Origin of the sequence: Aureimonas sp. D3, from assembly GCF_001463805.1 — a bacterium.
Classification (GTDB): Bacteria; Pseudomonadota; Alphaproteobacteria; order Rhizobiales; family Rhizobiaceae; genus Aureimonas; species Aureimonas ureilytica_A.
The window spans coordinates 1-57,671 of sequence record NZ_BBWM01000064.1; the positions used below are offsets into that span (position 1 = coordinate 1).

42 protein-coding genes (1 of these 42 running past the window's edge) are annotated in these 57,671 nt (G+C 64.8%); 27 read left to right on the forward strand and 15 right to left on the reverse strand.

Going from position 1 to position 57,671, the window contains the following annotated elements; genetic code table 11:
- The first annotated feature begins 721 nt into the window (after positions 1-721).
- Complete coding sequence (locus AUL36_RS19650; RefSeq protein WP_062223500.1) at positions 722-1,444, forward strand: recombinase family protein; 723 nt, start codon at positions 722-724, stop codon at positions 1,442-1,444.
- A gap of 142 nt (positions 1,445-1,586) precedes the next feature.
- On the forward strand, positions 1,587-2,189 hold the full coding sequence (locus AUL36_RS19655; RefSeq protein WP_210168876.1) for a hypothetical protein: 603 nt from the start codon (positions 1,587-1,589) through the stop codon (positions 2,187-2,189).
- A gap of 215 nt (positions 2,190-2,404) precedes the next feature.
- Here AUL36_RS19655 and AUL36_RS23975 read toward each other — a convergent pair whose 3' ends face one another.
- The gene (locus tag AUL36_RS23975) at positions 2,405-3,046 is read right to left on the reverse strand and encodes a hypothetical protein (RefSeq protein ID WP_156418495.1); all 642 of its coding nucleotides are present in this window, start codon (positions 3,044-3,046) and stop codon (positions 2,405-2,407) included.
- A gap of 59 nt (positions 3,047-3,105) precedes the next feature.
- On the opposite strand from AUL36_RS23975, the gene AUL36_RS19665 reads away from it, so the two are divergent.
- The 6 genes from AUL36_RS19665 (at position 3,106) to AUL36_RS19690 (ending at position 13,593) form a co-directional block, all read left to right on the forward strand.
- Positions 3,106-3,465 (forward strand): hypothetical protein, encoded by a 360-nt coding sequence (locus AUL36_RS19665; protein ID WP_062223505.1) that lies wholly within the window; start codon positions 3,106-3,108, stop codon positions 3,463-3,465.
- Positions 3,466-3,950: 485 nt separating this feature from the next.
- Positions 3,951-6,383, forward strand: a complete 2,433-nt coding sequence (locus AUL36_RS19670) for a D-alanyl-D-alanine carboxypeptidase family protein (RefSeq protein ID WP_210168877.1) — start codon at positions 3,951-3,953, stop codon at positions 6,381-6,383.
- Positions 6,384-6,405: 22 nt separating this feature from the next.
- Positions 6,406-10,752: a hypothetical protein gene (locus AUL36_RS19675; protein ID WP_062223509.1), complete on the forward strand. Its 4,347-nt coding sequence runs from the start codon at positions 6,406-6,408 to the stop codon at positions 10,750-10,752.
- Positions 10,749-11,258, forward strand: a complete 510-nt coding sequence (locus tag AUL36_RS19680; RefSeq protein ID WP_062223511.1) for a hypothetical protein — start codon at positions 10,749-10,751, stop codon at positions 11,256-11,258. Before AUL36_RS19675 ends, AUL36_RS19680 begins: the two co-directional genes overlap by 4 nt.
- Positions 11,258-12,001: a hypothetical protein gene (locus AUL36_RS19685; protein WP_062223513.1), complete on the forward strand. Its 744-nt coding sequence runs from the start codon at positions 11,258-11,260 to the stop codon at positions 11,999-12,001. Before AUL36_RS19680 ends, AUL36_RS19685 begins: the two co-directional genes overlap by 1 nt.
- A 92-nt stretch (positions 12,002-12,093) precedes the next feature.
- A complete protein-coding gene (locus AUL36_RS19690) occupies positions 12,094-13,593 on the forward strand; it encodes a hypothetical protein (protein WP_156418496.1) in 1,500 nt (499 codons plus the stop codon).
- Between the two features lie 374 nt (positions 13,594-13,967).
- Here the strand turns inward: AUL36_RS19690 and AUL36_RS19695 are convergent, their stop codons facing one another.
- Positions 13,968-15,326 (reverse strand): tyrosine-type recombinase/integrase, encoded by a 1,359-nt coding sequence (locus AUL36_RS19695; protein WP_062223517.1) that lies wholly within the window; start codon positions 15,324-15,326, stop codon positions 13,968-13,970.
- Between the two features lie 804 nt (positions 15,327-16,130).
- Here AUL36_RS19695 and AUL36_RS19700 point away from each other — a divergent pair.
- Positions 16,131-18,137 carry a HAMP domain-containing methyl-accepting chemotaxis protein gene (locus AUL36_RS19700; protein ID WP_192843871.1) on the forward strand — a complete coding sequence of 669 codons (2,007 nt, stop codon included), beginning with the start codon at positions 16,131-16,133 and terminating at the stop codon, positions 18,135-18,137.
- A 258-nt stretch (positions 18,138-18,395) separates the two neighbouring features.
- On the opposite strand, the gene AUL36_RS19705 is transcribed toward AUL36_RS19700, so the two are convergent.
- Complete coding sequence (locus AUL36_RS19705) at positions 18,396-18,791, reverse strand: hypothetical protein (RefSeq protein WP_062223521.1); 396 nt, start codon at positions 18,789-18,791, stop codon at positions 18,396-18,398.
- Between the two features lie 263 nt (positions 18,792-19,054).
- Between AUL36_RS19705 and AUL36_RS19710 the strand changes: the two genes are divergently transcribed.
- Positions 19,055-20,167, forward strand: coding sequence for an ABC transporter ATP-binding protein (locus tag AUL36_RS19710; protein ID WP_062223597.1), 1,113 nt, complete (start codon positions 19,055-19,057; stop codon positions 20,165-20,167).
- Between the two features lie 25 nt (positions 20,168-20,192).
- Here the strand turns inward: AUL36_RS19710 and AUL36_RS19715 are convergent, their stop codons facing one another.
- Together AUL36_RS19715 and AUL36_RS19720 are read right to left on the reverse strand one after the other, a co-directional pair.
- The gene (locus AUL36_RS19715) at positions 20,193-21,791 is read right to left on the reverse strand and encodes an ABC transporter permease (RefSeq protein ID WP_082655966.1); all 1,599 of its coding nucleotides are present in this window, start codon (positions 21,789-21,791) and stop codon (positions 20,193-20,195) included.
- A 101-nt stretch (positions 21,792-21,892) separates the two neighbouring features.
- Positions 21,893-22,876 carry an ABC transporter substrate-binding protein gene (locus AUL36_RS19720; RefSeq protein WP_062223599.1) on the reverse strand — a complete coding sequence of 328 codons (984 nt, stop codon included), beginning with the start codon at positions 22,874-22,876 and terminating at the stop codon, positions 21,893-21,895.
- A 411-nt stretch (positions 22,877-23,287) separates the two neighbouring features.
- Here AUL36_RS19720 and ilvD point away from each other — a divergent pair, with 411 nt between their 5' ends.
- Positions 23,288-25,132 (forward strand): dihydroxy-acid dehydratase, encoded by a 1,845-nt coding sequence (gene ilvD, locus AUL36_RS19725; RefSeq protein ID WP_058634437.1) that lies wholly within the window; start codon positions 23,288-23,290, stop codon positions 25,130-25,132.
- A gap of 105 nt (positions 25,133-25,237) precedes the next feature.
- On the opposite strand, the gene AUL36_RS19730 is transcribed toward ilvD, so the two are convergent.
- The 3 genes from AUL36_RS19730 to htpG form a co-directional block, all read right to left on the reverse strand.
- A complete protein-coding gene (locus AUL36_RS19730; RefSeq protein WP_062223525.1) occupies positions 25,238-25,456 on the reverse strand; it encodes a hypothetical protein in 219 nt (72 codons plus the stop codon).
- Between the two features lie 94 nt (positions 25,457-25,550).
- Positions 25,551-25,718: a hypothetical protein gene (locus tag AUL36_RS23980; RefSeq protein WP_156418497.1), complete on the reverse strand. Its 168-nt coding sequence runs from the start codon at positions 25,716-25,718 to the stop codon at positions 25,551-25,553.
- Between the two features lie 459 nt (positions 25,719-26,177).
- Positions 26,178-28,061: a molecular chaperone HtpG gene (gene htpG / locus AUL36_RS19735; RefSeq protein ID WP_062223527.1), complete on the reverse strand. Its 1,884-nt coding sequence runs from the start codon at positions 28,059-28,061 to the stop codon at positions 26,178-26,180.
- 268 nt (positions 28,062-28,329) lie between these two features.
- Between htpG and AUL36_RS19740 the strand changes: the two genes are divergently transcribed.
- The 4 genes from AUL36_RS19740 (at position 28,330) to AUL36_RS19755 (ending at position 33,434) form a co-directional block, all read left to right on the forward strand.
- A complete protein-coding gene (locus tag AUL36_RS19740) occupies positions 28,330-30,108 on the forward strand; it encodes a GGDEF domain-containing protein (protein ID WP_192843872.1) in 1,779 nt (592 codons plus the stop codon).
- Between the two features lie 553 nt (positions 30,109-30,661).
- A complete protein-coding gene (locus tag AUL36_RS19745) occupies positions 30,662-31,465 on the forward strand; it encodes an ABC transporter ATP-binding protein (RefSeq protein ID WP_062223531.1) in 804 nt (267 codons plus the stop codon).
- A gap of 14 nt (positions 31,466-31,479) precedes the next feature.
- On the forward strand, positions 31,480-32,436 hold the full coding sequence (locus tag AUL36_RS19750) for an ABC transporter substrate-binding protein (RefSeq protein WP_062223601.1): 957 nt from the start codon (positions 31,480-31,482) through the stop codon (positions 32,434-32,436).
- The gene (locus AUL36_RS19755; protein WP_062223533.1) at positions 32,433-33,434 is read left to right on the forward strand and encodes a FecCD family ABC transporter permease; all 1,002 of its coding nucleotides are present in this window, start codon (positions 32,433-32,435) and stop codon (positions 33,432-33,434) included. The genes AUL36_RS19750 and AUL36_RS19755 overlap by 4 nt, the downstream gene beginning before the upstream one ends.
- Positions 33,435-33,478: 44 nt before the next feature.
- Here the strand turns inward: AUL36_RS19755 and AUL36_RS19760 are convergent, their stop codons facing one another.
- On the reverse strand, positions 33,479-34,930 hold the full coding sequence (locus tag AUL36_RS19760) for a deoxyribodipyrimidine photo-lyase (protein WP_082655956.1): 1,452 nt from the start codon (positions 34,928-34,930) through the stop codon (positions 33,479-33,481).
- A gap of 260 nt (positions 34,931-35,190) precedes the next feature.
- Here AUL36_RS19760 and AUL36_RS19765 point away from each other — a divergent pair, with 260 nt between their 5' ends.
- The 5 genes from AUL36_RS19765 (at position 35,191) to AUL36_RS19785 (ending at position 43,033) form a co-directional block, all read left to right on the forward strand.
- Positions 35,191-37,107: a sigma-54-dependent Fis family transcriptional regulator gene (locus AUL36_RS19765; RefSeq protein ID WP_062223535.1), complete on the forward strand. Its 1,917-nt coding sequence runs from the start codon at positions 35,191-35,193 to the stop codon at positions 37,105-37,107.
- A gap of 142 nt (positions 37,108-37,249) precedes the next feature.
- A complete protein-coding gene (locus AUL36_RS19770; protein WP_062223603.1) occupies positions 37,250-38,323 on the forward strand; it encodes a 2,3-butanediol dehydrogenase in 1,074 nt (357 codons plus the stop codon).
- 48 nt (positions 38,324-38,371) lie between these two features.
- Positions 38,372-40,201: a flavin-containing monooxygenase gene (locus AUL36_RS19775; protein WP_062223605.1), complete on the forward strand. Its 1,830-nt coding sequence runs from the start codon at positions 38,372-38,374 to the stop codon at positions 40,199-40,201.
- A gap of 154 nt (positions 40,202-40,355) precedes the next feature.
- Complete coding sequence (locus AUL36_RS19780; protein WP_062223537.1) at positions 40,356-41,339, forward strand: asparaginase; 984 nt, start codon at positions 40,356-40,358, stop codon at positions 41,337-41,339.
- Between the two features lie 434 nt (positions 41,340-41,773).
- Positions 41,774-43,033, forward strand: coding sequence for a DUF2254 domain-containing protein (locus AUL36_RS19785; protein WP_082655957.1), 1,260 nt, complete (start codon positions 41,774-41,776; stop codon positions 43,031-43,033).
- A 6-nt stretch (positions 43,034-43,039) separates the two neighbouring features.
- Here AUL36_RS19785 and AUL36_RS19790 read toward each other — a convergent pair whose 3' ends face one another.
- From AUL36_RS19790 to AUL36_RS19815, 6 genes are all read right to left on the reverse strand, one after another.
- Positions 43,040-43,891 (reverse strand): formate/nitrite transporter family protein, encoded by an 852-nt coding sequence (locus AUL36_RS19790; protein ID WP_244497180.1) that lies wholly within the window; start codon positions 43,889-43,891, stop codon positions 43,040-43,042.
- A gap of 238 nt (positions 43,892-44,129) precedes the next feature.
- A complete protein-coding gene (locus tag AUL36_RS19795) occupies positions 44,130-44,990 on the reverse strand; it encodes an amidohydrolase family protein (protein ID WP_062223539.1) in 861 nt (286 codons plus the stop codon).
- A 109-nt stretch (positions 44,991-45,099) separates the two neighbouring features.
- Positions 45,100-45,426, reverse strand: coding sequence for a cytochrome o ubiquinol oxidase subunit IV (cyoD, locus tag AUL36_RS19800; protein ID WP_062223542.1), 327 nt, complete (start codon positions 45,424-45,426; stop codon positions 45,100-45,102).
- On the reverse strand, positions 45,423-46,046 hold the full coding sequence (locus AUL36_RS19805; RefSeq protein WP_062223544.1) for a cytochrome c oxidase subunit 3: 624 nt from the start codon (positions 46,044-46,046) through the stop codon (positions 45,423-45,425). Before AUL36_RS19805 ends, cyoD begins: the two co-directional genes overlap by 4 nt.
- Positions 46,043-48,115, reverse strand: coding sequence for a cbb3-type cytochrome c oxidase subunit I (locus tag AUL36_RS19810; RefSeq protein ID WP_082655958.1), 2,073 nt, complete (start codon positions 48,113-48,115; stop codon positions 46,043-46,045). The genes AUL36_RS19805 and AUL36_RS19810 overlap by 4 nt, the downstream gene beginning before the upstream one ends.
- Entirely contained in the window at positions 48,096-49,019 is a 924-nt protein-coding gene (locus AUL36_RS19815) for a ubiquinol oxidase subunit II (protein WP_192843873.1), read from the reverse strand. Before AUL36_RS19815 ends, AUL36_RS19810 begins: the two co-directional genes overlap by 20 nt.
- Positions 49,020-49,936: 917 nt before the next feature.
- Between AUL36_RS19815 and AUL36_RS19820 the strand changes: the two genes are divergently transcribed.
- The 7 genes from AUL36_RS19820 to csgH form a co-directional block, all read left to right on the forward strand.
- Positions 49,937-50,578, forward strand: a complete 642-nt coding sequence (locus tag AUL36_RS19820) for a curli assembly protein CsgF (RefSeq protein WP_202814770.1) — start codon at positions 49,937-49,939, stop codon at positions 50,576-50,578.
- A 35-nt stretch (positions 50,579-50,613) separates the two neighbouring features.
- A complete protein-coding gene (locus AUL36_RS19825) occupies positions 50,614-51,798 on the forward strand; it encodes a CsgG/HfaB family protein (protein WP_062223546.1) in 1,185 nt (394 codons plus the stop codon).
- 950 nt (positions 51,799-52,748) lie between these two features.
- Positions 52,749-54,386 carry a hypothetical protein gene (locus AUL36_RS19830; protein ID WP_062223549.1) on the forward strand — a complete coding sequence of 546 codons (1,638 nt, stop codon included), beginning with the start codon at positions 52,749-52,751 and terminating at the stop codon, positions 54,384-54,386.
- 63 nt (positions 54,387-54,449) lie between these two features.
- Positions 54,450-56,138: a hypothetical protein gene (locus tag AUL36_RS19835; protein WP_192843874.1), complete on the forward strand. Its 1,689-nt coding sequence runs from the start codon at positions 54,450-54,452 to the stop codon at positions 56,136-56,138.
- A gap of 78 nt (positions 56,139-56,216) precedes the next feature.
- Positions 56,217-56,705 carry a hypothetical protein gene (locus AUL36_RS19840; RefSeq protein ID WP_062223553.1) on the forward strand — a complete coding sequence of 163 codons (489 nt, stop codon included), beginning with the start codon at positions 56,217-56,219 and terminating at the stop codon, positions 56,703-56,705.
- A gap of 39 nt (positions 56,706-56,744) precedes the next feature.
- A complete protein-coding gene (locus AUL36_RS19845; RefSeq protein ID WP_062223555.1) occupies positions 56,745-57,485 on the forward strand; it encodes a hypothetical protein in 741 nt (246 codons plus the stop codon).
- A 51-nt stretch (positions 57,486-57,536) separates the two neighbouring features.
- Positions 57,537-57,671 carry the 5' end (the start) of a curli-like amyloid fiber formation chaperone CsgH gene (gene csgH / locus AUL36_RS19850; RefSeq protein ID WP_153003634.1) on the forward strand. 192 nt of this gene lie beyond the right edge of the window, so 135 of the gene's 327 nt are visible here — the first part of the coding sequence; the start codon lies at positions 57,537-57,539; its stop codon lies off the right edge, out of view.

Sequence of the window (57,671 nt, forward strand, 5' to 3'; positions counted from 1 at the left end):
GGCCAATCCTTACACTGCATCCTTCCGGAGAATTCATTCAATAGAAGAGAGTGATACTTCTTCGACGCCATCTTCAGACGATGAAAGTGGTCTCCGTTCTAAGCCATGACAGCCTACCTGCTGTAGGCTATTGCCTATGAAATTTAGGGGTCGCTTATGCGAGACCCCATCACATAGGAGCGGCAGCGAGGTTTCCCCCCGTACCCCCCACCCGACTTTGCGCATTCACGGCACGGGCGGGCGCGGGGGGCGCTACGCGGTATGGCTCGGGCGGGTGCGCTCGTGCTGAAGCAAGCCTCACGGCGGGAGCGTCTATGCTCTTGAAGTCCGCTGCGTGCCATCCCATTCTCTGACCCGCTGAATAGCCGCAGCGTTCGTGGAGTTGGCACAGGCTTATATAATCAACTCCTCACGACGTTGGCCCAGTGTGCGAAGGCGGCTACCGCAAGGGACCCTCGCGCATAACGATGGAGGCAAAGCTTGATCGCTTTTGTCGAAGTCGAAGCCAACAGGTCGCAAGGGAGTAGGAAAATCCGCCTTGAGATTGGGTGCTGCGTGCACCCGCGATTGGCTTCAATCCTTCTCGCGCTCTTCCGACTGATCTAACGAGAGGGCGTCCTGTAATGGGATGCCCTTTTCGTTTGCCCTACACTTTACAAAACGCCAAACCCTCGTTAGATGATTTGATAACCCCTCACATCATCGCAGCGAGACCGGCTCCATGTCGCACACGCAGCCCGCCCCGTCAGACCGCTTCGTGACCTACCTCCGCGTATCGACCGCGCGACAGGGCGAGAATGGTCTTGGCATCGAAGCCCAGCGCCAAGCCGTGGACGCCTATGTGCGCCGCTTCGGACCATCCGCGCGGGTCCTCGCGGAATACGTCGAGGTAGAGAGCGGCAAGAAGGCCGACCGTCCCAAGCTCCGGGATGCCATGGAGCACGCCCGCTTGGCCGGGGCTCGCCTCGTGATTGCCAAGCTAGACCGCCTCTCCCGTAACCTTCACTTCCTGACCGGCCTTAAGAACGCTGGCGTGGACTTCGTGGCGGCCGACATGCCTGATGCGAACGCGCTAACAGTCCACATCCTCGCCGCCGTTGCCGAGCACGAGCGCGACATGATTAGCGCCCGCACCAAGGCGGCCCTCGCGGTGGCCAAAGAGCGCCGGGCGAAGGAAGGGAAGCGTCTCGGCAATCCGAACGGTGCGGCTCACCTCAAGGGCCTTGGGAACGGCGCTGCGGTTGCCGCAATCACGGGCAAGGCGGACGCCCAGGCGGAACGGCTCCGGGGCATCCTTGAGCGGATCGAAGCCGAGGGCATCGTGACCGCGCTGGGGATCGCAAAGGCCCTCAACGAGCGGGGCATTTTGTCGCCGCGTGGCGGGGCGTGGAGCGCCACCACGGTGCAACGGCTCCGAGCCCGCCTAGCGCCGCAAGCTGCATAATGACTGCTAGGCATGGAACGAACGAAGGGCTGCGATGGGAGACCGCCCGTTAATTTTTAAAATTAGGGGATTGATAGGTAATCTAATTTGCTTCATTGGTGGTATCGTAAGATAGCGTTTAATTTTTCGTGAGGACACCATCGTGCAAAACCATGCGGTTTCGCCGGACGCTACCGGCTTGCCTTCCTTCGCCCGAACCTCCTCCGCCTTAGACATTCCGCCTGTGCCGGTGACATGGGTATCGGCTCCCGTTGAGGCTGACTTGATCGTCCGCCGCACGGTCTCCAGCAATGGGCGGACGATCGATGTTGAGGTGCCCCGGTATGTCACCGACCATTACGGCATCGTTCGAGACCCATCCGGCCGCCCTCAAGTGGAAGCTGGCTCCGTCACGCCCATTGCCTACTTGGATCTCCACGAGGACGCCCCGACCGTCTGCGTGGCGTACGCCGTGGCGTGTGGGCTCGCAGGCTCCGCATGGCTCCAAGTTGGCGGATCGGTAGGGATCGAAGGCCGAGACACGCTCATCGCCTTGGTAGAGGATGCGTGTCCCATCTCTGACAGCGCCCTCTCGGAAACCTTCTGCATTGCAGAGCACGAGGTCGAAGCGTCCCGCGCCCGCGTGGCCAACCGTATGGCCATCGACCCCACGTTCACCCAAGCGTTCAACAGAGCGCGTTCGCTTATGACCGCAGCCGCCGCGTTCTTCCCCTGGTATCAGCCTGACGGCCAAATCCCTGGCTAGTCGCCCCGCCTGCCCAGACTGTCGCGCCATGTAGGCGCTGGCCAGGCTCCCAATAATTCAGGCGCTATCGACCTTCTAACATTCCGCCCTTCCCCGCAACGCTCCCATTCGGCGCGACCGGCGAAGCTTTGCCCAAGGATAACCCCGTGCTCATGCAAGCCCCCGTGCGGCCCTTCATGGACGCCGCCGCTCTCCACGCGCGTCTTCAGTTCGTACTAGCCTACGTGCCACTGGCCCAGGCGCATCCCGATCCGTCCACGATAACCGGCCCGGAGCCCTCTCTCCGCCCGCTCTTTGACAACGCGGAGCACGGCAACATCACAGGCGTAGAACCTGCCCACCCGCTCGGGGAAAGGATGGTGGCGGTATCGATCCAGCACCGTACCCCCCGCTTCTTCATGCCCTTGGACTACGTGGCGTTGGACCTCGCGGCTGGCTTTGGGCTTCGGCTCACGCTTCGCCGCGAGGCGAATGGCGGTGTCAAAAGATGGGATCACCCGCGCATCGTCTCTCCTGGCCCGCAAGGGATGGTCTTCCACGTCCTTCGCATCTTGGGGGACGCCCAGCCGGGCGAAGTCGTGATCCAAAAGGCACACGGAGACGGCTCGTTCGATAAGCACTACCTCGGGCGGGATGGTCTCATCATCATCGCAGACGACGCCGTGCGAGGGCCGGGCAGCATTCACCGGCAGACCCGGCGCGGGCGCATAGACCTCCTCCGCCGTGCCGAAGAGTGCTTCGTGGCCAACCTTGGAAAGGCAGACCTCCCAGCCTCGTTGAAGGGTGAGGATTACGTACGCCTTCTCACGCTCGCCTTCGCTCTCTCGGATTGGCGGCATGGACGGCTTGACGGTCAACTCCCTGTCCTCATGCGGCCTTTGCCGGACGCCTCCGGTCTCGACGGAGCGGAAGCCTGATGCCGTCCCCGATCATTCCCAACGTCTTTTGCCTCGACACCATGGCTTACGTGGACAGTCGGGAAGTCGCCCGTGACTTCGGCATCCCGCATGAAACCGTCCTCCAGAGGGTAGCCGAGGTCCGCTCAAAGCTGGCCGGCGAGCCGCGCCATTTCCGCAAGCGCCTTGCGATGGTGGATGGCGAGGAAATCCATTCCGTGGCGGTCTCCTACATCGCCTTCGTCACCATGCCGATCCTGCCCAGCCGGAACAACATGCCGGTACTCCTGGCCTACATCCGGGCGCTTTCCAAGGCGTTCGACCGGGTGAGCCCGGTGCGCTTCTCATTTCAGGACATGACCCGAGGGGAGGCTCACTAATGGCCCGCGCTCCGTCTCCCACCTCCACCGGCACCGTGGCGCTTCGCCCGGTCGCCTCGCCTGTAGACACCTTCGTTGCTCCTGGCCCGAGCCGCTTGGAAGAACTCGGCCGCGCCCTCTTGCCGCTCGGAGGCGAACTCAAGACGCTCTTCGAGGAGCGGGCCGCCAAGCAGAACGAAGAGGACGCCATCCGTGGCGAGGCGGCCTTCCACGAGGCCAACGGCGAGGGCTTTGCCGAGGGTGTCCGCACGGGTCGCATCCCGGCCCAGCACTCCCAGGCGTTCATGAAGGCATACAAGGCGGCCGAAGGCGCGGCGATGGGCAATCGTCTCCAGTCCGCCTACCAGTCGGCTTGGGATGCGTGGGACGGGAAGAACTCGGACGATCCCGCCGCCTTCGATACGTTCTACAAGGACTTCATCAAGGCCAACGTCACCTCACAGGACCCGGACGTTCTTCGAGGTCTCCTCCCCACCGTTCGCTCCTTGGGTGGAGCGGCGGCAAATCAGCAGACCAACTACCGATCGAAGAGCGTCTACGAGGGAAGCCTCACGGCCCACCTCGCGGGCGTGAACAGTGCGCTCGCATCGGGGGGTGGCTCCGAGGATACCGCCACGGGAGACGCCATCGAACGCCAGCGCCAAGCGTTCATTGCGTCGGGCGGCAGGCCCGATGACTTCGACCGCAACGCCATGGAACTCGTGGCCGCCAAGTCGGTGGAGATGGGCAACGAGAAACTCCTCGGCTTCTTTGATCGCAAGGTGCCCGGCAAGGATTACACCTATGGCGAGACGCCGGACGGCTCCAAGCTCAAACAGCAAGCGGTCCAGCATCTTACCGTCAGGGCTCGCCAAGCCGTTATCGACGGAGACAAGGCGGCGGAGAAGGAACGCCAGCAACGCGAGGACTTGGCCCAGCGGGCGGCGGTGGACGCAATGGTGGCCGGTGAGCCGGTGCCCGAAGAGATCCTTGCGGCGGGTGAGAAGGCCGACCCGTTGTTCCGCACGAAGGTTGGCCAGTGGAAGGAGAACCTTGCGAAAGGGGCTCGCGATCCCGCGCTTGTCCGACAGATCAAGAACGAGATCGTCACGGGCGGAGGCATCAAGGCGGTTATCTCCTCTCTCCCCAGCATCGAAAGCGGCGACGACCTCTCGGAAGTCGTGACGTTCGCCAAGAGCTTCGAGGGCGCTCGGGCCACCATTGATGACGTGTTGGGGTCCACCTCCGCCAAGACCATCTTCTCCAACATCGACAGCCGGACGAAAAAGGAAGGCTCCCTCCTCAACCCCGTCACCGGCATGTCCAACGAGGGCATGGAGGCACAGTACGACTTCCGCATGGTCCTCATGCGCTGGGCCACGGAGAACCCGAACGCCACGACCATCGAACGCGAGGAGGCTATCGCCCGGATTGGCACGCTCATCATGGGCCGCTTCGAGAAGGACCCGAAGCAGCCGGGGGTGATGAACTACAATCGGGATGGCGAGGCGGTGGGCGGCTTTGCCAACCCCTACACCGATCTTGCTCCGGGTGCTCCCGCTCCGGTCGTGAAGCCTGCCGCTCCTCCCGTGCCAAAGGACGACCGATCGCTCTATGAGCGGGTTATGCCCTCATGGCTTGGCGGCGAGGATGCGCCGAGCGCCCAAGCCGAGAGCACCCCTACTGCCGATCCGGCCGGGCTCTCCCCTGAAGACCGCGCTTTCTTCAACGGCTTCACCCCGGAGCAACAGAAGGAGCTTGAGGCCGGGGCGAAAGGCAACCTTCCGGGCTTGCTGGAGCATATCCGCAAGCAAGGAGCAGGCCCCGCGAAGGTGGCTCCAGGCAGCCCTAAGGCCGCAGCACCGGACGGAACACCCGTAGACCCTGCCGCCTTCCAGCCATCCCGGCAAGCCGACCTGTCTTTCCTCTCCTCACGCGCGATCGGAGGAGCCAAGAGGCCGGACAGCTTCACGGGAATGCGCCCCGAGTTCGCTTCGGGCGTAGAGGCGTTGATCCGTTCGGCACCCCCTGAGATCGCTCGGGGGCTCCAAGTCATGTCCGGCTACCGCTCCCCGGAGAAACAGGCGCAACTCTACAGGGCCGCCCTTCAGAAGTACGGATCGGCGGCGGAGGCTCGGAAGTGGGTCGCACCGGCCGGGCGCTCCGGGCACAACCACGGCCACGCGGCAGACCTCGCGTTCAACGGGGTGCGTCTCGATAAGGCCCCGGCCCATGTCCGGCAATGGGTCCACGAGAATGCCGGCAAGTTCGGCCTCGCGTTCCCTCTCGGCAACGAAGCGTGGCACGTCGAACTGGCTGGGGCTCGCGATGGCGGTGGGGGTAAGGCCCGTCGCAGCTTCACACAGAAGGACGCCGAAAGCTTCCTCTCGGCCGCTCTCGATATGGACCCGTTGGATTTGCCGGGTGCCGACCGTGAGGAGGACGCTGCGTTTGTTCCGGGGGATGTTGCGGCGGGTCGCCTCTTGGACCTCATCGGCCAGCACGAGGCAGGCGGCAACTACAACGCCGTGTTCGGGCAACCGGACGCAACCCGCGACCTCGGCAAGTTCACCCTCGATGCGATCATAGCGCAGCAAGAGCGGGCGAAGGATCGCGGGGCTTACTCCACCGCCATCGGCAAATACCAGTTCCTCCAGAAGACCTTGAAGGGCCTGAAGGAGGAGATGGGTCTCACCGGGGCGGAGCCGTTCGACCCACCTTTGCAAGATCGTCTGGCGCTCGCCCTGTTGGAGCGTCGTGGCTACTCGGCCTTCAAGGCGGGCCGCCTGTCCAAACGGGCCTTCGCCCTTCGCCTCAGTCAGGAATGGAGTTCGCTGCCGGACCCGAACACCGGCCGCTCCTTCTACCACGGGGATGGCGTGAACCGCGCCACCGCACGCTCCCGCGATGTCTACGCGCAGCTTGGCTTCGTCCTCTAACGGATAGCCTCAAGGAATAATCATGACCGATAACACCAATTTGGTGGACGCCATCGCGAGCTTCGATGGCGGCCCAACGAACACGGCTGCGCGTTCTCTGGAGGACGCTATCGCCAGCTTCGGGTTTGATCCCGAGGCCGTTGACACGGAGGGCAGCGAGCCGGGGCCTGATGCCGCCCCCGCCGCGCCGTCCCCCGAGCCCGACACCACGCTCACCGATGCGGAGATGACGGCGGAGGAGAAGGCCGTCACACCCGGCTATTACGCCAAGCACGGCGAGCCCGGCCTTGGGCGGCCCAGCCCTGGCCCGTTTGCTCTCGCGGATGCTGGTGAGGCGGCCCTCTTGGGCGCGGCTTCGGGCGTCTTGGAGATGAAAGACCTCTTCGGGGAGCCTGAGGGTGGGCGGCCTTGGCTCGACAAGCGCCGCGACGAGATCAACGAGCACTCCCCGATCATCGGTCCCGTTGCGCAGGGCATCGGGCAATTTGCCGTGGGCATCTACGGGCTGGGGAAGCTCAACGCCGCCGCGAAGGTCGTGCCTTGGTTTGGGCGTGGGCTCCAAGCGGCCGAGACGGCTCTCCACTCCACCACCAAGGGAAAGCTCGCCGCAGAGCTTGGCCGCGATGCCCTGGCGGTCTTCATCACCTCCGACCCGCATACGGAGCGCCTCGCCAACCTCTTGGAAGGCACCCCGTACATCGGCCCCGTGGCGGACTTCCTTGCGGCCAAGCCTGATGACGGAGCGATGGAAGGCCGTCTCAAGGCATCGCTTGAGGGGCTCGGCATGGACGTGGCGCTTCGCGGGGCGCTCGTGGGAAGCCTCTCCGTCTTCAAATGGTATTGGTACGGCAACGCAGAGAAAGCCGCGAAGGCCGCTGCGAAGGCCCAAGCGGAGACCCGCGCCGCCGTCATGGGCGAACCCGAGCCGGCCGCAATGCCGGACCTCGAAGACCCCAGCACGGTGGACTTCGAGGCGGGAGGTCTAGGCGGAACGGAGCCGCCCCGGACTTCGCCAGCACCCACCGCCCCAGCCCCCGAGCGCACCCCAACGGCCGATCCCCGCTTCACCGGGAGCCGCTCCTTCACGGACGAACCCGAGGACGTGGCCGAGGCTCTCCGCACCGCCGTTCGCACCCAGTCGGCCCTAGACCCCGCTTCCATCAAGAAGATCGATACGGCTTTCAACAAGTTCGAACTCACCCCCGAGGTGAGCGACTTGGTGGATCAAGCTGCGGTCCCTGCCCCGGAAGGCTTCACGGTTCGCCGTGGGGTTCTCGGTGGCGAGGAGGAACTCTTCGAGACCTTCGGCAACAAGTCATCCGTCATGCAAGGCGCGGCGGCCGATGGCTTCGGTAGCTTCAAAGGGTCCAAGGGGACAGTCGCAGAGATTGCCATTCAGCCCGGCACCCGCATCTTCGCCCCCAACAGCGACATCAAGGGCGGTGAGATCCTCTTCGCCAAGGACACGCAGTTCACCATCGTGGGCAAGGCCGAAGACGGGACGCTTCAGGTGGTGGCGGAGCCGAGGGCTTTGGAGCCAAGGGCGATGGCGGAGGAGGCTACGCCCGGTGCGACCATCTCGGAAGCTGCCAACGCAGCGGAAGACCTCCCGGTTGGCTCCGTGCCGGGCTCCACCTCTACCATCTCGCCGGCTTTCGGAGTGCGTCTCTCACTCGAAGACACGGGTGGTCTCCTTGCGGCGATGCGCTCTGATGCCGACGCCATCGCACAGTATGGAAGCCGACAGGCCGCACGCAACGCCGGCCACGAGTTCGGCCGTGGGGACAGCATTCCCTACGCCAAGCTCCAGAACCCGGAGGAGGTGAACGACTTCCTCGCCCGCGTCGTGGATGCCGAGGAAGAGTACCTCGACACCACCAAGGGCGGTGCGGTCCTTCGCGATGCTGACGTTGAGGCGATGGCCAAGGAGCGAGCCCAACTCTTCGGAGAGGACCCCGCCACCTTCCTTGGCATGATGGACCAGATGGCGAAGGCGTCTCGGCAGTTGGCACCCGCTGCGCAGGCCGGTGCGCTCGTCATCAAGCGGCTTTCGGGGGACCTTACGGACCTCGCACGGCGCTTGAGCTTCGAGGATTATTCGGCCTTCCCAGGTGGCCGGGTCGAAGCCTTCGAAGAGTTCGCCCGCCGTCATGCCCTTTTGGTCCAAGTCCACGCGGCCACCGGGTCCATCACGTCGAACTCAGCGCGAACCACGCGCATCGGAGGGAGCCGGCTTGCGGTGAACGCGGCGGACGCAGCGGCTATCCAGATACCAGACGTTGAGAAACTGATCGGTCTCTACGCCAATAGCGACGGAAGCCCGGCGAGCATCGCCAAGCTGGCCAATCCTTCGCTCCTCTCCAAGGGCTTGGACGCCGGCCGAACCTTCCTCATCAACAATCTCATCTCGGGTTGGACCACCATGCTCGTGAACGGGGTGAGCAACGGCGTGATGGTCGGGGTCCGTCCGCTGGAGCGCATCATCGGGGCGGCCCCGCGTGCCCTTGCCGGCAACACCGCGAGCCAACGCATTTTCCGCCAGTCTCTCCAGCAATACACCTACATGGCGGCCGGGCTCATGGATGGCTTCCAGTCGGCCGTGAAGGCGTTCGCGACGAAAGACAGCGTGATGGCTCCACACACGACGGAGCTTTACAGAGCCGCGCGAGGGCCGGCACAGGGCTTGAAGCCGGCGACGTGGGAGCCTTGGGATACGCTGGGTGGGGCACTGCGCAACACCCTGGTGCGTGCCCCGGCATGGGCGATGGTGGAGGGGAATAGTCTCCCCACCCGTATCAGCGGCTTCACGGACGAACTCGCCAAACAGACCATAGGACGGTCCTACGTGGCGGCGGAAGCGCACGTGGACGGCGTAGGAGAGGCTTTGCGTCTCGGCCTGAAGGGCGGCGAGGCCAAGGCGTTCGTCCGTGACTTCGTGTCCGACAAGCTCGCCCAAGCCTTCGATGCGAGCGGGCGGTTGGTCCACAAGAAGGCGCTGGAGGAAGCCCAGGTCGGGACCTTCTCCCAAGACCTTCTTCCGGGCACCATCGGCCATACGGTCCAGATGGCGAAGACCCGGCATCCCGGCCTTGGGTTCATCCTGCCCTTCACGAAGACACCGACCAATCTCCTTCGCTATGGCTGGAAGATGACACCGGGTCTCAACACCCTTCAGGGCGAATACCGCGCGATGCTGAAGGGCGAGAAGGGGGCGGAGGCGCAAGCCCAGGCGATGGGCCAGATGGCCTTGGGGACTTCCGCGATGCTGGCCACGGCGTCCCTCGCCTCTCTCGGCTACGTCACCGGGGGCGGCCCCTCGGACCCGAAAGCGCGGCAAGAGCTTCTGGCCACGGGCTGGCAACCCTACTCCGTGGTGGTTCCCAACGCGGACGGCACGAAGTCCTATGTCAGCTATGGGCGCATCGATCCCGTGGCCATCCCGCTCGGCATCGTCGTGGACCTCCAAGACGCCATGGCGACGATGGGCGAAGACATGGAGGACGCCTCTACGGTGGAGAAGCTGGGGACGGCGGGCGTTGCGCTCCTCTCGGCTCTCACCAAGCAGTTCCAGTCCAAGAGCTACGCGATGGGGTTCTCACAGTTCCTCAACGCGATCATAGACCCGGACGAACGAGCCGGCCCCTACGCTGGCCAGATGGCTTCCGACTTCGTGCCCTTCGCTTCGATGCTCCGCCAGACGGACGGAGACCCCTACATGCGCGATGCTCGGGACTTCGTGGATAAGATCCTCGCCACCGTCCCCGGCCTCGGGGAAGGCTTACCGGCCCGCTACGATGCCTTTGGAGACCCTATCCGCCAGCGCAACGGCCTGTGGTCCAGCGATGCGGCCAACATCGTGGATCAAGAGGTGCAACGCCTCGCGGTGGAGACCGGAAGCACGCCCGGTCGGCCGAGCCCAAGGGGACGGGGTGGGGTAGACCTCCGCGACCTCACAATGATCGACGGAGAGTTCGCGGGCCGCAACGCCTACGTGATCTATCAGGAGCTTGGAGGCCACCTTCCGGGGATGCCGAGCTTGAAGGAACTGGCGGCGGACGTGATCCAAGGCGAGGAGTATCAGATCGCACCGGATGGGGACGCCCGTACGGATGGCACCAAGCTTTCCATACTGACGGACATCATGCGCCGCTATCGCTCGGAGGCCATGGCGATCGTGATGCAGGATAGCGCGGTGGCGGGCGCTGCGATGCGTAAGGAGGACAAGGCCCGCACGGCGTATGAGGCGCGGGCAGAGGCGAGAGCGGCAGGACTTCCCATGCCGAGGAACGGGCGGCCGGGACTTGGGGAGGCATTCGGGGTGAACCTGAGTAGCCTGTTTGGCGGCGGAGAAGGAGCCACAGCACGATGACGTTCAAACTCTACCTAAGCACCGCTCGGGACAACCGGCCTTTCCAAGATGCTATGACCTACGCTTATCTCTTGTCCGATCCGTCTGGCGAGCCCGTGAGGGCTGGCGAAACACCCGAGGGTGAGCCCCTTCCTAAGACGGCCGGTGATCCTGCCTACGTCGCCTTGCTCGACTGCTTGCCACATGTCCCCCAGGGGTCGTCCTTGCATATTGTCTCCAATCTCGACCACCTGACCGGGAAGGAGGAGGGTCCATATCCATATCCTGGCGTCTTCAATGAGACACCCGAAGCGCGGCGCGAGGCTCGCTACCGTAAGCGGGACAAGAAAACTTGGGCAAATCTGACCCAGCTTCAGGCGATCGACCTATTGTTGACCGAGCGCCGTATCAGTACGTCGTGCAGGCGGCCGACGCTGGAGGAGGATGTCACCCACCGCACGGTAAGCAAGCGAGCGGCAGACCTTCGTGACTTCGATCCCACTGCGCCGAACCCCGAGGATTACTGATGGGGCGGCGGACGTACTTCGATCCCAAGCGCCAGAAGAGCGCCGACCGAATGGAACGCCGCAAGGCCGAAGCGATAGACCCCGAGGCCGGCCGGTGCTCTCTTTTCGGGTGCTCTCGGCCGGTCCAGAGGGCGGACGGCAAGGGCTTCTCTCGGACGCACTGTCACTATCACGTCCAGTTCAAACAGCGGCATGGGAGCTACTGGAAGGAGACCTACTCGGCCGCTCACCTCCTCCCGTATCGCAAGGCGGCTGACCGCTTCCTTATCTACAGGTGGCGGCAGAAGGACACAGAGCGGGCACTCTTCGCCCTGCGAGACCTCATGAACTGGGAGGGGAGGAACATTCCTCTCCCGGACCTCAAGACCAGATCCCCAGACCTGAAGGTGAAGGCGGCCCTATGGCGGCTCAACGCGGCCCAGGTGAAACCCCTTCAGCTACTCCGGGACCACCTCGCCATCTCCGGGGCCGTGCATGACGACTTCGCGGGGGACGATGAGTTCCGGTTGGTCCAGATCGCGAAGGCGGCCTCACGGTTGGCTTCAGGCTGGCGCAAACAGTACGACGCAGCACCGGCATGGGTGCTCAACCAGCGATCGGCGGGGATTTTCTTGAGGGGGCTCGGGGGCAAGCTGGAGGAGGCTTGCGGATTTTACACGGCGGAGCATCTGAAGGGGATGCTTACGGTGAAGCGCGAAGAGTTCGACGCGGTGGCGTTGCGGAGCCATGCATCTATTGCATGAGAGATATGCATAAGGGGATTGGATACGCATACCTTGCGCATCTGCCTGAAGACTGCGTTTGAGGGGACTGGGTGCATAACATTGCGGATACGTTGACCGACGCGCTAAGCGGGGATGCTGGGCCGGCATCGCGCTTGGTTTGGTGGAATTGCGTAGAGGGCAACGTGGCGACGTGGCAATTCGATAGTGAAGATGGTGGACCCGTATCCGCCCGCTCCCGTAAGCCCGAGGTGTCGTTTGATCCCTGGTTGCGGACCCGAAAGGGGTGGGCGAGAGAGTTTGCCTCGATCGTTCTCGACCCACTTGGTTTCGGATGGATGCTTCAGGACCACGCGGAGCGGACGGGCAAGGTACGCCAGCGAGCGATGAAAAAGCGCGACGTTGAGGCGATGTTCGCAACGGTCGAGGCCATCATTTCCTCTCTAATGCTGGCGGTGCTAAAGCCCAACAGTCCTCCTGCAATCGCAGTCAGCCTACGTTCGCTCAAGCAAGGCATGTCGCGTTACGATCGGCCTGGATATTCTAATCTCGGAAAGGTCCTGGAGGTCTTTGCGTCGAGGCCCGCCGATGCAGCAACCGGAAAGGGCGACGTTCTCGGACCCTGGCGGCTATACAAAAGCCGGCAGCGGGGCACACCTAGCGTAGTCGTTGCGGAGCCCGGTTTCCTCATAGAGAACATGCGGCAGCACATCCGAAGCGGCGCTCTATCGCTTGCCGACTTCTACAGAGAGCCGGGTTCAGAACCCATCATCCTCACACGGACGGAGCGTGATGCATCGACGTTTGAGAAGGCAAGCGAGTGGTTGGACTATACGGATACCCCGACCTCACGCGCCTTTAGGGCGGAAATGGATCGGCTAAACGGTGCTCTCCGCGAGGCAGACGTGGGCTTTGTGGAAGACGGCGGCCCCCCCGTTCCGGTTCTTCGAAATGAATTGCGCCGGTACTTCTCTCAGGCAGACGGCGACAGTGAGGCCACGCCGACTTTCGACCGGGGTGGGCGTCTATTCGGTGGATGGTGGCAGGACATCGGCAGGGAGCGCCGCTGGGCAATACGCATCGACGGAGAGCCGATTGCAGACCTCGACTATTCCAACATGTTTATGCGGCTTGCATACGTAGAGGCCGGCGTCGTGCCGCCCGTAGGTGACCTGTACGCTCGGGTATCGGGTTTCGATGGGCCAAACCTTCGGCCGGCTGTGAAAAAGCTTGCCAATGCCCTGTTCTTCCGAACCACTCCAATGGTCCGCCTTCCGAGAGACCCAGAATTAAAGAACGCTTTGCCGCCCGGTGTGACAGGCGCGGCGATGCGCGAGGCTATTCTTGCCGCTCATCCTGCGTTGGCCTCCATTTTTGAGACCGGCGCGGGTATGCGGTTGATGTTTCAGGAGAGCCAGATCCTCCTAGCCGCCCTATTCTGTATGTTGGATCAGGGAATTACCGCACTCCCGATGCATGACGGCGTGATGGTGGCGAAGTCGCGAGCGGCAGCGGCAATGCAATGCATGTTTGAGGCAGCGGATAAAATTGTTGGCGTTCGCCTCCCGGTAGTCGAAAAGCCTGTAATATCGGTGGGGCGAAGCCAGAATTAGCTTAGCTCGCACCCTTAAGGCTTAGGGGGAGGGCGTAGGGGGATTGTATACTTAGTTTCTTCTCTCCTCTCCCCAGTCCCGTTGATCACATCTTCTCGCCTCTCTAGGTCTGCACTACGCCCGCTCTACTTGGGACCTCAAGAACCTCTTCTTGTTCGGACCTCATGCCCTGGCCCACTGCCCATCCTACCAGCCCGGCCCCATGCCCTTTCCTAATGCCGCCCACCCCTCCTTTGGCGTGAGGGGTCCCCGCATTGGTGGGCTTTAGGTCGGACCCCATGCCCAGGGCATCTAGGTGACTTCATGGGATAGACCCCAGCCCCGACCCCAAGAGACAATGGTGAAGAGGGGTCTACCCGATCGAAGATCACCCCTCAGGCTTCGGGCAACCCCACGGCCTCGACACACTGCCTTGCCTGTTCCAGCAAGGGACCGGCCGAGTACCGACCCAGTGTCATCCCCTTTCGCTTGTGGCCTACCACCGCCGCGATGATGTGCTCAGGTTGGCCGGCCCGCTCCGCCTCGGTGATGAACCAACGCCGGAACGAATGGAAGTTCACGAGGGATCGCCGCTTGCCCTCGACCTGCTCCTCAACGCCCACCGAACGGCGGTAGTCGGTGAAGGCACCCGATGCCTTGAAGGATCTCTCACGCAGGGACTTGGAGGACTTCGGGGCTGGCCATTCGGGGAATAGATCGGCGGAGGCGCTCTTGCTCTCTGTGCGCCGCTTTACGATGCCTTGGAGCGCCGAGTGGATGGGCACGGCTCGCACTGCCGTCTCCTTCTTCTGAGGCTTGAAGAGGAAGACCCCATCCACGCAATCCCCCACCTTCAGGTCCACAATCACGTCAAGGCGAGCGCCTGTTAGCGCCGCGATCCGCATGAGGTCTTGCATCTCCGGGGAGGCGGGGCCGCCCAAGAGCTTGAGCATTTCGGCCTTCGAGAAGGGGCGCTCCAATTCGTTATGGGCCGTCTTCGGCTTGGGCAGCTTCAAGCCCTGCCACACGTTGGTCTCTGCGTGCTCGCGATGGACCATCCATTTCCAATAGCGGCCCAAGCGGTTGAGATACTTCTGGAGGGTGACAGGGCTTTGGCCTTCTGTGACGGACCCTATGCCATCCATGAAGCGGACGGCCACTTTCCTCGTGATGGCTTGGACGGTGGGCGGTACGCGGTTCTGAGTGCACCACTTTTCGAGGTACTTGAGCGCCCGCTCGTCGTCGGCCCGTGTGCGCGGCTTGACGGTCTGGTGCTTGAGGTAGTCCGAGTGAAAGTGCCCAAGGGGAGTGGCCGCCCCGGTTGCCATCTGGGCGAAGAGCTTTGCGTCTTGCTCGCGCTTGGTATCGTAGACCACCTCCACAATTCCCCCAGGATGGTGCTCCTCTCCAAGGGGCTTTCCCATGATCTCGTCCAGGCGGATCGTAAGGGCGTCGTCTAGCTGCGTAAGGTCTTCGGCCGTCTGGGCTCTGGAGCGCATGGCCGCCATGGTGAGGGCTTCACGGGCCAGAGGGTCCTTGCCGCCTTTCTTGAGGGCCGCCTCAATGGCCGCCTTGAACTCCGCCACCACCTGCCACTTGAGGCGATTGGCGACGGCGAGGCTATCAGTGTTGAGGGACCTTTTGAGCTTGGTGCCCATCTCCGGGTGGAGGGCTCGGGGCACTGACACGACGACGCGCCACTTGCCGTCCTTGTTCTCCAAGTAGCGAGTGTCGGCGGATGCTGCGCGGGCCATTCCACTCCTTGCGTACCCCGTTGCGTACCCGAAGTGAGTACCCGAGAACCCTTGTAATGTCGAGGTTTCCTTGCGCTTCAGGGGTCTCGGAAGCGAATGCGGAGTGCCCGATTGGCTCCACCACCCTAAACCTCTGCATCTGATAATCGCCGAATGAGATGGTAGCCTGCCAGCTTGCTGTGCGGGCTTGTTTCCGTTTCGACGCTCATGTGTCTCGTTGATACCGGGTCGGCGATCTTCGGGGCGTGGTGGGCTCTGGTCTTTGTCTGTCGTTTTGCCCGCTGTGGGAGCAGGGCTTTCGGTGCGAGCCTTTCGCACCGTCCGCTGTGGCCCTTGTTGTTGGGCGCGGCGCGGTCGCGAGTCGGCTGCTTTGAAGCATCCAGCAGGATTTGCCGACATCGATCTTCGGTTTCCTCTGGGTTTTAGGCGCTGCGGGAACTGCACGCGATAGCTCGCGGACGAGAAACACAGACGGGGTCGTCTTCGTGTGAAGCGGACGCTCGACCCGACGATCGTGATTTCTGCGGTCGGCTTTCCTAGCCTTCGTGTGGGAATGTTCCGCGTACGAGAGGGCGGGCGAGGCTGCGACCATCACTTGAGCGGCTCTGGCCCAACGTTGGGATGGTACCGGTTCGGAATGCGCTAATGCACATTCTTACGAATAGTCAGTCTATCCGAGCCATTTACTACGAGAAAACCAAATCGTGAGAGATAGAGTCTTGGGGCTGCTTTGGGACAGGTTATGTCAAACGATCGCGTGTCAGGATGCGGCATCGTAGTATCCTCCTTTGGGTTGTCTTGATCATGCGTTTCTCATTGAAAGGCCGACTCATCGCAGGATTTGGCTCAATTCTGGTCTTTGCCTGCGCTCTCGGCGCCTTCGGCATCACCTCGCTTTCCGAAAACGCAGACCGATTCTCCCAATTCGTCGAGCACCCGTTCCAGCAGGTCCAGAACCTCAAGGAGCTGTCGGCGCAGCTCGAAAGCGTGCGCAACGCCCTTCGTTCGACCATCACCGTTTCGCGCGATGAAATGCCGGCGGAGCGTGCACGCTACGCCGAGTCCTGGGCACGCATCGACAAGGCGATGGCCTCCTATGCCGCGTCCGTGACGTCGGCGGAGGCCGAGCAGGATCTCAGCGATCTCAAGGCCGCTGTCGCGGCCCTGCGGGCGGTGTCCGATCAGGCGCTGGACCTGGCGCAGGCCGCCGACATTCATTCGACGGAAGAGGCTGTCGAGCGGATCGAAGCCGACAATGCCGCCTTTGAAGCGGCGCTCGGCGCCTTAAGGGCCGCCCTGCCGAAGGATGGCTCCGCCGGCCAGCTTCCGCTGCTGCTCGGCAAAGCCGAGCAAGCCTATCTGCGCACGCGGCTCGATATGGTGGACATTCTGACCCATAGCGAGCCTGAGGTTACCGCCTCGGCCAAGCGCCGCTTCGTCGCCTCGCTGGACGCGGCGCAGAATCACATCCAGGCGATTCGCAGCGCCGCGCCGGAGCGCCTCGCGCCGCGTGTCGACGCTCTCGCCCAGGCCTGGACGAGCGTCGCCGCCACCATGCAGGCGGCCGAGCGGAAGGGCGAGGACAATTCGCTGAACGATACGCTGGCCTTCCTGGGCGCCAAGCAGCGGCCCGCCGCGCTCGCTATGAAGAAGCGCATCGACGATATGGTGGATCGTTCGAACGAGATGGCGACTGCGTTCGCCGCCGACGCGCAGGCGCGCTACGTCGCCATGCGAAACGGCGCGATCGCCGCTTTGGGGGTGACCTTGATCCTGGGGATCGGGGTGGCCGGCTGGATCGCGCTCTCGCTCACGCGAGGCCTGCGCCAGCTCAACGACAATCTGGACTTGATTGCCGAGGGTAATCTGTCGCAGAGCATCGCGCATGGACGGACGGACGAACTGGGCGATGTGCTGACGCGCCTGTGCCATACGCGCCTCCGCCTGTCGGCGACGATCCATACCGTGCAGATGTCGGCATCGCAGGTTTCGGCGGGTTCGCAGAAATCCTCATCGACGGCGGCACAGCTGTCGTCAGGCTCGTGCGAGCAGGCGGCTGCGTCCGAAGAGGCCTCTGCCGCGATCGAGGAGATCAGCGCCAATATCCGCCAGAATGCCGACAACGCTTCGACCACGGAGAAGATTGCGGCGCAGGCGGCCCAACATGCCGGCACGACGGGCGAAGCGGTGGCGCAATCCACGCAGGCCATGCGCGACATCGCCGAAAAGATTGCCATGGTACAGGAAATCGCGCGCCAGACCGATCTCCTCGCCCTGAATGCCGCGATCGAAGCGGCCCGCGCCGGCCAGCATGGCAAGGGGTTTGCCGTGGTGGCCTCCGAAGTGCGCAAGCTGGCCGAGCGGGCTCAGAAGGCGGCGATGGAAATCGGCGATCTGTCGATGCGCACGCTGGTGGTGGCCGAAGACGCCGGCTCGCGTCTGGAAAAGCTGGTGCCGGACATCAAAAAGACGGCGGAGCTGGTGTCGGAAATCTCGGCTGCCTGCCGCGAGCAGTCGATCGGCATCGACCATATCAACCAGGCCATTCAGAAGCTCGATCAGGTGACGCAATCCAACGCCAGCGGCGCCCGTACGATGGCGGAGACGGCCGAGCAGCTTTCGACCGAAGGCGAGCGGCTTCGCCATGAGGTCGGCAAGTTCCAGCTCAACACGAGCGAAGCGCAGGATGTGCTGCAGGGGCTGGAGGGCGGCCACACCATGCGCCCTATGCCGGCCATGGCGGAGAAGGTCGCCCAGAATGCGCCGGCTGAGCGCGGGCACGATAGCGAGAGGCTTCGACAAGCGGCCTGAAGCGTGGCGGGGCATGGCCGGTTGAGGCAGGGCGGGGCACCGAACCGACCTGGTTTTGCCGGACTGGACCGACCGCAACAGGCTTTGCGTTTCGAAACGGCCTTCCCGTCTTCGGAAAGGGCCATGGTTCCACAAGGCGGCCCCACCTTCGATCGCGCATTGAGGATCACGCGAACGGCGGCGTGTCTCGTCGTCCATGAAAAAGGGATGCGCCCGTTCGAGCGCATCCCTTCTCGTTTAGCTGACGATATGCTGCGTTCAGCGAACCGGAGCGGTCGAGTCGATGCCCGACGTGTTGCCCGGGACCGGAACACTGCTGCGGCCCGCTGCGGTGTCGGCCGGCACGGCGTCGGTGCGGGTGATCACACGGGAGGCTGCGTCAGCCGGCACGGTGGAGTCGATGCCCGAAGTGTTGCCCGGCACAGGAACCGAGCTGGTGCTGGTCTGGTCGGTCGCGACCGGCGCATCCATGCGGGTGATCACACGGGAAGCCGCATCGGCCGGCATGGTGGAATCGATACCGGAATCATTGCCCGGCACAGGCACCTTGCTGACCGACTCGGGCGTGCCAGCCGGAGGAGCCGGCATCATCTGCGCGGAAGCAACGCCACCCATGAGGGCGAGGGCCGAAATGGTCAGAGCGAGCGTCTTCATTGGAAAATCCGATCTTGGAAACAGGCGCTTGGTGTGTCACCGCGCCGACATGAACTTCGCGACAGAAAGGCGGGAGAGCCGATCTTGGTTCCAGACGTGCGCAAGCTTTTTGCGCGGCCATCAGTGGCGTCCGATCACGTTTCGGAGAAAGGCCTTCGAATGGGTTTCCGGCCAGCGACACAGCGGACGCTTCTGTTATCGCTGTGTCATGGATGTATGGCAGGCCGGGAAAACGCACGACGATGCAAACGCTTGAGGCCGGTATGGCGCGTTCGATCCACCTTCGCGGCGTGACGCGCCGCTTCCCGAACGGGCCTGCCGCGCTGGATGACGTGTCGCTCGACATCCAGGCGGGCGAGTTCCTGGCGTTGCTCGGGCCGTCGGGCTGCGGCAAGACGACGCTGCTTCGGCTGATCGCCGGGTTCGAGGCGCCGACCGACGGCACGCTCGCTTTCGACGAACGGCTTGTCGCCGGGCCGGGCTGTTTCGTGCAGCCCGAAGCGCGGCAGGTCGCCATCGTGTTTCAGTCCTATGCGCTCTGGCCGCATATGAGTGTCGGCGAGAATGTCGGCTATCCCCTACGCGTCAAAGGCCTGCGCGGGACCGAGCGAGCGCGCAAGGTGGCCGAGGCGCTGGCGGCGGTGGATCTCTCCGGCTTCGAAGGGCGGCGTCCGGCCGATCTGTCGGGCGGCCAGCGCCAGCGCGTGGCGCTCGCCCGGTGCCTCGCGATGGAGCCGGGCATCGTGCTTCTGGACGAGCCGCTCGCCAATCTCGACATGCATCTGCGCGCCTCGATGGAGGAAACCTTCCGCGCCTTCCACCGGCGCACGGGCGCGACCATGGTCTATGTCACCCATGATCAGGCCGAGGCCATGGCCATGGCGGACCGGGTCGCGGTGATGGAGCGCGGGCGCATTCTTCAGGTCAGCGCGCCGGCGACCCTGTACCGCGAGCCTGCAACCGAGGCGGTCGCCCGCTTCATCGGCCATGGTCATGTGGTCGAGGCCGACATCCTTCTCTCGCCGGGGCAGGGCCATGCGCGGGCCCGGCTGCTCGGTGTCGAAGCCGATCTGCGCTGCCGGCCCAGCCTGCGCCTGCCCGCCGGGGCGCGCGGGCGCGTCTGCCTGCGGGCCGAGGATCTGGAAGCCGACGCGCCGGGCGGATTCCCCGCCCGTGTTCTGTCCTCGACCTTCAAGGGCTCGCATTCGCGCCTTGTGGTGGAACCGCTGGCCGCTCCCGGCCTGCGCTTGGCCGTCCATGCCGACGCGCCTTACGCGGAAGGTGAGAGCCTGCGCGTCGGCCTCAAGGGCGGTTGGTTGCTGCCGGAGGACGGCGAGGCGGCGACCCTGCCGGTGCGGGAAGCCGCGCTCGCCTGATCGGCGGGGCTCGAAGAGCCGGCGCTCAATCGGTCCAGGGCAGCGCGCCCTTGGGCAGACGCGGGGCGAGCATCGAGCCGAGCGCCATAACAGCGAGGATCACCACCACGGTCACGCTGGCGAGAGCGGCGGCCAGCGGCGCGCGGCCGGCATCGTCCAGATTGAACACCGCGACGCCCAGCGTCTCGTTTCCGGCCGACCAGAGCAGCGCTGAAACGGTCAGCTCGTTGAAGGCCGTCATGAAGACGAGAATGGCCCCCGCCGCCGCCATGGGCGCGACGAGGGGCAGAACGATGGTGCGCAGGCGAAACAGGAAGCCCGCCCCGGTCATGCGCGCCGCCTCGTCCAGCGCGGGGTCGAGCTGGCTGACGCCGGCCACCACGGGGCGCAGTTCCAGCACCAAAAAGCGCGCGAGATAGGCGAGGAAGATGATCCAGATCGTGTTGTAGAGGCTGAAGTTCAGAAGCGGCAAAGGCTTTAGAAACAGCAGGATCGCCGCGATGCCGAGCACGATGCCGGGCAGGGCATAGGGAATGTCGGCGGCCGCCGAGACGAGGCGCAGAAGCCGGCTTTTCCGCCAGACGAGCAGCACGCCGAGCGGGACGACGAGGCAGGAGAGAAGCAGCGCCGCGCCCAGGGACAGCGCCGCCGAGTTGCGGAAGGCGCGGATCGTCATGTCCTGGCGCAGCAGCACTTCGGCATAATTGCCGAGCGTCGCGGTGGCGGGGCCGAGCGGCACGCCGTAGGCAGTGACGAGGGAGGTCGCGAGAAGTCCGATCAGGGGGGCTGCGACCATCACCAGCATGAGGGCAACCACCAGCGCCTCCACCGCCCCGCGCCAGCGGCCGAGGCGGAAGGGCTCGAGAGCTGCGCCCGAGCCGGACAGGCGATAGTCCCGCCCGCGCAGGGCCAGCCCCTGGAGCGCCAGCCCGCTAAAGGCGACGAGGCCGACGATAACGGACAGAACCGCCGTTTCGCCGATGATCGCGGGGCCGAAGCCGGCAAGGCGCTGGTAGATCAGCGTCGGCAGGACAGTGTAGCCGGCGGGAATGCCGAGAAGCGCGGGAATGCCGAAATTGCCGACCGCCGAAACGAAGGCGATGGCCGCACTCGCCACCAGCGGCGGCGTCATGACCGGCAGGATGATCGTGGCGAGCACGCGGCCCCGGCCGGCCCCGCAGGCGCGCGCCGCTTCCACGAGATCGCGCGGCAGGGCGCGCAGGCCCGCGCGCACCGACAGGAAGACCAGCGGCGCGTGCTGGACGCCGAGCAGCACCATGATGCCGCCCGCGCTGTAGAGCGGATTGGGCGAGCCAAGCTCCGGGGCGAGACCCAGCGTATTGAGAAGCGGGCTGGCCGGGCCGAACAGCTGCGCCCAGGCGAGCGCCGTCACCTGCGGCGGGATCATCGCCGGGAGAAGCGCGCAGAAGGTCAACACCTTGCGGCCACGAATGTCCGTCAGCCCGACAAGAAGCGCCAGCGTCAGGCCGATCAGGACGGCGATCAGCGTGCCGACGGAGGCCGTTGCCAGCGTGTGGCCGGTGGCGATCCAGGTCGAGCGCGCTTTGAGCACGCCGAGCGCGGGGCCGAGATCCACCCGCCCACCGGGCAGAACGGCTTCCATCGCCAGCCGGACGAGCGGCAGGATCGACAGAAGGGCGACGATCAGGGCGAGCGCCCCGATCGTCCAGCGCTCAGTGGGCGTGGCTCTCAACGCGTCTTGCCTCAGCCGCCGAAGAGTTCGGAAAAGCGCTTCTTGTTCTCGGCCTCGTCGGCCAGCGCCTTGGCCGCGTCGAAGGGCAGGAGCTTGATCGTGTCGCGCGCGGGGAAGCCCGCCGGGCCTTCGATGCCGCTGCGCGCGGGCAGATAGCCTTGGCGGGCCGCCAGCTTCTGGCCGGCTTCGCTGAGCAGGAAGTTGACGAAGAGCTTGGCGCCGTCCGGGTTCTGGGCGGTCTTCAGGATGGCGACGGGCTCCGTCACCGCCGACACGCCTTCAGTCGGGAACACGAAGCTCACCGGCGCGCCCTTGGCCGCTTCCCGGATGGCGAGATAATCGACGATCACGCCGTAAGCCTTTTCGCCGCCGGCCACCGATTTCATCACCGCGCCATTGCCACCGCTGGCGCTCGTGCCCTCCTTGGCGAGCGTTTCCAGATAGGGCCAGCCGAACTCGGAATTCTGCGCCAGCGTCGCGACATGCACCAGCGCCGCGCCCGAGGTGAGCGGGCTCGGCATGGTGGTCTTGGCGGCGATCTCGGGCTTGAGCAGATCCTTCCAGGCGCGCGGCGCTTCGCCAGCCCGCGTGTTGGCCACCAGGCCGGTGGTGATCAGCTTGGTGGAGAAATAGGTATGGTCCTTGTCCACCAGCGCGGCGTCGAAGCCCTTGGTGTCGGCCTCAGGGAAGGGCAGGAGCCGCCCGTCCCGCTTCAGCCCTTCCATGGTCACGCTATCGGCGATCAGAAGCACGTCGGGCTGCGGCGCGCCGGCGGCGAACTCGGCCTGGAGCTTCGCCATCACCTTGGTCGTGCCCTCGCGCACCCATTCCACCGTGATGTCGGGATGCTCGGCCTTGAAGGCATCGACGGTCGCCTGCGCGTCCTCGTTCGGCTGGCTCGTGTAGAGCGTGAGCTTGCTCTCGGCCAAGGCGGGGCCGGCAAGAGCGAGGACGGCAAGAGACAGACTGGCGGCAAGGCCGAAGAGGCGTGACATGGACAAGTCCCCCATAGGTCGAATGCGCCCGGAAAGCGGGGGCAAACGGATCGTTTCGGCGGCCTTACGCAGCCCGCATGACATCAGCGTGAACCTCACGCGGGCGTGATCGACGCGCTGTGGGTCCATTCGAAGGCCAGAGATAGCACGCGGAAAGGCCATTGGGTCCGGGCCGCATCCGATTACACACAACGAGGTTCGGGCGCTCGACCACGTCGGTATGGGTCAAGCGCGTCGCTCATGCTTGAGAAGCCCTGCCGAACCGCGCATCGGCCCGGCAGACCGCGCCGCCCGACCCGCCGTGCAGCAGTCATTTCCCAGCGCCAAGAAAAACATCGGACCACAGACAGTTGGAATGATTCAGGAATAGGTGTAATGGCGGGTACGCCCACCCGGGCACAGGAGGTTTTCATGCCCGCATATCGTTCCCGCACGACCACCCATGGCCGCAACATGGCCGGGGCCCGTGGCCTCTGGCGCGCCACGGGCATGAAGGATTCCGACTTCGGCAAGCCGATCATCGCCGTGGTCAATTCCTTCACGCAGTTCGTGCCGGGCCATGTGCATCTGAAAGACCTCGGCCAGCTCGTCGCCCGCGAGATCGAGGCGGCCGGCGGCGTCGCGAAGGAGTTCAACACGATCGCCGTCGATGACGGCATCGCGATGGGCCATGACGGCATGCTCTACTCGCTGCCCTCGCGCGAGCTGATCGCCGACTCGGTCGAATACATGGTCAACGCGCATTGCGCCGACGCCATGGTCTGCATCTCGAACTGCGATAAGATCACGCCGGGCATGTTGATGGCCGCCATGCGCCTCAACATCCCCGCCGTCTTCGTCTCGGGCGGTCCGATGGAAGCGGGCAAGGTCGTCTGGCCCGACATGACCGAGAAGAAGCTCGACCTCGTGGACGCGATGATCGCGGCCGCCGACGACCGCATCTCGGACGAGGACGTCAAGACCATCGAGCGCTCGGCCTGCCCGACCTGCGGTTCCTGCTCGGGCATGTTCACCGCCAATTCCATGAACTGCCTGACCGAAGCCCTCGGCCTGTCCCTGCCGGGCAACGGCTCGACGCTCGCCACCCATGCCGAGCGCAAGCGCCTCTTCGTCGAGGCCGGCCATCTCGTGGTCGATCTCGCGCGCCGCTATTACGAGCAGGACGACGCTTCGGTTCTGCCGCGCTCCATCGCGAGCTTCGCCGCCTTCGAAAACGCCATGACGCTCGACATCGCCATGGGCGGCTCGACCAACACGGTGCTGCATCTGCTGGCCGCCGCGCACGAGGCCGAGGTGGACTTCACCATGGCCGATATCGACCGCCTGTCGCGCCGCGTTCCCGTTCTCTGCAAGGTCGCGCCGTCGATCGCGAACGTCCATATGGAGGACGTCCACCGCGCCGGTGGCATCATGGGCATTCTGGGCGAGCTCGACCGCGCCGGCCTTCTCGACACCTCGGTCGGCTCCGTCCATGCCGAAAATCTCGGCGCCGCGCTGGAGCGCTGGGACATCAAGCGCACCGAAAGCCAGACCGTTCGCGACTTCTTCCGCGCCGCGCCCGGCGGCGTGCCGACGCAGGTCGCCTTCAGCCAGGACCGTCGCTTCGACACGGTGGACGACGACCGCGACGCGGGCGTCATCCGCAATCTCGAGCATGCCTTCTCGCGCGACGGCGGCCTCGCGGTGCTTTACGGCAATCTCGCCGAAGACGGCTGCATCGTGAAGACGGCGGGCGTCGATGAATCGATCCTGAAATTCACCGGCCGCGCGCGCGTTTTCGAAAGCCAGGACGCCTCGGTGAAGGCGATCCTGTCCGGCCAGATCGAGCCGGGCGATGTCGTCCTGATCCGCTACGAGGGCCCGCGTGGCGGGCCGGGGATGCAGGAAATGCTCTATCCCACGAGCTATCTGAAGTCGAAGGGCCTCGGCAAAGCCTGTGCGCTTGTCACCGATGGGCGCTTCTCGGGCGGCTCGTCGGGTCTGTCGATCGGCCACGTTTCGCCGGAAGCGGCGGAAGGCGGCCTGATCGCGCTCGCCGAGGAGGGTGACCGGATCGAGATCGACATCCCGAACCGCTCCATTCATCTCGCGGTGGAGGACGCGGAACTCGCGCGCCGCCGCGCCGAGATGGAAGCCAAGGGCCGCGACGCCTGGAAGCCCGCCGAGATCCGCAAGCGCAAGGTGACGACCGCGCTGAAGGCCTATGCCTCGATGACCACCAGCGCCGCCAAGGGCGCGGTGCGCCAGCTCGACTAACCCCTTGAAGCCGCGCCGACAGAGCGTGGCTTACCTAAAGATATGCGAAAGGGCCGGTCCGCCGCGAGTGGACCGGCCCTTTCGCATGACATAAGTCTGCGTCGATCAGGCGCTGACGCAGGCCCCTTGTTCGGTGGCATTGGCCTTAAGCGCTTCCGACGCGACCGCCGCGCTGGGCAGGGCTGCATCTGATCGGCGAGGATGTACGAAGACACGCGTCACTTCGCGATAGGCCGCGATCTGATGATGCCGGATGCCGCCCTCGGCCTGATTGCGTTCCCAGACGGTGGACGGACGATGAACGATGCGAACAGTTCGTGACATGAGTTCCAAGGCTCCTTCTGAATCCCTAACCTCATGATGTCCTAACGAAAACGCCGCCCGATCGTTGCGATCCGAGACGGTGGCTGGCCACCGATTACAAGCTCTCGGTGTGACGTGGCGTCACCTTGAGATCCGCCATGCGGTAGACCCTGCCCGCGCCATGCGAGCCGTTGATGCGCCGTTTTGTGTCGCGGATGTCGATGACGCCGCGATAGCCGCGCCTTTCGCTGAGGCCGTGCTCACCAATGTCGTGCACGGCCACTGAAAATCTGCTGGCGCCGCCGCGAAGCGAAAGCGGAGATCGCGGGGGGCGGAGCTGCTATTCGAATCGAACATCCCTTTGCGGATCGTATCATCCGCCCAAGGCTGCGACGTATCGTGTGAGATGATCGACGGGTTTTCGCCTTGCGGTCCGGGGCGGTTGTGATCTCGGCGTCGAGAGGAGCATAAGCCCGGCCTATGGCGCGACGGTCGGTCAGGCTCGCCGCATGTTCAACTCGGCGCCGCGGAGAATCATTCAATCCGGTCTGGTGTATAAGACGCGCTGCCTCCTGCGTCGAAGCGGGCGGGGTCATGCAAGATTTCGAATGCGCACGCCATGAAAAGGGCGCTCCCGTCCAACGGCATCTTGCGCAACGCTTACATGCTGAAACGGCGAGCGCATCGAAGCGCTCGCCGCTTATGGAGAGGCCGTTAGCCGGCTTCGTCTCTTTGATCCGCCTCAGCCCGCAGCGCGGGTCAGAACGCGGGCGAGACGGGCCGAGAAGCCGCGCGGGTCGAGGGGCGCTTCGCCGTCCGCGATGCGCGCCTCGTCGAACAGGAGATGGGCCGCGTCCTCGCGAAGGCTTGTCTCGCTTTCGCTGAGCCGGCTCAGTCGTTCCACCAGCTCGTGGCGCGGGTTGATCTCCAGGACGGGCTTCGACGGGGCGGGCGCGCGACCGGCGCTCGCCAGAAGGCGCTCCAACTGCCGGTCCATCCCCGTGTCGGGCGCAACGAGGCAGACCGCGCTTTCGCGCAGGCGTTCGGACGCGCGCACATCCGACACGCTGTCGCCGAGCACCGTCTTGGCGAAGGCGATGAAGCCGCCAACCTCGTCGGACACATCGGCGCTGTCCGCCTCGCCCTCGGTCAGCTTGATCTTGCCGAGATCGGCGAGACCCTGCGTCACCGAGCGGAAGGGCTTGCCCTCGTATTCGATGCCGCCCGTGACCCAGAAACTATCGACATGATCGGGCAGGAGCAGGACGTCGATGCCGCGCGCCCGGAAGCCCTCCAGCTGCGGCGAGGCGAGAAGCCGGTCGAGATCGGTGCCGACCGCGTAGTAGATCGCGTCCTGACCTTCTTTCAGGTTGGCGACGTAATCCTTCAGCGAGCGCCATTCGCTCCCCGAACCCGTGGTCTTGAAGCGGGCGAGCGACAGCAGCGCCGCGCGGCGGCCGTAATCCTCGTAGAGGCCCTCCTTCAGCACCGGGCCGAATGTGTCCCAGATCTTCAGGTAGCGCTCGGGCTCCTTGTCGCTGAGCTTTTCCAGCTCCGACAGGACGCGGTTGGTGACGCCCTTCTTGATGGCGGAGAGCGCGGGGCTTTCCTGGATCATCTCGCGCGAGACGTTGAGCGGCAGGTCGGCCGAGTCCACGAGGCCTCGCACGAAGCGCAGATAGCGCGGCAGGATCTCCGCCTCGTCGGTGATGAAGACGCGCCGGACATAAAGCTTCAAGCGCCCGGCGCGGTCGGGGTCGAACAGGTCGAAGGGCTTCGATTCCGGCACGAAGGCGAGCACGGAATATTCGTGCAGGCCTTCGGCGCGGTAATGCAGCGTCAGCGCGGGCTCGTCATATTGTCCGGCGAAGGAGCGGTAGAAGTCGGTGTAATCCTCCGGCTTCAATTCGGATTTGGGGCGCATCCAAAGCGCCGCGCCGTCCGCGATCTGGCGCGGCTCGGCATCGGGCTTCTCCTTCAGCCAAATGGGCACCGGCACATGGCCGGACTGCGACTTGATCGTGGATTCGGCCGTGTAGGCGTCCGCGTAGGTCGCCGCGTCCTCCTTCAGATGCAGCGTGACGCGGGTGCCGCGCGCGGGCGCCTCCGCCACGTCCACCGGCTGGATCGTGTAGGTGCCGAGCCCGTCCGAGCGCCAGCGCCAGGCCTGATCGGAGCCCGCGCGCCGCGTCACGACCTCCACCTCGTCCGCCACCATGAAGGCGGAATAGAAGCCGACGCCGAACTGGCCGATGAAATGGCTGCCTTCCGCCTCTTTCGAGCCGGCGACGCGCTCCATGAAGGCCTTGGTGCCCGAGCGCGCGATCGTGCCGAGCGCCTCCGACAGGTCCGCCTCGCTCATGCCGATGCCATTGTCCTCGATGGTCAACTGCTTGGCCTCGGGGTCAAGCGTGACATCGATCCGGAACGGCGCTTCGCCCGGCATCAGGGAGGCGTCGCTCAGGGCCTCGAAGCGCAGCTTCTCGCAGGCATCCGCCGCATTGGAGATCAGCTCGCGGAAGAAGACGTCCTTGTCGGAATAGACCGAGTGCACCATGAGGTGCAGCAGCTTGGCGACATCGGCCTCGAACGGGCGGGTTTCGGGCGCAGCGGTTTCAACAGTCATGGTCGCGTTCCAATAGCCTCCGAATGGGGGGTCGTGGCGCGAGATGGCGGTACCGAGCGCGCTTTTCAAGCGGGGGCGCAAGGCGCGGCCCGCGTCGTCGCGCCGAAAGGCCTATGCTGCAGGGGCGGCGCGGGCTTCCCATTCTGGGGAAATAGCGCTCGGGCCCGCTTGGATTCAGGAAAATTTCAAGCCTGCTGTTGAAATTATCGAACGCTCTCTAGACCTCGAAGGTGGTATGCCGCTCGGCCCTTCCCGCAAGCCCGTATCGTTGAAGAGATGGCTTCGGCTGTCGCTGTCGGGCTTTGCGGCCAGTCTCATCCTGGCTATGGCTTGGGGCGTTTGGCCCCTTCTGCTGAAATTTCAGGAGGGCGAGCGCAATCTCCATGCCATCAAAGCCTACCATCTGCTTCTGACGACCGCCAATCGCATCTCGGCCGAGCGGGGCCCATCCAACGTCGTCATGTCGATCGAACCGGGATCGGACGCCGCCGCAACCCGTCGACTGACCGAGTTTCGTGCCGTGACCGATCTGTCGCTGGACACTGCGCTCGGTATGGATCGGCAGTGGGCGGAGCCCTTCATCTTCCAAGCGATCGCCCAGACCATTTCAGACGCCCATGACGAACTGGTGGCCGCCCGTGCCGAGGTCGATCGGATCGCCGCCATGCCAGCCGGCAGCCGCTCGCGCGAGGACGTGCGCCAAGCCGTGAATGGCATGATCGAGGTGGTGGACCATTACCAGGGCGCGCTCGACACGGGGGCGCAAGCCCTTGCGCTTCTGGGACCGATCGTGGCCGGTTCCACGATGGTGGCCCAAAGCGTCAGCGACCTGCGCGAGTTCGGCGGGCGCATCGCCTCCCATATCATTCCATCCGTCTCCCGCGGCGAAAGGCTGACGGAAGACGAGATCGAACGCTTCTATCGCGCTGAGGGACGGCTTCTGGAGATCAATCGCCTGCTCGGTACGCAAAGGCTGTTTTCTGCCGATCCCGAGTTTCAGCCGCTGGCCCAGGACATCGGCCAGCAGTTCTTCGGGCAAGGGTTGGGACTTCTGCGGCGGATCGTGGCGGAAGGGAAGGCGGGGGCGTCCTATTCCATCGAACCGAGCCAGTTGACGGCGCTTTACGTGCCGCATCTCAAACCGCTCGAAGACATGCGCAATCTCTACCTGTCGCACATGATCGGCATGTTCGAGGAGCGCCGCGCGACGGCTTTGAGCCGCCTCGGCTTGACCCTTCTGGGTTCGCTCTTGTGCCTTGGCGCGGCCTTCTGGTTCCTGGGTTCGGTTCGGCGCAAGATCCTGCTGCCGCTTCTGACCGCGCAGGAGGCGGTCGTCTCGCTGGCCGGCAATCGTTCGATCGAACGCATGAGCCTCGACAGTTCGATCAGCGAGATGCGCACGCTCTTTTCAGCCGTGTCCGTGCTGGCCACCAAGATCAACGAGCGTCGGCGGTTGATGGAGGATCTGCGCGTCCAGGCCGAAACGGATCGGCTGACGGAACTCGCCAACCGCCGGGGCTTCGACAGCATGACGGAAGATGCGCTGCGCCATGGCAGGGCGGGGCATCTCGGGATCATGTATTTCGATCTCGATCACTTCAAGAGCGTCAACGACAAGCTGGGGCATCAAGCCGGCGACGCGCTTCTGGTCGAAGTGGCGAACCGGCTGCGTAGCCAGTGCGATGCCCGCGTGTGCCTGGCTCGCCTCGGCGGGGACGAGTTCGCCGCCCTCGTTCAAGGGCTGGACGAAGGCGAGCAGCGCGGGCTCGCCAAGCGCATCGTCGGCCGACTGGCCGAAGCGTTCGAGATCGACGGCCATCGCACGCATATCGGCGTCAGCATCGGCATCGCCATCTGGCGCGATGCGCATCTCGATTTCGCAACGCTCTGTCGGCAGGCCGACATGGCGCTCTACGAGGCCAAGGCACAGGGGCGCAACGGGTTCCGCGTCTTCCATCCGCGCATGGAGATGGCCTTTCGCGAACGAGCGATCGAACAGGCGGCACGAATGGAGCACGAACGTGGCGGCCTCGACGCCGCCGCCTGACGCCCACCCCCGGTCAGTGTCGAACAGGATTGCATCGGGTTCGTCGACACTCCCCGGACCTGCCCGAGCGCGTCTCCCCGACCGGACGGCGAAAGGCGACGCTCGACGTCCGCGTCCTCTTTCCGGCCCGTTGCCGAGCGTTTCCGCCGCTCTCGAACGAAGCCGTGATCGCGCCGCGCTTTGCGCCGCGCGGCCTCTGGGTTAGAGCCTGCCGGGTGAGAGGCATCACTCTGCTTCGCTCATCCGACCCGGCTCTGCGCCGACCGACCCCCAGCGCCGAAAGGATCGGCTTCCCAGAGATTCTTTCGCGATCCCCCCTGATGGCTTCGATCCCGTTGATGCTGCGGTTCCCCCATGCGGCGTCCGTCTGCGTGGGGCAGATTTCTCGCCGAAGGCGTGGTCTCCCCGCGCCGAGCAGGGGCTTGCAATGTTATAATATAACATCGTAAAGCCCTTTTGCCGGTCGAGGTTCATTCCTCGCACCCAGCCTCACCCCCCTGTTCGTCCCTGACGTGCTCCCGTTCAGGCTCGAAAATCTGAAGTTCGCAGTGCCATGTCATCCAGCCCGCTCGCGCCCGGCCGCATCGATCTCGCCGGTATCGACTTCTGCGCGCGGGACGGGCGCGGCATCCTGCAAGGTCTCGATCTCGCGATCGAACCGGGCGAGCGGCTGGCCGTGGTCGGGCCCAACGGCGCGGGCAAGACCTCGCTTCTGCGCCTCGTCTTTGCGCGCCTTCGGCCGACGCGCGGCCGGGTTTCGATCGACGGGCGCGACCTCCAGGCGATCGCGCCGCTCGAGCGGGCGCGGCGGATCGCGGTGGTCGGCCAGAGCGACCTGCCGGACGGGAGGCTGACCCTCGCCGACTATATCGGGCTTGGCCGCATCCCCCATCGTGCTCGCGCCACGGCGCGCGAGGATCGGGCGGCGGTGGGCGATGCCATGGCGCTGGTCGGCTTGTCCGGTCTCGAGAGCCGGCGGCTGGACAGCCTGTCGGGTGGCGAGCGCCAGCGCGCCGGCATCGCGCGGGCGATGGCCCAGCGCCCCTCGATCCTCGTTCTGGATGAGCCGACCAACCATCTCGACCCCCGCGCGCGGGCCGACATGCTGGCGCTGGCGCGCGACCTCGGCATCACCGTGGTCGCCGTCCTGCACGATCTCGCGCTTGTCTCGCCCTTTGCCGATCGGGTTGCCGTTCTGAGCGCCGGGCGGCTTGTCGCCCACGGTCCTCCCATGGAGGCGCTATCGGCCGAGACGGTGCGCGCCGTCTTCGCCATGGACTGCTTTCCCTTCACCAATCCCGCGACGGGCCGGTCGCTCCTCGTGTTCGACACGCCGCCCGACGCTTCCTCACGATAGGACGACGCATGAAGATGTCCGCCCTTCTGACCGGCCTTGCCGCCGCGCTCGCCGCCACCTCTGCCTACGCCTTTCCTGTGAGCGTCGAGAATTGCGGGCGCACGCTGACATTCGACAAGGCACCGACGCGCGCCGTCGTCCACGATCTCAACATGAGCGAGATGGCCTTCGCCCTGGGTCTCCAGCCCAATATGGCTGGCGTCACCGGCGTTTCGGGCTGGTACAAGACGACGCCGGCCTTCGACGCCGCCAAGGGCTCGATCCCCGAACTCGCGCCCAAATATCCGACAATGGAGACCCTTCTGGCGGCCCAGGCCGATTTCTTCTTCGCGGGCTGGTACTACGGCATGAAACCCGGCGGGGAGGTGACGCCCGACACGCTGAGCGCCAAGGGCATTCCGACCTATGTCCTGACCGAAAGCTGCGCGCAGGTGGACAAGGCCCGGCCCCGCGCCTCGATGGACCTTCTCTACACCGACGAACTGGCCCTCGGTACGATCTTCGGCAAGGATGCCAAGGCGAAGGAACTCGTTGACGGTTGGGAAGCGCGCATCAGTAAGGTGAAGGAGGCTGTAAAGGGCGAAGCGCCGGTCTCGGTCTTCCTTTACGATTCCGGCGAGGACAAGCCGTTCACGGCGGGCAAGTTCGCCATGCCGACCGCGCTGATCGAGGCGGCGGGCGGCACCAATATTCTCGGCGATCTCGACATGAGCTGGGGCACGACATCCTGGGAGGATGTCGCCGTCAAGAACCCGCAATTCCTGATCCTTCTCGATTATCAGGACGGCGCGGGCTACCGGAAGCTTTTGGACTTCCTCAAGGCTCATCCGGCGATGAAGGAAACCGACGCGGTGAAGAACGAGCGCTTCCTGCCGCTGCGCTACGAGCAGATCACGCCGGGTCCCGCCAATATCGACGCGGTGGAAGCGCTGGCCAAGGCGCTGCATCCCGCGCGCTTCCCCGCGAAATGACGCGCCGGGTCATCGGCCTCTGGAGCGTCGGAACGGCGCTCCTCCTCGCCCTGGCGCTCGCCGGCATCGCCTATGGCTCGACGCCGCTGCCGCTGGCTGACGTGGCGCGCGCGCTCGCCGGCGCGGTCGGGCTCGGGCCCGAGGCGTCGGGGCCGGTGGCGCGCATCGTTCTCGACCTGCGCCTGCCGCGTGTGCTTCTGGCGATCTGCGTCGGGGCGGGGCTGGCCGTCGTCGGGGCGCTGCTTCAGACCACGACCCGCAACGATCTGGCCGACCCGTTCCTGTTCGGCCTGTCGTCGGGCGCGGCGGCGGGGGCGGTCTCGGTCATTACCCTGTTCGGGGATCGGCTCGGCGTCTGGACGCTGCCGGTCGCCGCCTTTGCCGGCGCGCTTCTCTCGGCCGCCGCGGTTCTGGCGCTTCTCGCGCGCGAGGGCGGCAAGGCGCCGGAGCGGCTGGTGATCGCGGGCCTTGCCGTCTCCTTCCTCTTCGGCGCGCTCACCACCTGGCTCGTCTTTGCCGGAGACCAGCGCGCGGCCTATTCCGTTCTGTTCTGGACGGCGGGCGGCCTGGGGCTCGCAAGCTGGAGCAATCTGCCGCTGGGCCTCTTCGGCGCGGCGCTGGCGCTCGGAACCGGTCTTGCCTGCCGCAACCGGCTGGACGCGCTTCTGGCCGGCGAGGAAACGGCCCATTCGCTCGGGATCGATGTGGCGCGCCTGCGCCTCACCATCTTCGCGCTTTCGGCGCTCTCCACCGCCGCGCTGGTCGCCCTGTCCGGCGTCATCGGCTTTGTCGGGCTGATGGTGCCCCATCTCGCCCGCGCCTTGGTGGGCCTGCGCCATGCCTGTCTGATCGCGACCTCGGCGCTGATCGGGGCCATCCTGCTTCTGGCGAGCGATCTCGCCAGCCGGGTCGTTCTTGCGCCGCAGGAATTGCCGGTCGGCATCGTCACCTCGGCGCTAGGTGCGGCGTTCGTTCTCGTTCTTGTCCTAAGACGATAGGCGGGTCGCCTTTTGTTTCACGTGAAACGCGCCGGTGGCTCCTTTCAGACAGCCTTGGCTTTCGTTCGCTTCAGCTTGGGCGGCGTCTTTGGCTTGCTTGCCGCGTCGGCCCGCTCCGCCGCGCATAATTCTTCGACCGTGCGCTCATAGGCTTTGGCGTCGATCTTGCGGATCGAGTTCTCGCTTTGATAGCGCACCGTTCCGAAGATCGGTCGCCGTGCCCAAGGCCGGTCGTGCAGCCCATAGACCCAAGCGACATTGGTGAAGGAATTGGCGTCGCGCCCGTCGAGGAAGTAGCGGTTGTTGAGGCGCAGCGTGCGCTGGAAGCCCTCCTCCGGCGTCTTCGACCATTCGAGGATCTTCTTGCCCCAGTACATGCGCAGGTGATTGTGCATAAAGCCGGTCTCGCGCATCTCGGCCATGGCGACGTTCCAGGCATGGTCGTGGGTCCGCCCTTCCGCCAGCTCGTCGTCGCTATAGAGATGGGGCCTGATGTCGCCGCTCTTTTCCTCCAGCGTCTGGCGCGCCCAGGCCGGCACGGCGCTCTCGTAGCGGTCGTAATGCTCGGTGTGGTGGACATGGTTCATCGCCAGCTCGCGCCGCACCACGATCTCCTCGATATAGGCGTCTTTGTCCTCGGCGCTGCCGGTCTTGGCGGCCCGCACGGCGAGCGCGATCTCGACCGGCGAAATCTGGCCGAAATGGAGGTACGGGCTCATATGCGAGGCCGCGCCCGCTTCCGGCTTTCCGCGCTCGGCTCCATAGCGCGCGAACGGGCCGTCGAGATAGGCCTTGAGCCGCCGCCGCGCCTCGCTCTCGCCACCGCGAAAGCGCTTCACGGGCGGCACGGAGCGGTCGAGGTCCATGCCGGCCAGAACCCGCTCGGGGTCCGACATGTCGATCGCATGGGCGAAGCTCAAGCCCTCGGCGGAGTGCTTCACCTTGTGATGCGGCAGCGGGTTCAGGAACTCGTCCAACTGCTTGCGGATCTTGGGGCGCAGGGTCCGCGCGGCGTGCTCGTGCTTGGTGGAGGCTTGATCCACAGGCACGACGACATCGCCCTCCACCTGCACCACACGGGTCTTCGCGCCCTTTACGATCTCGGCGTACCACTGTTTCTGGATCGCGAGATAACCCCGGTCGAGCACCAGAAGCGCGGCCTTGCGCGACAGGTCCAGCGCGATTGCGGCAGGCGAGGCCTTGCGCAGCACGAAGCCGACGCCGCGCTCCGCAAGGCCCTTCGCTGCGTCCGCCAGCCCTTCCAGAAGAAAGGCGTAATGGCGCGCATTGGCCTCGGGAAATCCGTTGGACCCGTCCAGCAGGCCGAAGCAGGCCACGACCGGCAGGCCGAGCCGGTTCGCTTCCTCGATGGCGAGTTCCAGCGCCGGGTTGAAGCGCGACCGGTTCGCCTGTTGGAGGAGATAGAGGACATAGCGCCCCGCCGCGTTCGGCTCGGCTTCGTTGAGAACGCGAATGCGCGCCGGCTCGATCGTCATGGGCAGGAGTCTCGCTGAATCAGGGCCTCCCGCTCTTTGTAGGGCGACTCAGCATCGGCGGCAGGCCTCGCGGCGACCTGTCGCTTTCCAAGGGCCAATCGCAGTCGCCGCCCGCCTCTTGGCGCTGGCCCGGTCCCGTGCCAGACTGCCGGGCAAAACGGGAGGACGGCGTATCGGCACTTGGCGCGGGATCGTCGCGGGAGGCCCTTGGCGGGCGGCCGGCGGTCCTGTCCTGAGCAACCGGCGCCGCGTTCGAGCCAATGGCAGCTGCGGCCGCGCATCAGCATATTCACGAGATCGAGACCGTCGCGCTCGGTGCGGCCTCGCGGCGGGATGAGGTGGTCAGCCATTCCTGGCGCCGCTGCATCGAGACCTATCGTCTCGACCCCTCGCGCGCCTGCGAGGCCTATATCCTGCCCGAGCCGCGCCTGCGCGAGCATCGACAGCGCTCGGAAGATCTGATCCGCACCGCTCGTTTCGGCCTTGAAACGTTGCACGGGCAGATGGCGGGGCAGGGCTATGTCCTGCTTCTGGCCGATGCGCTGGGTGTTACGGTGGATTTTATCGGCGATCCGACCTTCGACAACCAGCTGCGCCGCGCCGGCCTTTATCTGGGCTCGGAATGGTCGGAGCCGAGAGCGGGCACCTGTGCGGTCGGCTCCTGCCTCGCGACGGGCGAGGCGCTCTGCATCCACCAGAGCGACCATTTCGACCTGACGCATACGCCGCTGACCTGTTCGGCCGCGCCGATCTACGACACGGACGGGACGCTGGCCGCCGTTCTCGACATTTCGGCCCTACGCTCGCCGGAAGCCAAGATCAGCCAGAACCTCGTTCTGCATCTCGTCTCCGCCACGGCGCGGCGGATCGAGCTGGCCAATCTCATGGCGAGCGCGCGGGGCGAATGGGTGATCCGTTTCAGCCGCTCGCCCGAATTCCTCGACGTCGATCCCGACGGCGCGGTCTCGCTCGACGCCTCAGGCCGCGTGGCGGGGCTGACCCATGCCGCGCAGAAGCTTCTGGCCGGCGCGGTCGGGGCCGACTGGCGCGACCCCGGCGCCGTGCTCGGCCGCCCGATCAGCGATTTCCTCCAACTTGCCCTCGACGACCTGCCCGACCTCACGCGAGATCGGCCGAGCGAAAGCCGGCTTCTGGCGGGGCGGGACGGAAACCGCGTCTTCGCCCATGCCATCGCGCCGCCGCGCGTCTCGCCCCGCGCGCTGAAGCCCGCGCCCGGCGCGCTGCCCCCGGCGCTGGCGGACCTCAGCGGCGGCGACCCGGCGATGGATACGCTCTTGGCCAAGGCCGCACGGCTCGCCCGCGCGCCGCTTTCCATCCTGCTGCAGGGCGAGACGGGAACCGGCAAGGAGGTTCTCGCCCGCGCCATTCATCGCAGCCGGGGCGACACCAAGCCCTTCGTCGCCTTGAATTGCGCGGCGCTGCCCGAAAGCCTGATCGAAGCGGAGCTGTTCGGCCACGCGCCCTCCGCCTTTACCGGGGCCAGCGCCAAGGGACGAGCGGGACTGATCGAGGCGGCCAATGGCGGCACCCTGTTTCTGGACGAGATCGGCGACATGCCGCTGTCGCTCCAATCCCGCCTTCTGCGCGTTCTCTCCGAGCGCGAGATCGTGCCGGTCGGCGCGCTCAAACCGATTTCGCTGGATATCCGCGTCATCTCCGCCTCGCATCGCGATCTCGGCGCGCTGGTGCGGCAGGGCGCGTTTCGCGAGGACCTGTTCTATCGCCTGAACGCCGCGACACTGCGCCTGCCGCCGCTGCGCGAGCGACAGGATCTGGGCTGGCTGATCGAGCGGCTGGGCGGCGGCGCGAAGCTTGACCCCGCCGCGCGCGCGGCGCTCCTGCGCCATGCCTGGCCGGGCAATGTGCGCGAGCTGCGCAACGCGCTGGAACTGGGTGCGGCGCTGGCCGAAGACGGCACGATCCGCTTGGCCGATTTTCCCGAAGCCTTGGGCGAGGCACAGCCACAGCCATGGTCTGTGCCTTCGCTCGCCTCCGATGCGCCGCCCGCACAAAGCGAGGCGGAGGACGCCGAGACGCTGCGCGCGCTTCTTCTCGCCTGCCGCTGGAATGTCTCGGAAGCGGCGCGCCGGCTCGGCTGCGACCGCACGACTGTGCATCGCCGGATGCGCCGGCTCGGCCTCGCGCAGCCGCAATAGCCCCGGTGCGCCACACCTGCGGCATCCGCCACAGGCTGCGGCGCGCAGCAGAGCCCGGATTCGCGGCCAAGGCCCGGCGCACCGGGCTTTCGCCACTTGGCATCGCGCTTGCAATCCCTGCGGCGGGAGGAACGCCATGACCATGCAAGCCCTAATTTTTTATGCCGCCAAGGATCTGCGCGTCGAGGAGATCGAGGCGCCGGGCCAGCCCGGCCCCGGCCAGGTCCGCATCCGCAACACGCGGGTCGGCATCTGCGGCACCGATCTGCACGAATATGCCTATGGCCCGATCTTCGTTCCCAAGGAGCCGCATCCCTTCACCGGCGTCTCGGGCACCCAGATCCTCGGCCACGAGTTCGGCGGCACCGTCACCGAGATCGGCGAGGGCGTGACCAAGGTGAAAGTGGGCGACCGCGTGTCCGTCCAACCGTTGATCATGCCGCGCGACAATGAATATTACGCCGATCGCGGCCTGTTCTTCCTGTCGGAGAAGCTGGCGCTGGCCGGCCTCTCCTGGCCATGGGGCGGCATGGCCGAGGCGTCGATCCTCAATGACTACAATGTCTATCGCATTCCCGACGCTATGAGCGAGGAGGAGGCGGCGCTGGTGGAGCCGACCGCCGTCGCGGTCTATGCCTGCGACCGGGGCGGCGTGCGTGCCGGCTCCAGCGTTCTCGTCACCGGCGCGGGGCCGATCGGCCTTCTCACCGTGCTCGCCGCCCGGGCCGCCGGCGCGACCCGCGTGTTCCTGTCGGATCCCAATGCCAAGCGGCTGGATCTGGCGCGCACCATCGACCCCGATCTCGTGACCATCGACCCGACCAAAGAGAGCGTCGCCGAACGTGTGCGCACGGGGACGGACGATGGCGTCGGCGTCGATGTGGCGATCGAGGCCGTCGGCAACGAGCGGGCACTCGGCAATTGCGTGGAGGCCGTGCGCCGGCAGGGCGTCGTGGTGCAGGTCGGCCTGCATCCCGGCCCCTCCAAGCTCGACTGGTTCTCCGTCACCTGTAAGGATATTGATGTCCGGGGATCGTGGGCCTATCCGACGACGTCCTGGCCGCGCGTCATCGATCTGATCGCGACGGGCCGCCTGCCGGCCTCGAAGGTCGTCACCAAGCGCATCCAGCTGAAGGACGCCGTGCGCGAGGGTTTCGACGCCTTGCTGGACCCCGCCGGAACGCAGCTGAAGATCATGATCGATCTCACGAAGTAAGCCGGCTTACATTTTCTGCATTGGTTCGTTTTGGGAGGAATGACCGATATGAGCGAAACTCTGGAACGCCCCGCCGCGGAGCGCGCCGCCAAGGCTCCAACCCGCCATCAGGCGGAAGACTGGTTCTCTCGCTTCGAAGCCGCGCTGGCCGCCAAGGACGCACAAGCCGCCGCCGCACTGTTCGCGACCGAAAGCTATTGGCGCGATCTCGTGTCCTTCACCTGGAACCTCAAGACGGTGGAGGGGCAGGAGGGCGTGCGGGAGATGCTGGAGGCGCAGCTGCCGCATATTGCGGCCTCGAAGTTCCAGCTGGACGAGGAGCCGAGCGAGGACGGCGGCGTCGTCACCGCCTGGTTCATCTTCGAGACCGATCAGGGCCGGGGCCGAGGCCTTCTGCGCCTCAAGGACGGCAAGGCCTGGACCTTTCTGACGACGCTGCATGAGCTGAAAGGCTTCGAGGAGCCGATGAACGAGCGGCGCCCGAAAGGCGCCGAGCATGGCGTCCATGCCGACCGCCAGACTTGGGCGGAGCGGCGCGAGGCGGAGGCGCGCAATCTCGGCTATAGCGAGCAGCCCTATGTTCTGGTGATCGGCGGCGGGCAGGGCGGCATCGCTCTCTCGGCGCGCCTGCGCCAGCTGGGCGTGCCGACCATCGTGATCGACCGGCACGAGCGGCCGGGCGACCAATGGCGCAAGCGCTACAAGTCGCTCTGCCTGCACGACCCCGTCTGGTACGACCACCTGCCCTATATCGACTTCCCCAAGAACTGGCCCGTCTTCGCCCCCAAGGACAAGATCGGCGACTGGCTGGAAATGTATGCCAAGGTGATGGAGCTGAACTATTGGGGCTCCACATCGGCCAAATCCGCCCGCTACGACGAGGCCAAGGGCGAGTGGACCGTCGTGGTGGACCGCAATGGCGAGGAGGTGACGCTGCGCCCCAAGCAGCTGGTGCTCGCCACCGGCATGTCGGGCAAGGCGAACTGGCCGAGCTTTCCGGGCATGGACCGCTTCCGGGGCGAACAGCAGCATTCCTCCGATCATCCCGGCCCGGACGCCTACAAGGACAAGCGCGTCGTCGTCATCGGCTCCAACAATTCCGCCCATGATATCTGCGCCGCCCTGGCGGAGGTGGGAGCGGACGTCACCATGGTCCAGCGCTCGACCACCCATATCGTGCGCTCGGAATCGCTGATGGAACATGGGCTCGGCGATCTCTACTCGGAGCGCGCTCTCGCCAATGGCGTGACGACGCAGAAGGCCGACCTGATCTTCGCCTCGCTGCCCTACCGGATCATGCACGAGTTCCAGATTCCGGTTTACCAGAAGATCGCCGAGGTGGATGCGGACTTCTATCGCGACCTCGAAAAGGCCGGCTTCCGGCTGGACTGGGGCGCGGACGGCTCCGGCCTCTTCATGAAATATCTGCGTCGCGGCTCGGGCTATTACATCGATGTCGGCGCCAGCCAGATGATCATCGACGGGCGCATCAAGCTGAAGGCCGGCCAGGTGGATGAGATCACCGAGACCGGCGTGAGGCTCGACGACGGCACCGAACTGCCCGCAGATTTGATCGTCTATGCCACGGGCTATGGCTCGATGAACGGCTGGGCCGCCGATCTCATCAGCCAGGAGGTGGCCGACAAGGTCGGCAAGGTCTGGGGCCTCGGCTCCGACACGCCGAAGGACCCCGGCCCCTGGGAAGGCGAGCAGCGCAACATGTGGAAGCCGACGCAGCAGGAAGCGCTCTGGTTCCACGGCGGCAATCTCCACCAGTCCCGCCACTATTCGCTCTATCTCGCCTTGCAGCTGAAGGCGCGGATGGAGGGTCTGGAGACGCCGGTCTATGGGCTGCAAGAGGTCCATCACCTGAAATAAGCCGGCAAAGAGGAAGAGAGGGGGGCGGCGATCCGGCCCCTTCGGACTCAGCGGGTCTTGACCGAGGCCAATCGAAACCAGCCCGCCGCGCATGGACGCGGCGGGCGTTTGACCCTATCCCTCACGCTGCTTCGACAGGGCGAAAGGGCAGGGCATGGCGCGCATCCAACTCATCACCACCGGCGGCACCATCGCCTCGCGGCCGGGCGGGGCGCGGGCGGATGTCGTGGCCGAGATGACGGGCGCGGACCTGCGCGCCAGCCTTCACGATCCGCTGGAGGGGATAGACCTCGCGGTGGACGATTTCTGCCGCGTCGGATCGTCCGCCATCGACCTCCCACTCGCTCTCTCCCTAGTGCGGCGCATCGCCGAGCATGTGGCGCGGCCCGATTGCGACGGCGTCGTCGTCACCCATGGCACGGATACGATGGAGGAAAGCGCCTTTCTGGCCGATCTTCTCGTGCCCGGCGACAAGCCCGTGGTCTTCACCGGCGCGCAGAAGAGCGCCGACGCGCCCGATACGGACGGCCCGCGCAACATCGCCAACGCCGTGCGCCTCGCGGCCGCGCCACAGGCGCGGGGGCTCGGCGCGATGATCTGCTTCGACGACGAGTTCCACGCCGCGCGCGATGTCACGAAGACCCACACCTCGCGCACCGACACGTTCCGTTCCGGCGAGCATGGCAAGCTCGGCGATGTGGACGGAACGGACGTGATCGTCCACCGCCGCCCCTTGATCCGCCGCACCTATCCCATGCCCGCAAGGCTCGAAAGCGAGGTCGATCTGGTGAAGCTCGGGCTCGGCACGGGCGACCGGCTGCTCCGCGCGCTGGTGGCCGGCGGCACGAAGGCGCTCGTCATCGAAGGCTTCGGGCGCGGCAATTGCAGGCCCGTCGTGACGGACGCGATCGGCGAGATCGTGCAGAGCGGCGTGCCGGTCATCATGTGCTCGCGCTGCCCGGAGGGGCGCGTGAAGCCGATCTACGGCAATGGCGCGGGCAAGGACGTGGCGCGCAATGGCGGGATCTTCGCCGGTGACTTGGCCGGCGTCAAAGCGCGCATTCTCGCCGCCGTGCTGCTGGGCCTTGGCGAAGGGCCGGAGCGGCTGCGCGCGGACGTGGAGTTCTTCGGCGGGTGAGACCGCTGTCGGAGCCAGAAGGCGACGGCTATCATGCCGTCTCCTGGCATAAAAGTCGGAGGGGCGAACTCCTTCGATCATGGGCCGGTCAACGCTTCGCCCTCTGCCGCCGATCTCGGGTCGCCTCCGCAGTCCATCTCGTGAGGAAGTCTTGGAGCGTCTCACAGAACCTCGCGGGGTCGGTCTGTCGGCGGTTCGGCTCCATGGCGTCGTTGCCGATGCTTGGCCCTGCGCTGCATAGGGTTGTGCTCCGCTCCTCGAGCTAAAACCAAATCCCTTGACAGCCCTGCGACCCAAGATTCTGTTCTCTGCTCCGATTCAGGCGCTCCCCTAGACGGACTGAACCGCTTCGCTCTTCCCTCGCTATCTCGCGCCTCCCTTTGCTTTGCCCCGCCTTGATCCAATTGGGACGGGACGAGCGAAGGGGGAATGCGATGCGACGTTGGTCCTGGGTTCTGCAACGGTTGCGCCGCCAGATCTGGTTTCGAGCGGCCGTGATCAGCGCCGCGGGCATCGTGACGGCGGCGGTGTCGGGTCTCGTCGGGCGCTATTTTCCCTATCAGTTTCCCGCCGATGTCGGGCAGGACGCGGTCGGAACGATCCTCGAAATCCTGGCCTCCAGCATGCTGGCGGTCACCACCTTTTCGCTGACCGCCATGGTCACGGCCTATGGCTCGGCGACCCAGCTCGCGACGCCCCGCGCCACGCAGCTGCTGCGCGAGGACCCGACCTCGCAGAACGCCCTCTCGACCTTTCTGGGCGCCTTCGTCTTCTCGGTGGTCGGCATTATCGGGCTTCAAGCGGGCATCTACGGCAGCCAAGGGCGCTTCGTTCTGTTCGCCGGCACGCTGATGATGATCCTCGTCGTGGTGCTGACGCTGCTGCGCTGGATTTCGCATATCACCACGTTCGGGCGCATGTCCGACGTGATCGACCGGCTGGAGGATGCCGCCGCCAGCGCCATGGCGCGCTTTGCCGAAGCGCCGCATCTCGGCGGCCGCCCCGCCGTGCCCGTGCCGCCCGAGGCGCGCGCGCTCCATCACAAGCGCACGGGCTATGTTCACCACGTGGATATCTCGACGCTCGGCCGGCTGTCCACCGAGCGCGGGCTCGTCCTCCATGTCGAGGCGCTGCCGGGCACACTGGCCCATCCCGGGCGGCCGGTGCTCCATGTGGAGGGCAAAGTGGACGAGGCCGATGTCGCGGCCCTGCTCGACGCGTTCACGATCGATCGCCACCGCACCTTCGACCATGACCCGCGTCTGGGTCTCATCGCCCTGTCGGAAGTGGCGAGCCGGGCGCTGGCTCCCGCCACCAACGATCCTGGAACGGCCATCGAGGTGTCGAACGCGCTTCTGCGCGTCTTGCTTCATCTACCCGCCGAGGAGCCGGACGCGGAGGCGCTGCGCGATGCGCCGAGCGTTCATGTCGCGCGGCCGGTGATGGAGGATTTCCTGCGCGATGCCTTCGATCCGATCCTGCGCGAAGGCGTGGTCGAGGTCGAGGTGTCGCTGCGCCTGACCAAGACGTTCAAGGCGCTCGCCGACGCGCTGCCCCATGCGCGCGAGCCGGTCCGCGCCATGGCGCGGCGCTTGGCCGAGCGCGTCGAAGCGCGGCAGGACGATCGCGACGCGCTCCTGCGCTTTCATCAGGTGCATGAAGCGCTCTGGGACGCAGGGGCGGAGCGCACCTGAGGGCGACTACGCCCCCGTTTCGATCTCGGCGCGCACCTGCCCATGCGCCACCACCGCGAACAGGCCGGTGCCGCCGATCAGATTGCCGAGAAGCGCCGGCAGGATGAGCTGGGTCAGGGCACCCGTAAGGTCGGTTTCGCCGACAAGAAACAGGAGCCAGGCTTCGACGGAGCCGGCGACGACATGGCTGAAGCCGCCGAGCGCGATGACATAGGTGATCAGCGCGATCACCCAGAACTCGCTGCCCTTCGCGTTGGGCAGAATCCAGGCGACCGAAGCGATCAGGAAGCCGGCGGGCATGGCGAAGAGCACGGTCTCTCCCGGCCCATGCGTGAGAAGACTGCGGGATATGTCCAACGCCGCGCCGAGCGTTTTGGGTCCGATGATGACGCGGTGCGCGATCAGCGCGGCGACGAGCAGCGTGCCGGCCATATTGGCGGTGAAGACGGCCGCCCAAAGGCGCAGGAGCCGCGCCAGATTACGCACGCTCGGGCGTGTGGCGACAGGCAGGACGGCCGTCACCGTGCTTTCGGTGAACAGCTGGAGCTTGCCGAGGATGACGATGACGAAGCCGACCGTGTAGCCCAGCGAGACGATGAGCTCGCGCCAGGGCGCGTCGGGCAGGCGTTGGTGCAGGAAGGCCTCCGTCAGCACCGAGGCGCTGATCGCGGTGCCAGCCGCGAAGCCCGACAGGAGAAGCGAGCGGAGCGGGCGGTCCAGTTCTTCCTCGCCTCGCAGGCGCACGACCTCGTGCACCACCTTGGCGGAGCCCGAGCCTAGCACCTTCACGGATGTCTTCTCGGTTTCGGACAGGGTGCCGGAGGGCTGCGTCGGCGCGCTGGAGGCGGGGTCTGACAAAGGGGGATCGCTTTCGGATGGGCCGGTTTCAACCCAGCCGGCTCCTGCGGCGGCTTTGCCCCTCAGGAAAGAAGGGGCAGCCGGGCAGGCTCACATCAACGCCCCTGCCGGGCCATACGATCCATGTTCGTCGCCCCAAGCGGGCCGCGAGTCCTTGGCTGGCTCGCGGCCGGAGCGTTTCGGCCGAGCTTTAGGCCCGCCCCAAACGCTCCTTGCTCTTGTCTTTCGCTGGACAGACTCAGGCGTTCGCGAGCGCGTAGGTCTTGAGCGCGTTCTCGCGGTAGAAGCGGCGGAGGTCCGTGTCGGAGACGCCGGCGAGGAACCCGTCCAGCATCTCCACCCAAGCCTGATAGCTGGAGGCGAGATTGACCACCGGCCAGTCGCTGCCGAACATCACGCGCTCGAAGCCGAAGCATTCGATCGTGTGGTCGACATAGGGGCGGATGTCGTCCGGCCGCCAGTTGGCATGATCGGCCTCGGTCACGACGCCGCTGATCTTCACGGTGATATTGGGAAGCTCGGCCAAGGCGCGCATCTCACTTGCCCAGGGCTCGCGCCCGCCCGCCGCGATCGGCGGCTTGGCGATATGGTCGAGCACGAACTGCATGTCGGGGCAGCGGCGCACCAGCTCGGTCGCGCTGGCGAGCTGATGATGGTAGATGCAGATGTCGAAGGCGAAGCCCGCCTTGCCGACCTCGCGCACGCCCTCCACGAAAGCCGGCGTCAGGCAATAGGCGGGGTCGGCATGGCCCTGGATCAACCGGCGTACGGCCTTGACCCGGCCGATCGCGGCAAGACGCTCCAGATCCTCGGCCACGGCCGCGCCCCGCTCCACCGGCGCGGAGGCGATGATGCCGCGAATGCGGTTGTCCGCCTCGGCCAGTTCATCGACGAAGCGCGCCTCGTCCAACTCCCGGCCGGGTGCTGCGTCCACTTCCGCAAAGACGATTCCCTCGACCGCGATGGCGCCGCGCGCCCGGTCGAACTCGGGCATGAGAAACGCGCCCTGAATGGCCGGCACGGAGGCCAGCCAGGGATAGTCGAGCCGCGCCGGATCGTAGAGATGGACATGCGTGTCGATGAGCGGAACGTTCGGCATCGGGGGACCTCCCAGTCTGGATGCTCCCTTTGAAACCGCCGCGCGCCCCGGCGCAAGCCCCCGCACATGAGATGTGGGGGCCTGAGAACTCCCGCGCGCCTTGGCGCGCTTACATCATGCGGTGATGGAGATTGGCCAGCACCCAGATCGTCCCGCCCGCCATCAGGAGGATGATCAGCGTCGTGAAGAGGATCAGTTGCAGATCGTCCCGCGTCGAGCGGTTCCAGCCAATATGGAGGAAGAAGCGGAAATGAACGACGACCTGCACCAAGGCGCAGACGCCGATGACGCGCACCACCGTGTCGAATGAGGCCCAGCCCGTCGCCACAGACAAGAAAGGGATCGCGGTGAGCACCATGGCGGCGGCGAAGCCGGTGATATAGGAGCGAAGCTCGCGCGCCTTCTCGGCCCGCGTCTCGTCTTGTGTCGCGCTCATGCGAGCCCTCCCAGATACACGACCGAGAAAATGCCGATCCAGACGATGTCGAGAAGGTGCCAGAACAGGGCCAGCCGGATGATGCGCAGCTTGACCTCGCTGCGCAGGCCGAAGACCTGGACCTGAATCATCATCACCACGATCCAGAGGCAGCCCGCCGCCACATGCAGGCCGTGCGTTCCCAGAAGCGCGGTGAGGGCGGACAGCCAGCCGCTGCGCGAGGGAACGGCGCCTTGCGCCGCCCATTGCGCGAAGTCCTTGAGTTCCAGCCCCAGAAAGACCAGCCCGAGCAGCAGCGTCACGCCCAGCCAGAGCATCAGGCGCTGGCGGGACTCGCCATATTTCATGGCGATCGAGGCCATGCCGAAGGTGAGGCTGGAAAGCAGCAGAACGCCGGTTTCCAGCGCCGCGCCACCGATCTCGAAAATATCGTGCGGGCCGGGGCCGCCATCCGTCCCGCCGAGCATGGTGGCATAGGTGGCAAACAGAAGAGCGAACAGGACGAGATCGCTCATCAGGAAGACCCAGAAGCCGAACACGGTTTCTTCCGCGTCGATATGGGTCTTGGGATCGGTCGCGCCGAGATTGATGCCGGGATGCCGGTTGAGGGAGGAACTCATACGCCGGCTGGCTCCGCGAGGCCCATATTGGTTGCTGTGGCTTCGTCATCGCGCGAGACCTGCGGCGTGCGATGGACGAGCGCCAGGAAGGCTTCGTCCTGCCGCCGGATTTCCTCGGCCGGGATGACGCGCATCGTATCAAGGTTGAAGGAGCGCGCGACGAGCGCGCCCAGCGCCACAAGGCCGCCCGCCACCACCAGCCACCACATCCACCAGATCAGGCCGAAACTGGCCGCGGCCAGCGCCAGCCCGAACACCACGCCGACGCCCGAATTCTTCGGCAGTTCGATCGGCGAATAGAAGCGGTGCGCAGGATAGGCCGTGCCGTCCTTCTTGGCGGCGTGGAAGGCGTCGCGCGCATCGACGATCGGCAGGACCGCGAAATTATATTCGGGCGCGGGGCAGGGGATGCCCCATTCCAGCGTGCGGCCGTTCCAGGGATCGCCCGCCGGCACGGCGAGTTCCGCGCGGCGACGAACAGAGACGACGAGCTGGATAAAGAGGCTCGCCAAGGCCGCCAGGAGAAACAGGGCGCCGATGCCGGCGACGATGGTGAAGGGCAGATAGGCGGGCTCGAAGAACTCCTGCGAGCGCCTGGGCATACCCATAAGCCCCAGCGGATAGAGTGGCAGGAAGGCAAGGCAGAAGCCCGTGACCCAACAGCCGCAGGAGACACGCCCCCACCATTCGTCCAGCTGGAAGCCGAAGGCCTTGGGGAACCAGTAGGTATAGGCCGCGATCATGCCGTAGAGCACGCCGGGGATCAGCATGTTGTGGAAATGCGCGACCAGGAAAACCGAGTTGTGCACCTGATAGTCGATCGCGGGGTTGGCGAGGAGAATGCCTGTCAGGCCGCCGATGGTGAAGAGAACCATGAAGGCGAGGGAGTAGAGCATGGGCACGGAAAACCGCACCCGGCCCCGAAACATGGTGAGTATCCAGTCGTAGATCTTCACGCCGGTCGGAATGCCGATCGTCATTGTGGCGATGCCGAAAATGGCGTTGAGATCGGCGCTCTGGCCCATGGTGAAGAAGTGATGCACCCAGACCGTGAAGGACAGGACGGCGATGCACATGGTGGCGACGATTAGCGAATCGTAGCCATAGAGAACCTTGGACGAGAAGTTGGAGATGACCTGCGAATACACGCCGAAGGCGGGCAGGATCAGGATATAGACTTCGGGATGACCGAACAGCCAGAACAGGTTGGCGAAGTTCATCATGTTTCCTCCACCATCGTTGGTGAAGAAATGCATCCCGGCATACCGGTCGAGCGCGAGCAGGCCGGTGGCGACCGTCAGCGGCGGCATGGCGAAGATCATCAGGATCGCCGTGCAGAGCGAGGTCCAGCAGAAGAGCGGCATCCGGAACAGCGTCATGCCGCCGCAGCGCTTCTTGTAGATCGTCACCGCGACATTGATGCCCGTCATGGTCGAGGCGATGGAGCCGAGCGTGATGGCGAAGATCCAGTAGTCCGGCCCGACGCCGGGGCTGTAGGTGATGTCCGTATAGGGCGGATAGCCGGTCCAGCCGCCGGTCGAGAACTTGCCGATCACCAGCGAGATCATGATGAGGCCCGCGCCGCCCGCCGTCAGCCAGAAGGAGATCGAGTTCAGCAGCGGAAACGACACGTCGCGCGCACCGATCTGAAGCGGCAGCGCGAAATTGATGATGCCCGTGAGAAAGGGCATCGCCATGAAGAAGACCATGATCGAGCCATGGGTGGAGAAGAGCTGCGCGAAATGCTCCGGCGGGAGATAGCCGGGATTGTCGAGCGCGATGGCCTGCTGCGCGCGCATCATCGCGCCTTCGATCACGCCGCGCGAGAGCATGACCAGCGACAGGACGACATACATGATGCCGATCTTCTTGTGGTCGAGGCTGGTCAGCCATTCGCGCCAGAGCCAGCCCCAGCGCCCGGTCCAGGTCACGAGACCCGCTACCGCGAGCGCGCCGATCACAACCAGGGAGGCGGCCGTCGTGGCGATCGCGCTGTAGAAGGGCAAGGCGTCATAGGACAGACGCCCGAATACGAAGCCCCACCATCCGTCATGGGCCGGCATGAGCATGTCCCTTGTCGTCGTTGTTTTCGTGGCGATGGGCGGCCTCGGGCCGATAGCGCGCGACGGTGCTAGAGAAGAGGTTCGGATCGAGGTCCGAGAAGAGAAGCCCCTTGGCCGGGTCGAAGGGGAAGCGCGAGCGCAGGTCCTTGAGTTCGCCCTTCTGCGAGACAATGGCGTAGGCGCCCTGATCCAGCGTACGGCCGGCTTCTCGCGCGCTTGTCACCCAGCGGTCGAAATCGGCCGGGGGCAGGGCGAGCGCGTCGAATTTCTGCGCCTGGAAGCCGAAGCCGTTGAACTGGGTGTTCTGCCCCAGAAGCACACCCGGCCGGTCAGCCAGAAGATTCAACTGCGTCACCATGCCGGCCATGGCGTAGATCTGGCTGCCGAGGGCCGGAATGGCGAAGGACTGCATCACCGTATCGCTCGTCAGGTGGAAGCGCACCGGCCGGCCTACCGGCAGCGCCATCACGCCGAGGCTCGCGATCTTCTGTTCGGGGTAGATGAAGAGCCATTTGTAATCGAGGCCGATCACCTGAACGTCCAGCGGCTGCTGGCTGGAAGAAATCGGAGCGTAAGGGTCAAGCGAGCGCGCCTTGCCGGCAATCAGCCCGGACAGCATCACCACGATCGCGATCGGAATGACCCAGACTGCGATCTCGAGGCCCCAGGAAAACTGCCAGTCCGCCTTGTAGGCCGAGCGCGTCGCCTTGCGCCGGTAGCGCCAGGCCACAAAAGGCACGAGGAACAGTGCCGGCAGAACCACCACCATCATCCAGAGCGTGACCTCAAAGAAGAGGTCGCGCTGCGTGGCGGCCACGGGTCCATAGGGGTCGAGAAAGCTGATGCCGGAGCCGCAGCCCGACAGGAGCACCAAGGGCGCCAGAAGCGCCAGCGCCCGGAGAGACCGCAATGGGTCGATGCACCGAGGCGTAGGACGATACCAATCCTTCGCCGTCATACTCGGGCGCGCCTGGGGCACATGCAGGGCAGGGAGGGTGAGCACAGCCGTATGGGACCTGCCGCCGGACAGCGCCCGAGCGCATCCATCGGCAATCGCCGCAATCTCGGCTGCCTGATGTCATGGACAATTTGAGGTAAAGTGGCGCGCGTCATCTTCTCTGCCCGACCCGATCCATAAGTGCGACCGACCCCGTGCCTAACTTGGCTGGGCATATGCGTTTTCAAGGTCGAGCAAAAATGATGGAACCCGATTGCAGCAGGATCGGTTTCATTGCCCTTTGTAGGCCAAAACAACTTATATGATGAATAAATGAATATATTTCCTCATATTTACATCATGTAGATATTGAGAAGATATCGCGAGAATTTGGTGAGCGGCGGTGGTGCGACATGATCGCTCCGCCCTTTGATGAGGCGGGGCGTGGATACCGGCTTTGAGAGTTCCCATAGTTTGCTGAGTTAGTATCCATAGCAATCGAATAGTGCCTGAATGGTATGGATCCCTTCCTTGGCTCGCGTGCCCAACGGTCTTGTCGGGCCCAGGTAAGGCCTGGCTGCCAGAGTCTGTCACTCGAACGCAGGGACCGAGCCCCGGCTCATCGCAGGGCCATGAGGGGCGGTGCGCGCAACCGAACCCCATGACGACGCAAGTCTCTTCTGCGATCCCGGTGCGGCGATCATCGAAAGTCTAGGCCGAAAACGGGTGAAACCCGAAAGCATCGGCGGTGAAATGGTGCGCGGATAGGTTTGGGAAAGCTTGACTTTAGAACACCGAAAAGAGAAGCCAAGGGAACCGTGGCCTCAAAGTCGCACCGGGCATGTTTCCGCAAGGTTTCTGTTGCATGATCTTGCGACGGTCACACTGGGATGTCTAATCTCGCGGCGTTTCCGGAAGGGAAAGCTATGCCCCACCTGTATTTAAAATCTTTCGTTTTGCTTTCCGTAACCTGCCTCTGTCTTGGGCCGGCTTTGGCGGGAGATTTGGTTTACACGCCGATCAATCCTTCCTTCGGCGGCAATCCGTTGAATTCTTCGCATCTCTTATCAATTGCTGGCGCGCAGAAGAACGCGACGGCGAGCGATTACAAGAAGCCGGTCGATACCTCGAGCACGACCGGGTCCGGGCTGACCAATTCAAGAGACTCGGATGCCGATCTCTTCGTGCGCCAACTTCAGGGGCGCCTCCTTTCGGCCCTCGCCAGCCAGGTGACGGACGCGATCTTCGGCCAGAATCCGCAGGACAATGGCACGGTTCAGTTCGGCGATACGAAGGTGACCTTCGAGCGCACTTTGACGTCCATTCGTCTTCGCATCGAGAATTCGACGGACGGCACCGTTACGGACATCGTGGTTCCGCAGCTCGTGACGTCCTCTCCCACGACGACGGCTTCGACGGGGACATCGTCAACCGGCACGTCATCGACGGGAACAGGCACGGGCACGTCGTCGCGGTCCAGTGTCTCATCGCTCTTGAACCAATCGGCTCTCACGCCGCTCGGCATCAATTAAGCCACGCGTTCAGTCGGCTTTGTAGGAATCTTCTGATGGCCATGCGTTTCCGCTTGGCGCTCGCTTCGCGTGCGTTTCTTCTGGGTGCGTCTGCGGTTACGCTGTCGGGCTGCGTCACAAACGAGTCCAAGCTGGACCCTGCGCCCATCGTGGCCCCGGTGACCAAGCAAGGCGACCTCCTGCGCAGCCTGCCGCCGCCGCGCGAGAAGACCGTGGTCGCCGTCTACGACATGGAAGACCTGACAGGCCAGTTCAAGGAGCGCGACAACGTTCAGTCGCTCTCGCGGGCGGTCACGCAAGGCGGCGCGGCGATTCTCATCAAGGCCATGCAGGATGCCGGCGAGCGCCGCTGGTTCACCGTCTTGGAGCGCAAGGCGCTGGAAAACCTCCTGCGCGAGCGCCAGATCGTCACCGAGATGCGCCGCATCTACAAGAACGAGACGGCGGTGGACCCTTCGGCCCTGCCGCCTCTGCTTCATGCCGGCATCATCATCGAAGGTGGCATTATCGGTTACGACACCAACATCACGACAGGCGGCGCCGGCGCGCGTCTCTTGGGGATCGGCGGCGACGCCAAATATATCAACGATGTCGTGACCGTGACCCTGCGCGCGGTGTCCACCAAGACCGGCGAAGTCCTGGCCAGCGTGACCAGCCGCAAGGCGGTCGTGTCCTATTCCTTGACAGGCGGCACCTTCCGCTACGTCAAGTTGGATAGCCTTCTGGAAGCCGAAGCAGGCGTGACCTATAACGAGCCCAAGCAGATCGCCGTCCAATCCGCCATCGAGCAAGCGGTTCTGTCGCTGATCGTGGAAGGGTCGGAACTCAAGATCTGGTCCTTCGCGAACCCGCAGGCCGGCGCTGAGGCGGTCGCGGCTTACCGCGCGTCCAAATATGGCGACTATCTCGACCCGACGGCCCCGCCACCGCCCCGTCCCGCAACCGAGAACGCCGCGAAGATAACCCCGACCGTGCCCTCCAAGCCCCCGCAGGTCACCGTCCGCACCCTGTCGCCCGGCGCGGTCACCAGCACGACGCGGCCCGTGTCGCGCGCTGCGCCCCAGCCCGCAGGGCAGACCGGCATCCGACAGGTTCCAGGCGTCGGCCCCGTTCCGACCGATCAGAACCAGCCGCCACAACTCCCGCCGGCTCCCACACCGAACGAACCCTCGCTGGGGGCCATCCCGTCGACGGACACGAAGAGCGTCGCCAGCCTTTAAGTTCGTCCAGCCGAAGCGGGCGGTCTCGCCGCGCCTCGCCCGTCAGTGCCTCATCGGCCCGTTCTTCCGCCGCGTCGAAATCCACAAGGGGTTTCGGCGCGGTTTTGCTTTGGCCGGTCGGTGCTGCAGCGAGCGGCGCGGGCAGACGACCGCCCGCATGGGGGCCTCGCTCCCTGAAGAACTCATACGTGCTTGCCTGATCCACTTCAAGGAAGGCGACAAGGGTTCGGCCAGCGCCGAGCCCTCGGGGCGATTCAGCGTATCTCCGTTCACCGGCAAGCTGACGCCGGCGTTCCTGCGCTTCCCCCATCGAACACACGCCTCGATTGGGTGATTCGGCGCGGGGGCGACAGGCGCGCCGACAATTTGCCGGAATCGACCGCCACCTCGTTTTGAAGAAAATTCGAAGGAACCCGGTTCCTGAAAAGCCCGCTGTGCCGGGGTTTCCAGTCGCGGGAAGCTTTGTCGCGCCATCTCGATTCAGGTTGCATTTTAATGATCAGGATGACGCAAGGTCATGGCTTTAGGGCCACTGTTAACGTTATGATTTCGTTGTCGCGCTGCGTGATCCCTTATGCATTGACGTAAGCGGCTATGTTATCGTAAATGAATTGTTAAGACGACCCGCTAAGTTCAGGATGCTCCCCCAGGTTGCGGATTGGACGATCGCGCGACGGTCCCGTTCCCGGTTTTCGCCGGATCGGTGCCGCCGAAGCCAGACGAGTGGTTGTCACAGGGAGGGTTAGTCGCAGAGGAGCAACTTGTCTGGATGCGCGCATCGAACGCGCCACGGACAAGCTTGGCCGAAGCGTCCACCCATCAAGAATTTGCAACGTCCGATTGTGGGCGATTGCCATGCAGGCTGGCGCGATCGTTCGATCCGCCGGAGGGAAGCTTAGATCTTGCGTGAAGCCCGTGCGGCCCGCGAGACGCATACCAAAGGGTGACACATGACCGTTTTCAAGACGACGCTTCTCGCGGCCACGGCGCTGACGTTCCTGACCGGCGCGGCGCTGGCCGGCGACAACAATCGGACTTTCGTGTTCCAGGGCGATGCGGTCGGCAGCGGCGCGACCGTCCAGAACAATGGCGCGTTCATCACCCAGCAGGGCGGCAACAACCAGGCTGGTAGCGAAGCCAATTACATGCTGCAGAATGGTCGCGACAGCAACATCTCGATCGACCAGTCGGGCAATAAGAACCTCGTCGGCGTGTCGGGCCGGGGTGTGGAGCAGTATGGCGCCCGCAACGCACTCGGCGTCATCCAATCGTCCAACTCGAACGAAGTCGGTCAGGTCATCCAGGAAGGCACGTTGGGCGGCAACGAAACCCGCAACCGGCTGACCATCATCCAGCAGGGTTCGGGCGAGAACAAGGTTCTCGACGTTCTGCAGCGCAAGAGCGAATACGGCAACGAGAACCGTTCGAGCGTGACTCAGAACGGCACCAAGAATAAGGTTTCGCTGATCGAGCAGAAGGGTGCCGGCAACACCTCGACCATCGACCAGTCCGGTACCGGAAACAACATCTTCGAATATCAGATCGGAAAGAACAATACCGATATCGTAACCCAGACCGGTACCGGTAATAAAGCCAACATCAAGGCGGTCGGCAACGCGAACGAAACGACGGTTCTTCAGTACGGCCGGGGCGGCGACGCTTACGTTACTTCTGGAGACAAGGGTCTTGCCAGCAACAACAACGTCGTTCGCATCGATCAGGGTGTCAACGGAACGGGCGACAAGGCTTATATCGGCTTGTACGGCAGCGACCGGAACAACGTGGATCTTCGCCAGGATGGCGCCAACGATACCCAGGTTCAGCTGTCGGGTGGGCGTGAGAACCAGCTGTATATCAACCAGAACTTCGGTGGTTCGGCTCTGACCAGCACCGCGACGGTCGAGGGCAAGAACAGTTCCTACAACACGCTGGAGGCAACGCAGTTCAAGGACAGCAAGCTGACGCTGACGCTCGATAACGCCAACTCCAACGGTGTCTATTCCTACCAGGACGGTCAGAGCATCGCCGTCGTGAATCTCGACGGCAGTTCATACAACAAGGTCGGCGTTACCCAGACTGGCGACGACCATACCGCAACGATCAACGCCACGGACGGCGCGGATCGCAACACTGTGGCCGCCCTCCAGTTTGGCGGCTCGGGCAACGCTTCGACCATCACCATCAAGGGTGGCGACTCGAACCTTCTCGCTACGATTCAGAACGGCACCGGCAACCGCGTCACCGCAATGCTGACGGGAAGCTACAACAACTCCGATGCCAACTCCGCAAGCTTCAGCGGTACGCCGGCCGAGTTCGCGGCGAACTCTCTCGGCCTGAGCCCCGTCAAGGGCATCGTCTACCAGGAAGGCAGCAGGAACAAGGTCGATCTGAACGTCACGGGCAGCTACAACGCCTTCCAGACCGTTCAGTATGGCAACGGCAACCAGATCGACGGCTCGATCGGCGGCAACCGCAACACGGCTTTCGTCGCTCAGGTGAGCGGCGGCAACGTGGCGACCTTCGTGCAGAACGGCAACGGCAACAGCCTTGGCGTTGTCCAGGGTACGGTTGCTCGTCCCGCCCTGTAAGATACCAGACCGACCGGCCGCGAGCGATCGCGGCCGGTTTTTTCCCGTTTGAGGGGCATGCGCATGAGCCGTCATCTGGTCTTGTTGGGAAGCGTCGGCCTTGTGGCAACGCTCGTCTCCACCCATCCGTCTCTGGCGCAGAGCGCCGCGAGCGAAACGGGCACGGCATCCAACGAGGTCTTTCTCGGCCAGACGGGCGATACCAACACCGTCACCATCACTCAGACCGGCAGCGGCCATCTGGTCGGCGGAAACAGCGACACCTTGCAGCTCAACCAGTTGGGCGATCGTAACACCGTCACCATTCTTCAGGTTGGCGCCGATAGCGGCATCGGCCGCAGGAACATGATCGGCCAGCCTGGCGGGCTCACGGGTCTCATGGGCACGGCGACCGGCCTGTTCCAGCGCGGCGACAACAATGGGCTCGACATTATCCAACGCTCCCGACGCGATGCGGAGGGAAGCCAGATCGGCGCGATCGAACAGAACGCGCCATCGCGCAGCGGTCTGATGCCCGCTGACGGCAGCGCCAACCGGGCGACCATCCGCCAGACCGGCGGCGAGTATCTTCCCCTCAGCAGCGACCGGGGGGAATCGACGGGTGTTGCGCGGCATGTGATCCGTGAGATTTCCCAGACCTATAGGCCGACGGCAATCAATGTCGCGCCCAATACCATCGACGTGTCACAGACCGGCGAGCGGCAGGAGGTCGGCCAGTTGCGCCAAGCCGGCACCGGCAACAGCCTGACGCTGACGCAGGAGGGACTCGCCAACAGTCTTCGCATCAGCAAGCAGATCGGCGAGAATAACCTCTCCAGCATCCGGCTGACCGGGCAGAGCAATACGCTCGGCAATGCGGAGCAGGACGGCGTGTCCAACCGCGTGAGCCTGCGTGTGGACGGCTCGGGAAACTTCATCGACCAGACGGTTCAGGCGGGCCTCGGCGGTGTGGGAGCGGGGCGCGGCAACGTGATCACCGCGTCGATCGTCGGCGACGACAATGGCGGCGAGGGCACGGGCGGCTACCGCGCGCTCAGCGCGCAAGAAACGGTGGCGGGCGCTTTTGCATCGTCGCTCGAACAATATGGCGACGGGAACGCCCTGTCGCTGACCATCGGCGCCGAAGGGATCGGCCGCGCCGACGGCAACTATTTCTCCTCCGCGCAGCGCGGCTCCGACAATGCCGCCTATGGGCTGATGACCGGAGACGGAAACGAGTTCGCCCTGTCGCAGGATGGCGATGGAAACCAGCTCGACATCACGCAGGCCAGCAGTGTGATCCGCTCGACCGGAGACAGCACCCGCGCCGGCAACACGGCGCATCTTCAGCAGATCGGCGACAACAATCTCGCCGATCTCAAGCAGTCCGGGGCGGGCAATCGCCTGGATATGGAGATCGGCGGCGACCGCAACCTTCTGGCGACCTCACAGACCGGCTCCGGCCATCGCATCGATCTGCGCATCGAGGGTTCGGACAATCTGCGGCCCGAGCCGCGCGCGGGGCGCTTGCCCACCAGGGGCGATGCGCTGGTGAGGTCGATCGTGCAGGAGGGCATCGGCCATGTCGCATCCCTCGACATCACGGGCGATGAGAATGTCGCGCTGATGCGCCAGACCGGCACTCGGAACATCGTGTCCGGCACGGTCAAAGGCACGGCCAACACAGCGAATACGAGCCAGACGGGCGCCAATCAAGTTACAATTTTTAGACAATTCGGTGATCTGAATTACCTGACCGTTCGGCAACAATAGCAGACAAGTCTAAATAAACAGAAACTGGAAATATCCGGCGGCCAAGCTGCAACTCAACACATTCAAGTGGAGAGTTCCATGCGCCTTCTTGCAGCGACCGTCGTTTCTCTTCTGCTCGCGTCGCCCGCTCTGGCTGGCTCCGGCAACGTCCTGACGATCGCAGCCGATCCGAGCGCCGCCAACCGGATCGATGCCTTGCTGACGGGCGATGACAACCGCCTCACTCTGTCCCAGACCCGGATCTCTTCGGAGGGCGAGGCCAACACGATCAACGTGCGCGTCAACGGCCATCGCAACGGCACGGGTCGCGGCCAAGCAACATTGATCGCCGATCTGCCATGGGGAACGCTGACCCAAAGCGGAAACTCCAACGTGATGGATGTTTCCATCACCGGATCAGACAATTTGCTGGCGGCCGTCCAGCGTGGCTCCAGCAACGTGATGAAAACGTCCATTTCGGGTGATGCCAACTGGGCGACAATCAGTCAAACAGGACAAAACAATCTGGCGTCCTTTTCTCAGACCGGGAATGGGAATATGATCGCGATCACGCAAAGATCTTGGTAAGAACCACGTCGCCGCGACATGTCGCTAAGGGAGATAAGTATGCCTTCTCTGATCTGCAGGACGCTGGCGATCGCTTCTCTCGCGGCGATCCTCCCCGCAGCGCAGGCGATGGCCGACTCGAACATCCTGTCGATCCTGCAGGAGGGCGGCGGCAATACGCTGACGGTGGATCAGTCGCAAGCATCGGATAGTAAGGTTGGCGGCCTTTCGATCAGCAATACTTTGGACAGCCTGTCCTTGACGGGGCAGCTCGATGCAGGGGCGCTGGGAACGTCGAACGGGTCCCTGATCACGTCCGGCTCCCGGCAGATGGATGTGCTGCGCGCAACCTCAAAGGCCGAGCTGCCGGCTGTGCAGGACGGCTCGAACAACAGCGCCATTGTGACCCTTTCCGGCTCGAATGGTTTCGTCGGGCTGCTCCAGCAATCTCCCTTGAACGGGACCGGCAACCGGGCGACGGTCAACGTATCAGGCAATGGTCAGGCGCTGGTCGGCCAGCTCGGCGGCAACAACGAAGCCAAGGCCATTCTGGGCGCGGGCGCGAGCCAAGCGGCGATCCTGCAGAAGGGCAACGGGAATTTCGCCGATCTCTCCGTCACCGGCAGCAATGCCAGCGGACAGATCAACCAGATCGGCAATGGGTTGAACAACAGTCTTTCCGTCACCGGCGCGAACACGAGCGCGGCGTTGATCGCCAATGGGGTCAGCAACGGCACCTCGACGCCCGTCACCGTGCAGTCGAACGGCGCCAGCGTCACCATCACGCAGAGCAAGATGTGAGGGGCGTCCATGCGTTTGTCGGCTGCGTCCTGTCTGGTCGGCTGTCTTCTGATGGCTAGCCCTCTTCACGCGCAGGATGCGCCTGTCGCGATTGCCTCGATCGCGGTCGAGGGCGGCGCGGGCATGGTGCGTCTCACCGGCCATGCGCTGGGCGTCACCGCCGGGCATGTCGATGCGCGCATGACG

Bases quoted from the DNA above. Each gene is read 5' to 3' on its own strand.
- AUL36_RS19820 (WP_202814770.1), top strand. From the start codon at position 49,937: ATGTCTAATCTCGCGGCGTTTCCGGAAGGGAAAGCTATGCCCCACCTG.
- htpG (WP_062223527.1), bottom strand. From the start codon at position 28,061: ATGACTGTTGAAACCGCTGCGCCCGAAACCCGCCCGTTCGAGGCCGAT.
- AUL36_RS19695 (WP_062223517.1), bottom strand. From the start codon at position 15,326: ATGGCCCGCGCAGCATCCGCCGACACTCGCTACTTGGAGAACAAGGAC.
- AUL36_RS19730 (WP_062223525.1), bottom strand. From the start codon at position 25,456: ATGTCACGAACTGTTCGCATCGTTCATCGTCCGTCCACCGTCTGGGAA.
- AUL36_RS19745 (WP_062223531.1), top strand. From the start codon at position 30,662: ATGTCATCCAGCCCGCTCGCGCCCGGCCGCATCGATCTCGCCGGTATC.
- AUL36_RS19775 (WP_062223605.1), top strand. From the start codon at position 38,372: ATGAGCGAAACTCTGGAACGCCCCGCCGCGGAGCGCGCCGCCAAGGCT.
- AUL36_RS19710 (WP_062223597.1), top strand. From the start codon at position 19,055: ATGGCGCGTTCGATCCACCTTCGCGGCGTGACGCGCCGCTTCCCGAAC.
- AUL36_RS19845 (WP_062223555.1), top strand. From the start codon at position 56,745: ATGCCTTCTCTGATCTGCAGGACGCTGGCGATCGCTTCTCTCGCGGCG.
- AUL36_RS19650 (WP_062223500.1), top strand. From the start codon at position 722: ATGTCGCACACGCAGCCCGCCCCGTCAGACCGCTTCGTGACCTACCTC.
- AUL36_RS19830 (WP_062223549.1), top strand. From the start codon at position 52,749: ATGACCGTTTTCAAGACGACGCTTCTCGCGGCCACGGCGCTGACGTTC.
- AUL36_RS19785 (WP_082655957.1), top strand. From the start codon at position 41,774: ATGCGACGTTGGTCCTGGGTTCTGCAACGGTTGCGCCGCCAGATCTGG.
- AUL36_RS19755 (WP_062223533.1), top strand. From the start codon at position 32,433: ATGACGCGCCGGGTCATCGGCCTCTGGAGCGTCGGAACGGCGCTCCTC.
- AUL36_RS19665 (WP_062223505.1), top strand. From the start codon at position 3,106: ATGCCGTCCCCGATCATTCCCAACGTCTTTTGCCTCGACACCATGGCT.
- AUL36_RS19770 (WP_062223603.1), top strand. From the start codon at position 37,250: ATGCAAGCCCTAATTTTTTATGCCGCCAAGGATCTGCGCGTCGAGGAG.
- AUL36_RS19685 (WP_062223513.1), top strand. From the start codon at position 11,258: ATGGGGCGGCGGACGTACTTCGATCCCAAGCGCCAGAAGAGCGCCGAC.
- AUL36_RS19675 (WP_062223509.1), top strand. From the start codon at position 6,406: ATGACCGATAACACCAATTTGGTGGACGCCATCGCGAGCTTCGATGGC.
- AUL36_RS19825 (WP_062223546.1), top strand. From the start codon at position 50,614: ATGGCCATGCGTTTCCGCTTGGCGCTCGCTTCGCGTGCGTTTCTTCTG.
- AUL36_RS19700 (WP_192843871.1), top strand. From the start codon at position 16,131: ATGCGTTTCTCATTGAAAGGCCGACTCATCGCAGGATTTGGCTCAATT.
- AUL36_RS19750 (WP_062223601.1), top strand. From the start codon at position 31,480: ATGTCCGCCCTTCTGACCGGCCTTGCCGCCGCGCTCGCCGCCACCTCT.
- AUL36_RS19780 (WP_062223537.1), top strand. From the start codon at position 40,356: ATGGCGCGCATCCAACTCATCACCACCGGCGGCACCATCGCCTCGCGG.
- cyoD (WP_062223542.1), bottom strand. From the start codon at position 45,426: ATGAGCGCGACACAAGACGAGACGCGGGCCGAGAAGGCGCGCGAGCTT.
- AUL36_RS19795 (WP_062223539.1), bottom strand. From the start codon at position 44,990: ATGCCGAACGTTCCGCTCATCGACACGCATGTCCATCTCTACGATCCG.
- ilvD (WP_058634437.1), top strand. From the start codon at position 23,288: ATGCCCGCATATCGTTCCCGCACGACCACCCATGGCCGCAACATGGCC.
- AUL36_RS19765 (WP_062223535.1), top strand. From the start codon at position 35,191: ATGGCAGCTGCGGCCGCGCATCAGCATATTCACGAGATCGAGACCGTC.
- AUL36_RS19805 (WP_062223544.1), bottom strand. From the start codon at position 46,046: ATGAGTTCCTCCCTCAACCGGCATCCCGGCATCAATCTCGGCGCGACC.
- AUL36_RS19680 (WP_062223511.1), top strand. From the start codon at position 10,749: ATGACGTTCAAACTCTACCTAAGCACCGCTCGGGACAACCGGCCTTTC.
- AUL36_RS19720 (WP_062223599.1), bottom strand. From the start codon at position 22,876: ATGTCACGCCTCTTCGGCCTTGCCGCCAGTCTGTCTCTTGCCGTCCTC.
- AUL36_RS19840 (WP_062223553.1), top strand. From the start codon at position 56,217: ATGCGCCTTCTTGCAGCGACCGTCGTTTCTCTTCTGCTCGCGTCGCCC.
- AUL36_RS19705 (WP_062223521.1), bottom strand. From the start codon at position 18,791: ATGAAGACGCTCGCTCTGACCATTTCGGCCCTCGCCCTCATGGGTGGC.
- AUL36_RS19835 (WP_192843874.1), top strand. From the start codon at position 54,450: ATGAGCCGTCATCTGGTCTTGTTGGGAAGCGTCGGCCTTGTGGCAACG.
- AUL36_RS19810 (WP_082655958.1), bottom strand. From the start codon at position 48,115: ATGCTCATGCCGGCCCATGACGGATGGTGGGGCTTCGTATTCGGGCGT.
- AUL36_RS19760 (WP_082655956.1), bottom strand. From the start codon at position 34,930: ATGACGATCGAGCCGGCGCGCATTCGCGTTCTCAACGAAGCCGAGCCG.
- AUL36_RS19715 (WP_082655966.1), bottom strand. From the start codon at position 21,791: ATGGAAGCCGTTCTGCCCGGTGGGCGGGTGGATCTCGGCCCCGCGCTC.